This is a genomic window from Halomarina litorea (assembly GCF_024227715.1).
GTDB classification, from domain to species: domain Archaea; phylum Halobacteriota; class Halobacteria; order Halobacteriales; family Haloarculaceae; genus Halomarina; species Halomarina litorea.
On sequence record NZ_CP100451.1, the window covers coordinates 1 to 53,964 of the forward strand.

General features: G+C 61.0%; 66 protein-coding genes and 3 pseudogenes (1 of these 69 only partly in view). 31 read left to right on the forward strand and 38 right to left on the reverse strand.

The window, feature by feature from the left end:
• Positions 1-310 precede the first annotated feature (310 nt).
• Together NKG96_RS19480 and NKG96_RS19485 are read left to right on the forward strand one after the other, a co-directional pair.
• Complete coding sequence (locus tag NKG96_RS19480; RefSeq protein ID WP_254538751.1) at positions 311-1,129, forward strand: ParA family protein; 819 nt, start codon at positions 311-313, stop codon at positions 1,127-1,129.
• A complete protein-coding gene (locus tag NKG96_RS19485; protein ID WP_254538752.1) occupies positions 1,126-1,527 on the forward strand; it encodes a DUF8160 family protein in 402 nt (133 codons plus the stop codon). Before NKG96_RS19480 ends, NKG96_RS19485 begins: the two co-directional genes overlap by 4 nt.
• Before the next feature lie 86 nt (positions 1,528-1,613).
• Here the strand turns inward: NKG96_RS19485 and NKG96_RS19490 are convergent, their stop codons facing one another.
• On the reverse strand, positions 1,614-2,855 hold the full coding sequence (locus tag NKG96_RS19490; protein WP_254538753.1) for a site-specific integrase: 1,242 nt from the start codon (positions 2,853-2,855) through the stop codon (positions 1,614-1,616).
• Between the two features lie 1,205 nt (positions 2,856-4,060).
• Positions 4,061-4,252: a hypothetical protein gene (locus NKG96_RS19495; protein WP_254538754.1), complete on the reverse strand. Its 192-nt coding sequence runs from the start codon at positions 4,250-4,252 to the stop codon at positions 4,061-4,063.
• Positions 4,253-4,405: 153 nt separating this feature from the next.
• Here NKG96_RS19495 and NKG96_RS19500 point away from each other — a divergent pair, with 153 nt between their 5' ends.
• Together NKG96_RS19500 and NKG96_RS19505 are read left to right on the forward strand one after the other, a co-directional pair.
• Positions 4,406-4,849: a hypothetical protein gene (locus NKG96_RS19500; RefSeq protein ID WP_254538755.1), complete on the forward strand. Its 444-nt coding sequence runs from the start codon at positions 4,406-4,408 to the stop codon at positions 4,847-4,849.
• 747 nt (positions 4,850-5,596) lie between these two features.
• A complete protein-coding gene (locus NKG96_RS19505) occupies positions 5,597-6,181 on the forward strand; it encodes a methyltransferase domain-containing protein (protein ID WP_254538756.1) in 585 nt (194 codons plus the stop codon).
• Between the two features lie 73 nt (positions 6,182-6,254).
• On the opposite strand, the gene NKG96_RS19510 is transcribed toward NKG96_RS19505, so the two are convergent.
• The 5 genes from NKG96_RS19510 to NKG96_RS19530 form a co-directional block, all read right to left on the reverse strand.
• The gene (locus NKG96_RS19510) at positions 6,255-7,193 is read right to left on the reverse strand and encodes a ZIP family metal transporter (RefSeq protein ID WP_254538757.1); all 939 of its coding nucleotides are present in this window, start codon (positions 7,191-7,193) and stop codon (positions 6,255-6,257) included.
• A 73-nt stretch (positions 7,194-7,266) separates the two neighbouring features.
• Entirely contained in the window at positions 7,267-8,268 is a 1,002-nt protein-coding gene (locus NKG96_RS19515) for a DUF7972 family membrane protein (RefSeq protein ID WP_254538758.1), read from the reverse strand.
• 262 nt (positions 8,269-8,530) lie between these two features.
• Complete coding sequence (locus tag NKG96_RS19520) at positions 8,531-9,268, reverse strand: DUF8832 domain-containing protein (RefSeq protein ID WP_254538759.1); 738 nt, start codon at positions 9,266-9,268, stop codon at positions 8,531-8,533.
• 152 nt (positions 9,269-9,420) lie between these two features.
• Positions 9,421-10,017, reverse strand: coding sequence for an Lrp/AsnC family transcriptional regulator (locus NKG96_RS19525; RefSeq protein ID WP_254538760.1), 597 nt, complete (start codon positions 10,015-10,017; stop codon positions 9,421-9,423).
• Between the two features lie 2 nt (positions 10,018-10,019).
• Positions 10,020-10,793, reverse strand: coding sequence for a DUF4396 domain-containing protein (locus tag NKG96_RS19530; protein ID WP_254538761.1), 774 nt, complete (start codon positions 10,791-10,793; stop codon positions 10,020-10,022).
• A 355-nt stretch (positions 10,794-11,148) separates the two neighbouring features.
• On the opposite strand from NKG96_RS19530, the gene NKG96_RS19535 reads away from it, so the two are divergent.
• Entirely contained in the window at positions 11,149-11,493 is a 345-nt protein-coding gene (locus NKG96_RS19535; protein ID WP_254538762.1) for a four-helix bundle copper-binding protein, read from the forward strand.
• Positions 11,494-11,547: 54 nt separating this feature from the next.
• Here NKG96_RS19535 and NKG96_RS19540 read toward each other — a convergent pair whose 3' ends face one another.
• The 3 genes from NKG96_RS19540 to NKG96_RS19550 all read right to left on the reverse strand — a co-directional run bounded on the left by NKG96_RS19540 (position 11,548) and on the right by NKG96_RS19550 (position 12,976).
• Complete coding sequence (locus NKG96_RS19540; protein ID WP_254538763.1) at positions 11,548-12,045, reverse strand: universal stress protein; 498 nt, start codon at positions 12,043-12,045, stop codon at positions 11,548-11,550.
• A 57-nt stretch (positions 12,046-12,102) separates the two neighbouring features.
• Positions 12,103-12,669 (reverse strand): DUF7475 family protein, encoded by a 567-nt coding sequence (locus tag NKG96_RS19545; protein WP_254538764.1) that lies wholly within the window; start codon positions 12,667-12,669, stop codon positions 12,103-12,105.
• Positions 12,670-12,739: 70 nt separating this feature from the next.
• Positions 12,740-12,976, reverse strand: coding sequence for an SDR family oxidoreductase (locus NKG96_RS19550; protein ID WP_254538765.1), 237 nt, complete (start codon positions 12,974-12,976; stop codon positions 12,740-12,742).
• Positions 12,977-13,915: 939 nt separating this feature from the next.
• On the opposite strand from NKG96_RS19550, the gene NKG96_RS19555 reads away from it, so the two are divergent.
• The 3 genes from NKG96_RS19555 (at position 13,916) to NKG96_RS19565 (ending at position 16,191) form a co-directional block, all read left to right on the forward strand.
• Positions 13,916-14,206: a hypothetical protein gene (locus NKG96_RS19555; protein ID WP_254538766.1), complete on the forward strand. Its 291-nt coding sequence runs from the start codon at positions 13,916-13,918 to the stop codon at positions 14,204-14,206.
• Positions 14,207-14,267: 61 nt separating this feature from the next.
• Positions 14,268-15,728: a multicopper oxidase family protein gene (locus NKG96_RS19560; RefSeq protein ID WP_254538834.1), complete on the forward strand. Its 1,461-nt coding sequence runs from the start codon at positions 14,268-14,270 to the stop codon at positions 15,726-15,728.
• Between the two features lie 106 nt (positions 15,729-15,834).
• The gene (locus NKG96_RS19565) at positions 15,835-16,191 is read left to right on the forward strand and encodes an SHOCT domain-containing protein (RefSeq protein ID WP_254538767.1); all 357 of its coding nucleotides are present in this window, start codon (positions 15,835-15,837) and stop codon (positions 16,189-16,191) included.
• Positions 16,192-16,268: 77 nt separating this feature from the next.
• Here NKG96_RS19565 and NKG96_RS19570 read toward each other — a convergent pair whose 3' ends face one another.
• The 7 genes and pseudogenes from NKG96_RS19570 to NKG96_RS19600 all read right to left on the reverse strand — a co-directional run bounded on the left by NKG96_RS19570 (position 16,269) and on the right by NKG96_RS19600 (position 21,134).
• Complete coding sequence (locus NKG96_RS19570; protein WP_254538768.1) at positions 16,269-16,628, reverse strand: SHOCT domain-containing protein; 360 nt, start codon at positions 16,626-16,628, stop codon at positions 16,269-16,271.
• Between the two features lie 3 nt (positions 16,629-16,631).
• A complete protein-coding gene (locus NKG96_RS19575; RefSeq protein ID WP_254538769.1) occupies positions 16,632-17,048 on the reverse strand; it encodes a DUF302 domain-containing protein in 417 nt (138 codons plus the stop codon).
• 91 nt (positions 17,049-17,139) lie between these two features.
• The gene (locus NKG96_RS19580; protein WP_254538770.1) at positions 17,140-17,490 is read right to left on the reverse strand and encodes an SHOCT domain-containing protein; all 351 of its coding nucleotides are present in this window, start codon (positions 17,488-17,490) and stop codon (positions 17,140-17,142) included.
• Between the two features lie 57 nt (positions 17,491-17,547).
• The gene (locus NKG96_RS19585; protein ID WP_254538771.1) at positions 17,548-17,844 is read right to left on the reverse strand and encodes a hypothetical protein; all 297 of its coding nucleotides are present in this window, start codon (positions 17,842-17,844) and stop codon (positions 17,548-17,550) included.
• A 179-nt stretch (positions 17,845-18,023) separates the two neighbouring features.
• Positions 18,024-18,617, reverse strand: a complete 594-nt coding sequence (locus NKG96_RS19590) for a helix-turn-helix transcriptional regulator (RefSeq protein ID WP_254538772.1) — start codon at positions 18,615-18,617, stop codon at positions 18,024-18,026.
• 138 nt (positions 18,618-18,755) lie between these two features.
• Positions 18,756-20,153, reverse strand: a pseudogene (locus tag NKG96_RS19595) (permease); the annotation flags it as partial.
• Between the two features lie 276 nt (positions 20,154-20,429).
• Positions 20,430-21,134 carry an SDR family oxidoreductase gene (locus NKG96_RS19600; protein ID WP_254538774.1) on the reverse strand — a complete coding sequence of 235 codons (705 nt, stop codon included), beginning with the start codon at positions 21,132-21,134 and terminating at the stop codon, positions 20,430-20,432.
• A 94-nt stretch (positions 21,135-21,228) separates the two neighbouring features.
• On the opposite strand from NKG96_RS19600, the gene NKG96_RS19605 reads away from it, so the two are divergent.
• From NKG96_RS19605 to NKG96_RS19620, 4 genes and pseudogenes are all read left to right on the forward strand, one after another.
• Positions 21,229-21,936 (forward strand): helix-turn-helix domain-containing protein, encoded by a 708-nt coding sequence (locus NKG96_RS19605; protein ID WP_254538775.1) that lies wholly within the window; start codon positions 21,229-21,231, stop codon positions 21,934-21,936.
• A gap of 350 nt (positions 21,937-22,286) precedes the next feature.
• Complete coding sequence (locus NKG96_RS19610) at positions 22,287-22,703, forward strand: hypothetical protein (protein ID WP_254538776.1); 417 nt, start codon at positions 22,287-22,289, stop codon at positions 22,701-22,703.
• Positions 22,704-22,839: 136 nt separating this feature from the next.
• A complete protein-coding gene (locus NKG96_RS19615; protein WP_254538777.1) occupies positions 22,840-23,139 on the forward strand; it encodes a hypothetical protein in 300 nt (99 codons plus the stop codon).
• Positions 23,140-23,357: 218 nt separating this feature from the next.
• A pseudogene (locus NKG96_RS19620) lies at positions 23,358-23,743 on the forward strand (universal stress protein).
• Between the two features lie 20 nt (positions 23,744-23,763).
• Here NKG96_RS19620 and NKG96_RS19625 read toward each other — a convergent pair.
• The 3 genes from NKG96_RS19625 to NKG96_RS19635 are packed head-to-tail and all read right to left on the reverse strand — an operon-like array spanning position 23,764 to position 24,684.
• Positions 23,764-24,039, reverse strand: coding sequence for a DUF7521 family protein (locus NKG96_RS19625; protein WP_254538778.1), 276 nt, complete (start codon positions 24,037-24,039; stop codon positions 23,764-23,766).
• Between the two features lie 4 nt (positions 24,040-24,043).
• Positions 24,044-24,331, reverse strand: coding sequence for a DUF7521 family protein (locus NKG96_RS19630; protein ID WP_254538779.1), 288 nt, complete (start codon positions 24,329-24,331; stop codon positions 24,044-24,046).
• A 2-nt stretch (positions 24,332-24,333) separates the two neighbouring features.
• Positions 24,334-24,684, reverse strand: coding sequence for an ArsR/SmtB family transcription factor (locus NKG96_RS19635; RefSeq protein ID WP_254538780.1), 351 nt, complete (start codon positions 24,682-24,684; stop codon positions 24,334-24,336).
• A gap of 116 nt (positions 24,685-24,800) precedes the next feature.
• On the opposite strand from NKG96_RS19635, the gene NKG96_RS19640 reads away from it, so the two are divergent.
• Entirely contained in the window at positions 24,801-25,448 is a 648-nt protein-coding gene (locus tag NKG96_RS19640) for a cupredoxin domain-containing protein (RefSeq protein ID WP_254538781.1), read from the forward strand.
• A 48-nt stretch (positions 25,449-25,496) separates the two neighbouring features.
• Here the strand turns inward: NKG96_RS19640 and NKG96_RS19645 are convergent, their stop codons facing one another.
• Positions 25,497-26,039: a hypothetical protein gene (locus tag NKG96_RS19645; RefSeq protein WP_254538782.1), complete on the reverse strand. Its 543-nt coding sequence runs from the start codon at positions 26,037-26,039 to the stop codon at positions 25,497-25,499.
• 191 nt (positions 26,040-26,230) lie between these two features.
• Here NKG96_RS19645 and NKG96_RS19650 point away from each other — a divergent pair, with 191 nt between their 5' ends.
• Together NKG96_RS19650 and acnA are read left to right on the forward strand one after the other, a co-directional pair.
• Positions 26,231-26,911: a S16 family serine protease gene (locus NKG96_RS19650; protein WP_254538783.1), complete on the forward strand. Its 681-nt coding sequence runs from the start codon at positions 26,231-26,233 to the stop codon at positions 26,909-26,911.
• A gap of 102 nt (positions 26,912-27,013) precedes the next feature.
• Positions 27,014-29,794: an aconitate hydratase AcnA gene (gene acnA, locus NKG96_RS19655; protein WP_254538784.1), complete on the forward strand. Its 2,781-nt coding sequence runs from the start codon at positions 27,014-27,016 to the stop codon at positions 29,792-29,794.
• 73 nt (positions 29,795-29,867) lie between these two features.
• Here the strand turns inward: acnA and NKG96_RS19660 are convergent.
• From NKG96_RS19660 to NKG96_RS19675, 4 genes and pseudogenes are all read right to left on the reverse strand, one after another.
• A pseudogene (locus NKG96_RS19660) lies at positions 29,868-30,336 on the reverse strand (hypothetical protein).
• The gene (locus tag NKG96_RS19665; protein WP_254538785.1) at positions 30,329-30,613 is read right to left on the reverse strand and encodes an AbrB/MazE/SpoVT family DNA-binding domain-containing protein; all 285 of its coding nucleotides are present in this window, start codon (positions 30,611-30,613) and stop codon (positions 30,329-30,331) included. Before NKG96_RS19665 ends, NKG96_RS19660 begins: the two are co-directional and overlap by 8 nt.
• A gap of 106 nt (positions 30,614-30,719) precedes the next feature.
• Entirely contained in the window at positions 30,720-31,589 is an 870-nt protein-coding gene (locus NKG96_RS19670) for a class I SAM-dependent methyltransferase (RefSeq protein ID WP_254538786.1), read from the reverse strand.
• A 6-nt stretch (positions 31,590-31,595) separates the two neighbouring features.
• The gene (locus NKG96_RS19675) at positions 31,596-31,979 is read right to left on the reverse strand and encodes a hypothetical protein (protein ID WP_368409338.1); all 384 of its coding nucleotides are present in this window, start codon (positions 31,977-31,979) and stop codon (positions 31,596-31,598) included.
• 365 nt (positions 31,980-32,344) lie between these two features.
• Here NKG96_RS19675 and NKG96_RS19680 point away from each other — a divergent pair, with 365 nt between their 5' ends.
• From NKG96_RS19680 to NKG96_RS19690, 3 genes are all read left to right on the forward strand, one after another.
• A complete protein-coding gene (locus tag NKG96_RS19680; protein WP_254538787.1) occupies positions 32,345-32,644 on the forward strand; it encodes a hypothetical protein in 300 nt (99 codons plus the stop codon).
• Positions 32,641-32,940, forward strand: a complete 300-nt coding sequence (locus NKG96_RS19685) for a hypothetical protein (protein WP_254538788.1) — start codon at positions 32,641-32,643, stop codon at positions 32,938-32,940. Before NKG96_RS19680 ends, NKG96_RS19685 begins: the two co-directional genes overlap by 4 nt.
• 171 nt (positions 32,941-33,111) lie before the next feature.
• A complete protein-coding gene (locus NKG96_RS19690; protein WP_254538789.1) occupies positions 33,112-33,636 on the forward strand; it encodes a metal-dependent hydrolase in 525 nt (174 codons plus the stop codon).
• A 69-nt stretch (positions 33,637-33,705) separates the two neighbouring features.
• On the opposite strand, the gene NKG96_RS19695 is transcribed toward NKG96_RS19690, so the two are convergent.
• From NKG96_RS19695 to NKG96_RS19720, 7 genes are all read right to left on the reverse strand, one after another.
• A complete protein-coding gene (locus tag NKG96_RS19695; RefSeq protein WP_254538790.1) occupies positions 33,706-34,014 on the reverse strand; it encodes a cupredoxin domain-containing protein in 309 nt (102 codons plus the stop codon).
• A 208-nt stretch (positions 34,015-34,222) separates the two neighbouring features.
• Positions 34,223-34,942 (reverse strand): DUF1405 domain-containing protein, encoded by a 720-nt coding sequence (locus tag NKG96_RS19700; RefSeq protein ID WP_254538791.1) that lies wholly within the window; start codon positions 34,940-34,942, stop codon positions 34,223-34,225.
• Between the two features lie 13 nt (positions 34,943-34,955).
• Complete coding sequence (locus NKG96_RS19705; protein ID WP_254538792.1) at positions 34,956-35,411, reverse strand: hypothetical protein; 456 nt, start codon at positions 35,409-35,411, stop codon at positions 34,956-34,958.
• A 1-nt stretch (position 35,412) separates the two neighbouring features.
• Complete coding sequence (locus NKG96_RS19710) at positions 35,413-36,459, reverse strand: DUF63 family protein (RefSeq protein WP_254538793.1); 1,047 nt, start codon at positions 36,457-36,459, stop codon at positions 35,413-35,415.
• Complete coding sequence (locus NKG96_RS21230; protein ID WP_438267450.1) at positions 36,408-36,632, reverse strand: DUF7123 family protein; 225 nt, start codon at positions 36,630-36,632, stop codon at positions 36,408-36,410. The genes NKG96_RS19710 and NKG96_RS21230 overlap by 52 nt, the downstream gene beginning before the upstream one ends.
• 18 nt (positions 36,633-36,650) lie before the next feature.
• Positions 36,651-39,275, reverse strand: a complete 2,625-nt coding sequence (locus NKG96_RS19715) for a heavy metal translocating P-type ATPase (protein ID WP_254538794.1) — start codon at positions 39,273-39,275, stop codon at positions 36,651-36,653.
• A 105-nt stretch (positions 39,276-39,380) separates the two neighbouring features.
• Positions 39,381-39,980: an AsnC family transcriptional regulator gene (locus tag NKG96_RS19720; protein WP_254538795.1), complete on the reverse strand. Its 600-nt coding sequence runs from the start codon at positions 39,978-39,980 to the stop codon at positions 39,381-39,383.
• A gap of 131 nt (positions 39,981-40,111) precedes the next feature.
• Here NKG96_RS19720 and NKG96_RS19725 point away from each other — a divergent pair, with 131 nt between their 5' ends.
• A complete protein-coding gene (locus NKG96_RS19725; RefSeq protein ID WP_254538796.1) occupies positions 40,112-40,309 on the forward strand; it encodes a heavy-metal-associated domain-containing protein in 198 nt (65 codons plus the stop codon).
• A 264-nt stretch (positions 40,310-40,573) separates the two neighbouring features.
• Here the strand turns inward: NKG96_RS19725 and NKG96_RS19730 are convergent, their stop codons facing one another.
• Complete coding sequence (locus NKG96_RS19730) at positions 40,574-40,762, reverse strand: hypothetical protein (protein WP_254538797.1); 189 nt, start codon at positions 40,760-40,762, stop codon at positions 40,574-40,576.
• Between the two features lie 24 nt (positions 40,763-40,786).
• Between NKG96_RS19730 and NKG96_RS19735 the strand changes: the two genes are divergently transcribed.
• Positions 40,787-42,736, forward strand: coding sequence for a copper-translocating P-type ATPase (locus NKG96_RS19735; protein WP_254538798.1), 1,950 nt, complete (start codon positions 40,787-40,789; stop codon positions 42,734-42,736).
• Positions 42,733-42,993, forward strand: a complete 261-nt coding sequence (locus NKG96_RS19740; protein WP_254538799.1) for a saccharopine dehydrogenase NADP-binding domain-containing protein — start codon at positions 42,733-42,735, stop codon at positions 42,991-42,993. The genes NKG96_RS19735 and NKG96_RS19740 overlap by 4 nt, the downstream gene beginning before the upstream one ends.
• A 137-nt stretch (positions 42,994-43,130) precedes the next feature.
• Here the strand turns inward: NKG96_RS19740 and NKG96_RS19745 are convergent, their stop codons facing one another.
• The 5 genes from NKG96_RS19745 to NKG96_RS19765 form a co-directional block, all read right to left on the reverse strand.
• Positions 43,131-43,403 carry a DUF7967 family protein gene (locus tag NKG96_RS19745; RefSeq protein WP_254538800.1) on the reverse strand — a complete coding sequence of 91 codons (273 nt, stop codon included), beginning with the start codon at positions 43,401-43,403 and terminating at the stop codon, positions 43,131-43,133.
• A 269-nt stretch (positions 43,404-43,672) separates the two neighbouring features.
• Entirely contained in the window at positions 43,673-44,446 is a 774-nt protein-coding gene (locus NKG96_RS19750; RefSeq protein WP_438267451.1) for a DUF2270 domain-containing protein, read from the reverse strand.
• Between the two features lie 166 nt (positions 44,447-44,612).
• Entirely contained in the window at positions 44,613-44,999 is a 387-nt protein-coding gene (locus tag NKG96_RS19755; protein ID WP_254538801.1) for a DUF302 domain-containing protein, read from the reverse strand.
• A gap of 49 nt (positions 45,000-45,048) precedes the next feature.
• A complete protein-coding gene (locus tag NKG96_RS19760; RefSeq protein ID WP_254538802.1) occupies positions 45,049-45,657 on the reverse strand; it encodes a DsrE/DsrF/DrsH-like family protein in 609 nt (202 codons plus the stop codon).
• Positions 45,658-45,659: 2 nt separating this feature from the next.
• A complete protein-coding gene (locus NKG96_RS19765) occupies positions 45,660-45,905 on the reverse strand; it encodes a sulfurtransferase TusA family protein (RefSeq protein WP_254538803.1) in 246 nt (81 codons plus the stop codon).
• Positions 45,906-46,135: 230 nt separating this feature from the next.
• On the opposite strand from NKG96_RS19765, the gene NKG96_RS19770 reads away from it, so the two are divergent.
• The 10 genes from NKG96_RS19770 to NKG96_RS19815 form a co-directional block, all read left to right on the forward strand.
• Positions 46,136-47,326 (forward strand): MBL fold metallo-hydrolase, encoded by a 1,191-nt coding sequence (locus NKG96_RS19770; RefSeq protein WP_254538804.1) that lies wholly within the window; start codon positions 46,136-46,138, stop codon positions 47,324-47,326.
• A gap of 20 nt (positions 47,327-47,346) precedes the next feature.
• Positions 47,347-47,844, forward strand: coding sequence for a YeeE/YedE family protein (locus tag NKG96_RS19775; RefSeq protein ID WP_254538805.1), 498 nt, complete (start codon positions 47,347-47,349; stop codon positions 47,842-47,844).
• Complete coding sequence (locus NKG96_RS19780; protein ID WP_254538806.1) at positions 47,841-48,320, forward strand: YeeE/YedE family protein; 480 nt, start codon at positions 47,841-47,843, stop codon at positions 48,318-48,320. The genes NKG96_RS19775 and NKG96_RS19780 overlap by 4 nt, the downstream gene beginning before the upstream one ends.
• A 93-nt stretch (positions 48,321-48,413) precedes the next feature.
• Positions 48,414-48,563 (forward strand): DUF7512 family protein, encoded by a 150-nt coding sequence (locus tag NKG96_RS19785; RefSeq protein WP_254538807.1) that lies wholly within the window; start codon positions 48,414-48,416, stop codon positions 48,561-48,563.
• Between the two features lie 17 nt (positions 48,564-48,580).
• Positions 48,581-49,567, forward strand: a complete 987-nt coding sequence (locus NKG96_RS19790; RefSeq protein WP_254538836.1) for a sulfite exporter TauE/SafE family protein — start codon at positions 48,581-48,583, stop codon at positions 49,565-49,567.
• 270 nt (positions 49,568-49,837) lie between these two features.
• Entirely contained in the window at positions 49,838-50,959 is a 1,122-nt protein-coding gene (locus tag NKG96_RS19795; protein ID WP_254538808.1) for an MBL fold metallo-hydrolase, read from the forward strand.
• Positions 50,960-51,001: 42 nt separating this feature from the next.
• A complete protein-coding gene (locus tag NKG96_RS19800) occupies positions 51,002-52,279 on the forward strand; it encodes an MFS transporter (protein ID WP_254538809.1) in 1,278 nt (425 codons plus the stop codon).
• A 371-nt stretch (positions 52,280-52,650) separates the two neighbouring features.
• Positions 52,651-53,049: a helix-turn-helix domain-containing protein gene (locus NKG96_RS19805; protein WP_254538810.1), complete on the forward strand. Its 399-nt coding sequence runs from the start codon at positions 52,651-52,653 to the stop codon at positions 53,047-53,049.
• Positions 53,050-53,499: 450 nt separating this feature from the next.
• Positions 53,500-53,823, forward strand: coding sequence for a DUF7471 family protein (locus tag NKG96_RS19810; protein WP_254538811.1), 324 nt, complete (start codon positions 53,500-53,502; stop codon positions 53,821-53,823).
• 95 nt (positions 53,824-53,918) lie between these two features.
• On the forward strand, positions 53,919-53,964 hold the beginning of the coding sequence (locus tag NKG96_RS19815; protein WP_254538837.1) for a DUF7405 family protein. 1,229 nt of this gene lie beyond the right edge of the window; 46 of the gene's 1,275 nt are visible here — the first part of the coding sequence; its start codon is at positions 53,919-53,921; its stop codon lies off the right edge, out of view.

Here is a 53,964-nt window from a genome sequence, read left to right on the forward strand (position 1 = left end):
TAGTGTCCTATACTCTTGAAACGAAGGTAACGAGCGAAACGAACAAAACGAGCGTGATTGGTGTAATGAACGCATTCACAGAAACGAACCGGTTGACAGAACGGTCTCTAAACGCGTTCATTGAACTAAATGGAAGAAACGAACATAACGAGTTCATCGACAAAAACGAGCGTGCTGGATTCAACGAACGAAACGAACAGTTGGTTTTAACATCCCTGTAATCCTCTCACTGAGTGAAACACTCTCACTGAACGCACCGAACAAAACGAACAAAACGAACGTAACGAATCCAACGACCACAACGAAAGAAATGACCGACACCAACACCGCACGAATCACCGTGGCGAATCAAAAGGGGGGCGCGGGGAAGACAACCGATGTCATCCATACTGGCGGCGCACTTGCCGCGCGAGGACACGACGTACTTCTCGTCGATATCGACTACCACGGTGGGCTCACATGCTCGCTTGGTTACAGTGACCTGTACTACGATACGGACCGGACCACGCTCTTCGACGTGCTCGACTTCGATCAGATGGAGTCGGTGAACGACATCACCGTCGAGCACGAAGAATTCGATATTCTCCCCGCCAGCGAGAAGCTCGCGAACAATAAGAACATCCAGACGCTGCTCGAAGCGCCCAAGAGCCGAGAGCGTCTGGGAATGACTCTCGACAAGCTCGAGATGGACTACGACTACATTGTCGTCGACACTCCACCGTCGCTCAATGTTCTCACCGACAACGCCCTCGTCGCGACGGGGAACGTTATCATTCCAGTCCTCCCTGAGAAGCTCAACGCCAATAGTCTCCGAATTTTCGCGAAACAGCTCCAATCCCTCGAACCTGCCTACGGGGACGTCAACCGCCTGGCTATCGTGTGCAATCGGGTCGAGCAGAACGCCGAACACCGGAACACGATCAAGCAAATCGAATCTGCCTACTCGCTGCCTCTCTTCGAGATCCCGAAGCGGACGGATCTCTCGCAATCGATCGGTGAAGGCGTATCGATCTTCGGCTTCAGCAAGGAGAACAAGCGTGTCGAAGACGCCCGCTCGCTGTTCAACGACATCGCCGACCTGCTTGACGAGACCTTTGAGAAAACCCCGCCAACGGAGGTTGAAGCATGAGCGACGATTGGGGAAGCGCCTCAGGTATCGAAGGCAACTACGATGACGACGAGGAAACGGAGGAAACGAACGAGACGAGCGAGGTGACCGAGACGACTGAAACCAGTTCCTCGACTGGAACGCAGGAAATGACTTCACCGAACGAAACGAAGGAAACGAACAAAACGAATATCAAGGAGGAGTGGAACGGCCGGACGATCTACATCCCGGACAGCATCCTCGACGACTTGGAGGATACGTACCTCGAATCCCAGCTGAAACTCCGGAAATCGGGCCGTGACGAATTCAAGAAGAACCGGCATTTCTACCCGCTCCTCGTGCAGTTCGGCCTCGAAGCGCTCTCAGACGCCGACGTCGACGACATCCAGGCTCGGCTCTCCGACATCGGCGACGAATAACCCCCGATATACAGTCGAATCAGCCCCTTCTGGCTTCCGCGCTGACCGCGCTGGTGCCCGTCATCCGGTAGGGAAGCGATAGGGCATCACGAATCGAAGAGCCCGACCAGGTCATCACGCATTTCATCCCGGCGATGGCGACGTCGCTCGGGCTTCGAGAGGTAGTTATCGAGGACGACCTCGGCTGATTTCGAGCCCTGTTCTTCTGCGATACCCTCGAATCGCTCAGCCACTCGTTTGACCGCTGCCCCGTACGCAGTGTACCAGTATCGACGTCCCATCTTCGGCGTCGGCGCCGTCCCGTCGACGGCAACCCCAGCTTCCTCAGCGAGGTCGCGGAAGTGCCGCCGGGCGGTTTCCGTCGATATATGACCGGATTTCGACGAGGATGACGGCAGAAGGTAGCCATTCCAGTCGTCATCGAACTCGTCGTGGAGATCGTCGATCCGTGACTCGAGTTCTTCGACGCCAACCAGTAACGCGACTGTCCCCGGCCCGTTCTTGCGCTCATCCTCCTCGAAGCCGATGTACGGGTCTGGACCCTCGGGGTCGTCCTCGTCAGGAGTGAGCGTGAGCTGGCGTGAATGGAGCGCACAGACTTCGATCGGCCGCAGTCCCCATCCACAGACACCAACGACAAGAAGGCGGTCAGCCGACGTCTCGGCCGTCCGGTAGAGAGCCTGGATCTGGTCGGCGTCGAGGGCGGGATTGTCCCAGTCGGGTGCCGAATCCCACCCGAATCTGCGTTCGAGCCGCGTCGTCGGGTCGTAGTCGGCTTTCCCGAAGTCGACACGGTGCTGGTAGAACTGCCGAACCTCCTGAACGTACTTGCGACGCGACGCGTGCGTGTTCAGCGTCTCGTCGAGCCGTCGGAGGACGTCGAAGGTGTCCGCGACACGGGCCTTCTCCTCGGAACTCCCCCGTTCAGACCGGAGTGGTGAGAGCAGGTCGTCGGTGTCGTTCACCTGCTGGTAGGTCTCGACGTAGCGGCGAAGGACCGAACGTCGGGTCGCGACCGTCGATTCAGCGCGTCCCTGCCGGTCCCGGAGCTCACGCAGGTAGGACTCGAGCGCCTGACGGGTCTCCTGATCGTCGACGAACGCGAACGGGCTGTCGTCGTCTTCCTCGTTGTTTGGCGGAACCCCGATCTCGGCGTAGAAGTCTCCGGGTGAGAGGTCGAAGTTCCGGGAGAGATGCGCGATGAAGCCTCGATAGTGGTCACTCAACCACGCGTACGTCGGCGTCTCGTGGTCGGGGTCGAGCCCGTCAGCCCGCATCTCCTGGGCGATTTCCTCCTGGTAGAAGGCCTCGCAGTCCTCGATATCCATCGTGCTGTAACGTGGTGGGTCGGTGGTAGTTTCTGTGGACATGGATGATGACGGTCGTGACGGGGTGCCGAGTGGAGCGCTGTTGAGTTCGGGCTTCCAATTTTGATGACGAAATCGCGCTACGGAAGGCGACCTGCTGTGTGTGCCCCCGATTCTAAGACCTGGATTTTCGGTGGGTAGAGCGATAACCCAAGTTCACTTAGGTGTTGTGGTGTGGCGTTTTCTAATCCAGAAAACCACAGCAACACCACCAACCCAGATTTGATGTCTAATTGGGATAAATCGTATATGGCTATACAATCTTCTCTGCCGGGCCTTCCTGCGCGTTTGGATTTCTACTCACCGTACGCTCGGCGGACTGTACCGCTCGTCAACCGGTCAGCGGTCAATGGACAACCGCCACCGTTCTGACAAACTGAGTCGCTACTCAGCGGCGCCCCTCGAGGTATTGTTCCCCGGGTGTTCGTCGGTCATCAGTTTTCTTAGTCGGAGAGCGTCTAACAGCCGAGAGTGAATTATTCATTCTGTTTCGTGGGCATTCCCGAGTCATAATGGATGCGTTGAATCCGGAACTCGCCGTTTTCGACTGTGACTTCCAACGCTTCATTGCTCCCAGTCACTCGGTTCCAGCCCGACACCGTCGTTGACGCCGTCTCAGTGCCACTGGAACGATTGAGAGTGACTGTGACTCGGTACTCGGTATCTGCAGAGAGGTCAAACAGAAGCTCGCGATGGCTCGAAGAGGCAGCAGTACAGGAAATGACGTCGGTGAGGGTACTTTCAGAGACCTCTCTGATAGATATTGTTACTGGATGGGAGTCTAACCCGACATTACGGATGAAGAGATGCCACGGTAACTCACCCGCGCCGTCTGCTTCGCTTTGATACACGTAATCGTCACATGACTGTGTTACTGTGCCGGTACTGTTCGTGGATGGATTTGGTTCACTATCCGGACTCGCCACCATCGAGTCGACACAGCCAGTCATACTTACGCCAACAGCAACCCCAAGCCAGTCAAGAACTGTCCGGCGATACATACGAATTGGTCGTGCGACGACACTAATACACTCCCGATGGTTCAATCGCTGATTTTATCGAACTACTGAATCGTCCCCAGTGATACACACGCGGCACGCGTCAAACGATAGACGTAGAGCGTGGGTCTATCGCTCCGACGAGATTGCTTCCCTGCTCCGTTTTTGTCAGGCGACGTCTACGTCTGTAGCTCCCCGGCGATAGACAACCCAGTACGCGACGGAGAACGCGAGAACGAATCCGATAATCGTCACGGGCAGCGTCGAGTAGGGGTCAGGAGGGAGGAAGAGGCCTGGAATACCAGCGACAAGCGCGAATACCACCGTCGCCACCAGGAAGAACTTCAGCCAGCGTTTCATGAAATCGGTGTTTATCGCGAGGTGACATAAATCTCCATGCGTGACGGTCGTTACACACGGCACGGTCGAACGATAGACAGAGAGCGTGCGTCTATCAACGCATCCACTTACGGTCGCGGAACGTACTTGTCAGGACAGATATTATCAACAACAATGAATCTCCGTCGGTGGGGGTCGATCGCACTGGTTATGCTTGAAGTTTCACTTGTTGGCGTCGGGGGTGCTGCTGCAGTCGGTATCGGCCCGTTCGCGCCCACCGAGTGCCCAGCGTACGTCCTCTCCATCTTCGATTACTCATCGTGGACGCCTGAGTCGCCCGTTGTTCCGTACGAGACGCTCACTGAGTACCAGCAAGATCGATTCCGCGTAAGCGTTGAGGTGGACGGTGCCTCCGTTCCACTCAATGAAACGCAGTGGGCGAACGGCGCTGACGCTCCTCAGTATATCAACTACCGAAACTCGACGTACCATGCGACCTACTACGGAACCGAGTGTAACGTCTTTCAGGAGATCTATCGAATGGGTGGGCCAGCACTCATGCTGGTCGGGGTGGCGCTCGTCATGGGTGGTTCCCGGCTCAAGCGACCATCCTCGTAGCTGTTTGACCCAGAGCGTGGGTCTACCATCGATTTGGAGTACGCGAACATTCTTGCGGAAAAATTTATACTATCGTGTGGGTGAGTCACCACATGGTCTCGCCTTTGGTCCTCCACCCCGCTCGAATTTTTGGTGCTGTACTGGTCGTTGTTGGCCTCTTCGTTGCAGGATACGGTCTTTATCAAGATACGACCGCACCAGCCTGTTCTGGTCCGATCGAGTCACCAGAGGACGGACAAATGAGTGCTGGTGGCTGTCAAGAACCGGGCTTGTCGAAGCTATTCGGTGGTGCCAGTCTTGCAGTCCTCGGTGCACTCCTCGTAGGAGTTGCGACGTTCGCTCCGTAATGTGAAATGCTTCTCTTGATTTACTGATCTTCCTCCTGACCGGCATCGCCACGATCGTTGGTTCTGAGACGAACGTAGCCACTGAGCCGTAACATATCCTCACCGACGACAACCCGTAGGACGCCGTGGAGTCCTCGACTCGCGAAGTACGCTACGAGAGGACGCCAAAGAACCCAATCTGGGCTGTCGGTGGGTTGGACCCCATCGGCATGCTCATCTTACCGGCGCTCTGACCAGTCTTTGTGTCGTCCTCGACAACTCCCATCGTCAGCATACGACTAATCAGCACGGTCGGTCTCACGTGACACGCTCCTTTCGAGAGTGGGCGTTCGCCCGCCGGAGTGCCGCCCACAGTCGGCGCGTATACGACTGGTGGGGAAGGCACGACCTCGCCTACACCGTGTTCGTCAACGCGTTCCTGTTCGGGCGCGAGGCGCCGTTTCGAAACCGGACAGTGGCGGCTCTCGCTCTCGAATCGGGCGATCGGGTGGTCGATATCGGCTGTGGTATGGGCCAGAACTTCGAGTATCTGGCTGACGCGGTCGGACCAACTGGAACGGTCGTCGGCGTCGATACCAGCCGCGAGATGGTTCGCCGTTCGCTTGAACGTGGCGGGACGCTCGACACCTCCGTTTCGGTCCTGCGAGCGGACGCGACCCGACTGCCAATCGAGGACGGGCAGTTCGACGCCGTTTGTGCCACTCTCTCGTTGAGCGCGATAGCCGATGCGGTTGACGTGGTGCGAGACGTCTATCGCGTTCTCCGGCCGGGTGGGCGGCTCGTAGTTCTCGATACTAGGTCGTTCCGAACCGCACCCGGGCGGTGGCTGAACCCGTTCATCGAAGGTGTCTCGGCGGCCATCACTAACTGGTACCCTGACGCGGACATCGCCGACGCTATCGAGCAGACGTTCGACGATATCGCCGTTCGAACCTACCACGGAGGAACTGTCTACATCGCGGTCGGTCGGAAATCCGGTCCCTGAGGACCTGGCACTCGTCGACGTCGCCGGTAGACGACCAACCGTTTGTAGTGGCCAAGAGCGGACGCAGGTCTCCTTACGCGAGTACGACATCGAGTGTGAGCATCAGTGCGGCCCCGAACACGAGGCCGAGCGTCGCGATTCGTTCATGGCCCCGGGTGTGCGTCTCGGGGATGATCTCAGCGGCGATGACGTACAGCATTCCACCAGCAGCGAACCCCATCGCGTACGGTAAGAGGGGCGCGGCCACAGTCACTGCCCAAGCCCCTAATAGGGCAAGCGGAATCTCGACGACTCCCGCACGGATGCCGGCGACTGCAGCGTACCATGACCGGTCGAACCCAGCATTGATGGCCGCGACGGACACCGCAAGCCCCTCAGGGATGTTCTGGATGCCAATTGCGAGCATGAGCGCGATACCGTTCCCGATGTTCCCACTCCCGAACCCGACGCCGACTGCAAGCCCTTCGGGCATATTGTGGAGCGTGATGGCGACGGTGAACAGGAGGACCGAAAGGACGCGGGCGTTTCCCGAATCGGAGTCCGTCGCAACGGGTCCGATCATCTCGGCGTGCCCGCCTGCGTGACTGTGTGTCGAATCACCCTCTCCCCCATCCGAGCGCGCTTCGGTCCGTGTGACGAGTCGATCACTGATAATCGGGCCAACGTAGTGGACCCACCGCTCGCCCCGGTCGAGGACGGCGACCCCGAACCCGAACCCGATGAGAACCGGCACGATTCCTGCCAGTGCGAATCCGCCAAGGGTGATGGCGCGGTAGCCGGACTCCGAGGCGAACTCGATACCGGGAAGGAGAAGGCTCGTGAAACTCGCCGACAGCATGACCCCAGCGGCGAACCCGAGTGCGGCATCGAGCCATCGCTCGGTCGGGTTTCGCCACACCAGTACGACCGACGCCCCGAGCAGATTCAGAAACGCGATGACGACACCACCGGCTAGGCCCTGCATGACCGGGTTCGTCCCAACGAGGTCGACGAACAATTCCTCGATACTCATCTATCAGGGTCCTCGTCCATCGAACACTCCATCTCTATCGAGTTCACGCGCCACTGTTATAATCGACACGAGTTCAGAATTCGAACTCTTCGTCCGATGCGGCGAAGGGAGCGACCGACGCGTTCCGCTGTGCGACCCACGCTAATCGGGGTACGTACGCTCCCAGGACTAACAGCGGTGCGACAGCAGCGGCAATGGTAATCGGAAGCGCGTACGCCATGACGATTGGCGGAATGGTCCCCGTCGCTACTGCGTGGTAGCCAAGCAACGCTCCGACGAGGACCAACTGCCCCGGAATGCCGACGTAGAGGATGATCCGCGAGAGGAACGCGAGTTCCTTCTGGATGTACACCGTCCGGAAATACTTCCGGGCGACGTCGATGTATATCATGACGTCACGGAGTCGCCCGAGGTGGTCCCGTATCGTCTTGTCGAGGGACTCATCTGCCGCACTCGAGAGGCGGTCGATCTCGTAGAGTTGGCCTGCGTGGTTGGTCCTCAGGGTCGCCGTGATGACCGCGTAGATACCGTTCTCGGAGGAGTCGAGGGCGCTGTTGACGTCGTCGGCGTCGGCTCGAACCGACTCGACGAGTGCATCGAGCCGCGACTGTAACTCCGGGGGATGTTCCCCGTCCGCTTCGTCGGCGAGATCCGCCGCGAGGTCATCGAGACTGTGGTGTAGTACCTGCAGGAATCGCCTCGGTGTCACCGGAGGAGCCGCTTCGACGACATCGTCGACGGACTCGCGATACGACAGTGCCTCCTGCAGACGCTGATGGAGTTCTCCCGGTGCACCGAGTTCGCGTGAGAGGACGAGCTGATTGATCGAGATAACGACGGTGATGAGTGTGAGGTTCCCGCCGAGGAACCCGCTCAGCAGGAACGACATCGGGCTCGTCGACGCGCCAGTCAGGATTCCTGCCCAGACGAGCACCGCTACTGTCCCGGCGATACACAGGAACGCACCGCCGAGGAGCCGCACTCGACTCGCTTCGAGCAGTAGCCACCGACTGATCGTATCGTCGGGCGTCTCTTTCGCGTATGTCCCCATGTCGATCGACGCCCTATCGCTCATTCGGAGTTGTTGTCGAAGCGAGTATGCTCAAAGGTTGGCCCCGTTTTGGGCTCGGATAGCATCTGTTCCAGTAGTACTGATCGCTCATACGGGTGGCTACTCGATACACACTCATTGCATCTCCGGCTTGGTGTCGTACTTGCCGTCCGTCTCCCCTCGCGCCAATGAGATCTCGCGAGGTATGCGACCGTCCTGACCATCTATCGGATTCGGTTGTTCTCTTCGACGGTTCAATCGTCCATCGACGGGTGGACTCGGCTCGTCATCCCTCGACTTGGATATCGAAAGCAGCAGTGACGAGCTCACCGTCCGGCTTCGCCTGCAGGAAGAGACGGTAGTGGCCGGGCGTCGGGAACTGCGCATCGAACGCAACCGTCCCGTCTTCCGGGTTCGTTTCGACCGGGTGGACATGGAGGTACGCGAGGTCCCCGTCACGGAGAGTGACGAGATGTCCGAGTGCGCCCAAGTACGGATGGAGCGACGCCGATGTCCCGTCTTCCCGTCGGACTACGAACGAGAGCTGACTCGCCTCACCCACCGAAATCAGTCCAGACTGCAATTCGATGTCGTAATCGGCAGCCGTCGCACGCCGCATTGCTTTCTGGTCAGTGTTCGGTTCGAACGTCCCCGATACGAGGAGGTCGATACCGAGCGTCGTGGGCCGGTCGTCAACGACGACGTCGACGAACGCCCGGTAGACGCCGCCGGCAGGAAGAGAGAACTCGGCGACACGCCACGTCCCATCAGCCTCTAAGGTCGGGTGCAGGTGCTGGAACGCCGTCAGGTCACGACGGACCACGATGAGATGGCTCCGCTCGCCGTGTGACTCCTCGAACTCCGTGATAGGGCGGCCGTCGCCACCGAGAATATGGAATGTCCACTCGACGGGGACGCCGGATTCGAAGATGGTGTTGTCGGGGACCAGTCGGAGACCGTCGGCGGCCAGCGAGAATCCACCGGCAAGATGGTGCCCACTCGTGGCTTCCATCTCGTTCGTCATGTCGTGGTGAACATCGGTCCCGTGCGATCGGGGGTGAGTAGTACGCATGTGAATAGGGAGGGTGTCTGAGGATATCTTCATAGCGCCGCTCCACGGCGTACTCGATATTCAGCCGCCCTGGGAGATTGGATTTTGAATCCCTCGATCGTAGTCTATTCGGCGTCGGCGAGTCGCTCGTACTGCTCGGTGATGTCGGCGGCGCACGTCGAGCAACAGACGACGTGTCGGTTCCCGCTCTCGACCTCGACGTCGACGCCGTCCTCGGTGATGGTGTTGCCACAGACCGTACAGACGAGTCCGAACCCGCCGGTCACGCCGAGGTGCGGGTCCCACCGCGTCCCGACGAGCGGTTCGACCGACCAGTCGGCGTCCGGGTACGCTTCAGAGAGGTCGCCGAGCAGCCCGTCGAGGGTCGACGTGTCGACCGTCGCCTTCGCGACGACCGTCCCGCCGACGCCACGAAGCACGTGTTCGACCGCCTCGTCGTCGGCCAACGCGTCGGCGAGCGGCTCGGCGGCGCTCGGCTGCACGCGAGCGACGACGAGCGACTGCTCGCCCGTCGTCAGCATCGATCGGTCGATATCGAGCGTGAACCGCCTGATGACGCCGAGTTCCCGGAGTCGGTCGACCCGGTTCGACACCGTCGGTGCGGACCGACCGATCTCGTCGGCGATCTCCCGGAACGACCGGCGGGCGTCCTCCAGGAGGAGGTCGAGGATCTGCCGGTCGAGGTCGTCGAACTCGACCATGGTCAGTCCGCGGCGGCTGCGCCCTCACGCATCTCCGAGGGGTCGCTCATGCCCTCCTTGACGCCGAACTCGACGAGCAGGACGTTGACCGGCCAGGCGACGAGGAAGCCGATCGACAGCGAGAACGCGAGCGCCGACCAGAACAGGAGGTCACCCATGTGCGCCTCGGCGGCCAGCAGGAGGTCGGTGCCGATGGCAAAGATTTCCATGATGGTAATCGAGGGCGTCTCACTCAGGAGGGCGTCCCACGTCGCCTCTTTGAAGCCCACCCCGTCCTGCATGAGCGGGCCGATGGTGAGCGCGTACCCGAAGAGGTACGCGAACCCGAAGGTGACGGCCGCGACCCAGCCGACGGTGAGTGCGAGGATCCCCTGTGCGAGGGTGATGCCGACGACTTCACCCGCGCCACACCCCGAGTAGCAGTGGCTCGTCGAGCGGAAGCCCCGTCTCCACAGCGAGTCATTGGGAATCTGCGTCCGTCCGGAGTACCAGTACACCCCGAGTCCGAACGGTCCAGAGTAGGCGACCACGAGCGTCCAGACGGCCTTCATCATCGAGGGCAGCGGCTGGTTGTTCGACCGGAGGTCCCACCACAGCATCCCGAGACAGGCGAGGACGAGGACCGCCCATGCCCCGACGACGACGGGGTTCGACAGAATCGGGACGAGTACCTCGCGGGCCGGTTCGAACGCCCGCTCGATCTGTTTGGCGATTCCCGCGAGCCCGCCGGTCGATTGGAGCACGGCGGGTCCGACGACGCTAGTGCTTGTGGACATCGTCTACTACACGGTTCACGCGGCTCGTTTAATGCGCTTGTCCCTCAGCATCCAAAGCTGTGTACCGTATAGACGGGTTCTCTCTCCGCGTGAGTGTACTCTAGTGATGATGCTCCGCTCACGCCACCCTTCGAAACGGTGCTCGGGCCGCGGGCCGAGATTTCGATTCACCGACTGAACCCACACCGAAATCGAACTTCGTAAACTACGCCGCACTGACACACGGCGGTCGACCGGCCGTCTTCGGCACTCTCCGGGGTGCTCCGTGAATAGCTCATCAAGGTTGTGCTCGCACAGCGGCCTTGCTTCGTTAGCGAAAACCCGCTTGAATCAGGGGGCCCTCTCTCTATACGCGATGACGCTCCAAGAACTCGACCACCTGAGCGAGGAACAGCGCGACTGTATCGACAACTGTACCGAGGCCGTCCAGGCCTGCGAGTGGTGTGCCGACGAGTGTGCCGGCGAGGGCGAAGGCATGGCCGAATGCATCCGACTGTGCCGTGACGTCGCGGACATCGCGTCGCTGCATGCGCGGCTCATGGCGCGTGACTCCAACTACAGCACGCAGCTCGCTGAGGCCTGTGCCGGCGCCTGCGAGGAGTGCGCCGAGGAGTGCGAACGGCACGAGGCCGACCACTGCCAGACGTGCGCGGAGGTCCTCCGCGAGTGCGCGGAGTCCTGTCGCAGCATGATGAGCTAAGTCGGTTCACGATACCGAGCGACGAGGCGGCCGGACACTCTCGGTCGGAATTTTTCACGAGAGAAGCGACCCAGCGACCGGGTCCCCGGCTGTGACTACGGGTACTGGGGCAGTTCTAGCGACCCGAGTCGAGACACTCCCCGACAGCAACCGGTGAAGGCGTGATCGCTCCGGGCCCCTCATCACGATCATGTCGATGTTCTCCTCGATAGCGTAGTCGACGATTACATCCGCGGGAAACCCGACTCGGAGTGCTTCGACGGTCCGACCCGACGACGTCTCTAGCCGGTGGGTAACCCGACGAATGATCCGCTTGCCGGTTTGTCTGACCGGCTGTGGGACATCGTCTATTCGCGCGTCCCCAACGCCCGGCGGGAGGGTGTTCCGGCTTACGACGTGCAGGACATGGATTGTCGCGTCGAACTCCGCCGCGAGTGCGCCGACATGGCGCATCGCGTTCCGAAATCGGTCCCCGACCGCGTCTCCCGATGTGGAATCAGTTGTGTCCCTGCTATCACAGCCGACCGTTGGGAGAAGAAGCCGGTCGTACATCCGTACCGCATTCGTTCGGCTGGACTGACAAAATTGTGTCGACAATTCCTCGCTGAACTACTGAGGGGCGTTCGGTCCACCGCTCGGCGTCGATCGGTACTCCCGAACGTAGAGGTAGCCGAGCAGTCCGATGATTGCGACCTGGACGACCTTGTCGGCGAGCCCATAGCTGTCGAGGTGGGGCATTCCCGCTTGGAACCACAGAACGAGCTGGGCAAGCGTGTAGACGATGCCAATGGGGTAGAGGTAGCGCTGGGCGAACCCGACGGCGAACAGCCCGACACCGCCGAGGAATCCGAGTCCCGCGAGCAACATGATGGTCTCGCCGTGTGCGACGTAGATGTAGAGGTGGACGATTCCCGTGATCAATAGGAGGACGATCGTCAGCAGGTGTACGGGGTCTTTCGTTCGTTCGCTTGTGTTCCGCCCGCTGAACCAGTACGCCGGTCCAACTGGGAACGCAGCGAGTAACAATACGCCCGCAGCAGTCACGAGCCAGCTTCCTCCTCCGTGACCGTGACTCGACGCCTGTTCGCCACTCTGTATCGGAACGCTGCCCGCGGTACCAGCCACGAGTAGCCCGACGGCGAGTACGGCCGTCGCTGCGAAGAGTTTCCGTCTCATGAGAGGGCCTTATCCCCATGCTGGCATGAACGATTCGGTCCGAACACGAGGACGGTCATCGTGTGATTTCTCACGGTATCTCTTCCCCCTTTGTTCCGCTCTTCCGCTTCTCGAGGATTGCGAACACACCGAGGACGATGGCGACGAATGCACGAGCGAGTTCACCACGATGAGTCGTTGCCCACAATTGCGGGCTGTGGTCGCGCGCCCGGTCGTCGAATCGGACGCGTGCGCCGTGGTCGACGTCGTCGTCGTCCGGTTTGCGGAGGTTGTCCGGCCGGTCAGGGTTCTCTTTTGTATCGGTCATCTGACCGCTCCACGCGTTGCGGGCGAGCAACCGGTCGAGATGTCGAGGGATGACTCGGTTACCGACGATGGCCTTGACCGTCGGAAGACCGACCCGACCGCTCGTGGCCTTTCGGAATGCGAGAGCGCCGGGAGGTGATGGCGACTCTCATGTGGTGGGTCGATGCTACGAGCGACGCGTTCAAACGGACTTTCGCTAACGAACGATAGTGCGACTCGAGTATCCCTCGCGGTTCCGTCGCTCCTCGACCGCAGGCCGCCACGAATGCCTGTGACCTCGGACACGCTTGAACGAACGGCCCGGTTCGGGCACGGTCGTAGCGGGTCCGCCCCGGGGGAGCCGTTCGGGCCGTCGTCAGCGGCAGTCGGCACCGACTTACCGAACGCCGGTCGACAGCCCGACAGAACTACACCTGGTCGACTCTCTCCTCGGCCTAATCAAAGAAACCAAACCACGGTCTGTCCCGATAGGGAGTCGTCGCACCGCTGGAGTGCGAAACCCGGACCACATCACCGTCACGTGGCGGCTCAGCCGGTGGACTGGCGAATGTTCCTTGGATACGAACGCTCCGAACTCTCCCCTTCGTTTAAGTAGATCGGGGTTACGTCTCGAACGAGCTCGGAAGAGGCTTGAGACGGCTGGATATGCCCTACCTAGCAGTTCGGTCTCAGTCTTTGCCCGCAGCGGATTTGTATTCCGAGAGTTTGCGACCGTTCGGTTGCGAATATCGAACCTGCTATGACACCACTATACCTGTAATAGAAAGCGATACCATATTGAAACAGTTGTCTACGTAAGCAGAGGAAGTCTTGGCTGTTGTGCTCACTCCTCTTACTACTAGATGCTGGCTGGCATCGCCACGACAAGCTTTGATTCATGGGCTGTCGCGGACTATAATCCATATTCCTCTATCGAGAGAGGCCAAATGGCATACCAGTAATGCTTAGTAGTCGCAATACTATCCATAGGACGGAAGCCGATGTCCGAAACGACGGTACTGATGAGGACGCCTCGCCCGGCGAGCTTGTCGGCGCACCACTCTCGGAGGTCCGTGATACCCTCGACCTCGTCGGCCTCGATGAGGGGGCGTTCGTCGAACGGATGGTCGGCGACCTCCCGGAGAAGCCCGTCAACTACGAAGCGATCATCGACGTCAACGGAGGGAAAGAGTCGGCCGAGGATACTGACGCGACGGAACTCGACCCCGGAGCCAACAACAGTGCCGCCTGAGCGAGAGTGCCAACCCCCCGTTACTGACGACAGACTACCTGAGAAATCCCTGAACAGTATCGTGACCCCACCCAGACCTCCCAACAGACCCACGCGTAGAACAGTCCTCCGATCGCTCAGTGCCGGTACGCTCGCCGCACTCGCCGGTTGTGGAGCCAACGCACCATCTGAAGCCGACTCGGAAAGTGGTAGTGAGCCGCCGAGCGCGACGACTGGAGCCTCCACAGCGGACCTCCGTCCCGACGAAACAGTCGAATTACCCGCGAATACCGGCACGAACACCGTCGCCGGGGATACGTCGTGGGATACGTGGCGCTACGACGGACAGATCCCGGGTCCGGAGCTCAGGGTTCGGGAAGGCGACGTGTTCCGGGCTCGAGTCTCGAACCAGCTCCCCGAGTCGACGACGATTCACTGGCACGGTGTCCCAGTTCGGAACGCGATGGACGGGGTCCCGGAGGTGACCCAGCAACCGATCAGTACCGGGGAGACGTTCGAATACTCGTTCCGGGCCGAACCCGCGGGGACATACTTCTATCACAGCCACGTCGGGTTGCAACTCGACCGGGGCCTCGCCGGACCGCTTATCATCGAAGAAGCCGACCCGCACGTCGAGTACGACCGCGATATCACACTCGTACTGGACGACTTCCTCCCGGGACCGCCGCAGATGCCCGATGCGTCGGGGGGCGGTGGATCGGGAGGAATGGGTAGCGGGTCAGGAGGAATGGGTGGTGGGATGATGGGGGACACCCGCCCACCGTACGAAGGGCTGCTCATCAATGGGCGCCTCCCATCGGACCCTCCGTCGTTCTCCGTCGAGGACGGCGAGCGAATCAGGATGCGCTTCATCAATGCCTCCAGCGCGACGACGTTCCACGTCGCGCTCGCAGGCCACGAGATGCAGGTTTCACACGCGGATGGCCGACCGGTCGAACCAGTCGGCGTCGATTCGTTCGTCTTCGGTGCCGGCGAGCGATACGACGCTATCGTGGAAGCGAACTCCCCTGGCGCGTGGGAGGTCCGGGCGGCGGCGCTCGACGGGGACGAACCGCCAGCGAAGGCTGTCCTTCGATACGGGAACAGCGACGACGCCCCGACACCTGTCGAATCGACCGGCCAGCAGCTCCGGTATTCGGACCTCCGAGCGCTCTCGCCCGTCGACGGTATCGACAGTGGTCCCGACCGGACGTTCGATCTAACGCTGTCGGCCGGTGGCGGTCGGTCCTACCGGTGGACTATCGACGGGCAGACCTACCCCGACGCCGACCCGCTTCGCATCTCGGCGGGTGATCACGTCCGCGTTCGGATGACGAACCACAGCCCCGTCGTCCACCCCATGCACCTCCACGGACACTTCTTCCAGGTCGGCGATGCGGTCAAGGACACGGTGCTCGTTCCGGGTCACATGGGCGAGGTCACCTTCGACTTCATCGCCGACAACCCGGGTCAGTGGCTGTTCCACTGTCACAACCTCTATCACCTCCATGCAGGGATGGCTCGCGCCTTCGTGTACGAGTGACGACGAAGACAGACTGATACAGCCTCCTGTTCGGTTCCCGAAGGTTGAGAATCGCTCCGCAGCTATATTCCCCTCCACCCCCTCCTCTAGCGTAGGTGACGACCAAATGACTTCGACGAAGCAGATATTCGGTTGGATTGCCGGCGGACTCGTCGTCCTGACCCTACTCATGTTCGGGTTCGCCATGGCTGCCGGCAACCAGGTGGCCGGGGATTGGTGGATGCCCCACATGTGGGGAGGGTGGGGTGGCATGGGTGGCTGGGGTATCGGCATGATGCTCGTCGGAACCCTCTGGATGGTGCTGCTCGTCGCATTGCCCGCCATCCTCGTCTACGGGCTGGTCGCCGACCGAGACGCTACCCAATCCGACCCGGCGATGGATACCCTCCGCGAGCAATACGCCCGTGGCGACATCGACGAGGAGGAATACGAGTCTCGTCGTCGCCGTCTCTCCGGACAGTAGCTTCCGGGGTCGACCTCACTACGATCGTGTCGGACGGCCAGCGATGGGTGCTAACTATCATCTGTCCCTCTCGCAGACTACTGCGACTCCTCCCGGCGGAAGTTCGTACGCCGTTCCTCGAACTCCTCCTCGGTGAGATCACCACGGGCGTACGCCATGCGCAATTCTTCCATCGCGGGATTCCGCGACGACTGTGATTCCGTCACGCGACGGAAGATGAGATATCCTCCACTGAGCAGGACGAGTAGGAAGACCAGTGGGACGAGCATCCCGACGAGTGGCCACCAGCCGCTGGTCGTCCCGTATCCGCCCATCATACCCCCGTAACCCATCATCCCGCCGAGTCCCATCCCCATCGTGAGCAAGGGGAGGACAATGATCGCTCCGAGGATGAGGAGGACGATGGTCGTGGTGTCGAGTTGGTTCGATGATGACATGGCTCAGGCCTCCGTAGATGAGTCGAGTTCGTCCGCGACACTGGCGAGGACGCGTTCGAACCGGTCATGGACCTCGTTCGCGATCGAGTCGAGCGCCTCGTTGTCGGCGATGCCGACGAGCTGTTGGGGATCGACTGCACTCACCATGACCTCGCCGTCGTCGGTTTCGTAGACGATGACGTTACACGGGAGGAGTGCGCCGAGTTCGATCTCCTCGTTCAGCCCCTCGTGTGCGAGCGCCGGATTGCACGCACCGAGAATGCGGTATCGCCGAAACTCTTCCCCGATCTTATCTTCGAGCGTCGCCTGAACGTCGATGTCACAGAGGACGCCGAACTCTTCGTCTTTGAGCGCGCCGATGGTCGTCTCGACCACTTGGTCGAAGTCACCGGACACGGCCTTTTGTATTGTGTACTTCATGCGATATACTTCTCTATTGGTGGAGTTAACTGTGGAGTTCCGACGCGGTCGGTGGATGGAGGCATCCGTGCTGGAACCGACACCAGATGGATCATCCGGCACGTTCCAGCTGTTCGCGCCGTCGTTCGAATTCGTCGTCAGAGAGTTCTCCATGCGCGTAGCGCTCTCGGAGGACCGACAGCGGGCGTTCCTCGGTTCCGTCTCCGCCACGCCTCGCGAGCGCGAAGACGAGGTAGATCGGGGCCGCGACGAGCAGCCCCATCCAGAGGAGACCCCAGGGGCCCATCGCGCCGCCGAAGAGCCCCCAGTCGCCGCCCGTCATCCCGCCGCCGTAGCCTCCGCCCATCGCGGTGGCCGTGCCGGTCGTCGCGACCAGCAGCGGGATGGCGAGCAACGTGAGTCGACGAGCAGTGCGTCCGATGTGAGTGGTGAGTTGCGTCATTGTCGTGTATTGGTTAGTCGCGTTGTTCTGTCGAAGCGATCCAAACGGTCAGGACCGTCAGCAGTGGCCCTGCCCGTACATTCCACCGTCGTAGTCGCCGTCAGCCATGTCTTGGGCCATCTCGTCGACGGTCCCACCCATGTGCGCCTCCATCCACTCGACGGCACCCGAACCCATGTGCTCGGTCATGTGCGCCTCCATCCAGGCGGCCCAGTCGTCTGCGGTCCCGTCATACGGGGGCGCATCGTCTGCAGTCGTTTCGTTGCCGTGTGCGCTGACCACGGGGGCGGCGAACGCGAGTCCGATGATCGCGAGCGCCACGAGCAGCCAGCGGCCGAGTTCGAAGGTGATCATTGTCTTTCTCCTCGGTTGGTCGTAGGACCGCTCGGGAGTTATCACGATGGGTGTGAATTCGCGCAGGAGAACGTCCGAGAACGTGTATAGAGCGTTCTAATCGTTTTTCAGGGAGAGAACCGTTCGTCCGTGCCGAATTCGTCGGTGCTCGGCTACCTCCTCGGACGCTGTACCGGTGATCAATGCTCCTGGTTTTGATGCAGATCGTCGCTCGGGTAGATCCGATACGTCCGTCCTTGTCGCTCGCGATACAGCAACCCACGCTTTTCCAGGGCACTGACCGTCTGGCTCACCTTGCTCTTCGAGAAGTCCGAGCGATCCCGCAGTTCGATCTGCGTGATGCCGGGTGAGGAGAGCACCGGCTCGAGGATGCGGCGTTCGTCTTCCGGTAGGAGGTCTAACACGCGAGTCTGTGGCTGGGACTCCGGATTGACAGCTCCGTTCGGCTGCACTGCCCCCTCTGGTGATTCGGCGCTCTCGCGAGCGGTCGAACTCGCCAGCTCGTCCTGTGAGCGGTCGGGTGCATCTATGCCGGTGAGTTCGTCCCGAACCACGAGATACCCCCCACTGATGACAGCCGAGACGAGGAGGGTTCCGAGGACGTACCAGAGCGGATTCGTTCCGTGAACCGCCCCCATCGACATTCCCATCATCGATCCCATCTCCTCGAATGCTTGCTGTTGCTGGTACGCATCCCAGCTGAGCGCACCGCCGATGATGAGAACGGCAGCGACGAGGAAACCGACCACCGTATCGGCTCGCCGTCGATTCATCCCTCCCACCTTGATCTAGCGTGATACTCGTTCATGCCCGAGAGTTGGTGAGACTTCGCTGTACCAGTTGTGATTGACCGAGGCTAGTCTCGGGGCTGCTTGATTTCGGAACGATGTATCGAGACATGACGGTCTGTGGTGTTCATGACTCTGGGACGTCCCCGTTCCAGAGGTCTGTGGGTGTTGCTGTGCGAATTCGGATGGGTGCTTCTCGAACGATCGCTTGCATCGCTTCGAGCAGAAGTAGTACGTCTCGTCGTCGTGGGTGAGACTCGGCCCGCTATCGTCGGTCCGCATCCCACAGACGGGGTCGCGGTATTGGCCGGGAGCACCCAATCCTCGACGATAGACGTAAAGGAGGAACCCGGAGAGCGCGAACGCGATGATGTTGAGATAGAACGTGTAGTTGAGTTCGAAGTACGTCTGTTCGGACGCGGTCTGCCCGCCGGCAAGATTCGGAACGATGCCGAGGACGTTGAACAGTTCCTCCATGAGAAAGCCCGTGAAGGCCATCGTCACGAAGAACACACCGAGAATGTACAGCATCACCTTCCAGCCGTAGTACTTCCGATAGACGTTCAGGACGGGAATCGTGATGAGGTCGGCGTAGACGAACGCGATGACGCCCGCGAAGCTGATACCACCACCCCACAGCGCGACGGCGAACGGGACGTTCCCCATGCTCCCGACGAAGCTGAGCACGGCGATTGCGACACCCATGATCGCGTTCTCGGCGCTGACGAGCAGCCCGTCACCCTGCAGGAAGAGCGAGTTCCACACCCACTGTGGCACGAACACGATGACGAACCCCGAAATCAGAAAGCCGGCGATGATGTCCTTCCAGATCATCGACCACTCCTTGCGGTACTGATTCCCGACCTTGTACCACCCACCCCACGAGAGGAGTTCGTCGCGCCATCCGCCGCTACTGGCGGCCTCCTGCTCGTAGGTCTCCATACAACCCTTCGAGCAGAACTTCAGCGTCTCGCCCCCATCGGTCGTAAGCGAGTACTCGTTTTTCCCTTCCATCCCGCAGGTCGGATCCTCGGTGATTCCCCCCTCGTCGTCTCGCTGGTTCAGTTCCTGGCGAACTTGATCGAAGAGATTCTCGGGGAGCGTCAGATGGACGAGAAGCGCCATCACCGCGATGAGGATGACGCCACCGAGGAGCTCCGCGACGAGGAACTCCCACCCGAGGAGAATCAGAATCATCAGCCCGAGTTCGACGATGAGGTTCGTCGAGGCGAACATGAACGCGAGGAAGTTCACCGTGTGCGCGCCTTTCTTGAATAGCCCCTTCCCGATAGCGACGGCACCGAAGCTACAGCCACTACTCGCCGCGCCGAACACTGTTGCCTTCGTGAGACCACTCAGGTCCCCTTCTCCGAGAACGTTGGCCATCCGTTCCTTCGAGACGTAGACCTGCACGAGGCTCGTGATGACGAGCCCCATGATAATCGCCCACGCGGCTGTCCAGAGAAACCCGATACCGATCCGCAGCGATTCGAGTACCCCCTCGACGAGCGCGGCCTGCATATGTACACCATCGCAGGCATCATCTTTGTCGATTGTTCTTACAAATCAAAAACAGGGGCATCACTTACTCATAGAATCTAAATCGTGAGCTGGCTTCGTCTGGGTTCGCCGCATCGCACGGGGCCAAACGACTGCGAGGGGAGCGTATGCAGTCACTGTTTGAGTGGCTCTGTTGAAATACTCAGAATTTGATACGTACGACGTACAACATACAGAGGGTGTATGTAGCGAAGAAGACACCGGCGATAGATGGGGCAGAAGCAGGTCCCTACGTGATTAGACGGACTCGGTGAGGCCGCCATCAACGCGGATGTTCTGGCCGGTAATATAACTTGACTCAGGAGAGACCAGATACGCGACTGCGTCCGCTATCTCGTCCGTTCGTGCTGGTCGGCCCATCGGGATTCGCGCTCGCGTCTCCTCGTCTATCTCGTAACTGTCGACGAATCCCGGCTGGACGGTGTTCATTCGAATCCCACTGGCGGCGTACTGGTCGGCATAGAGCTTGGTGAAGCTCCCGAGTCCAGCCCGCAGCACCGACGAAACGGGGAACGTCACGGAGGGCTCGAACGCCGAGAACGTAGAGATGTTCACAAACGCCCCGCCACCCTGCTCCTCCATGATGGGCGTGATGAGTCGCGCCATCCGAACCGTATTGAGCAGTACGAGATCGAGCCCCTCGTGCCACTCTTCGTCCGAGATATCGAGCAGGTCGCCGGACGCCGGGTGGCCCGTGTTGTTCACCACTGCGTCGATACGCCCGTAGCGTTCCTGTGTCGTCTCGACGAGCGCCGCCAAGTCGTCGTAATTCGTCACTGACCCCTCGAATCCGGTCCCGCCGAGTTCTTCTGCGACCTCGACGGCGCTCCCTGACCGTGACAACAGTACCGGAGTGTAGCCATCCTCACTCAGTTTCCGTGCGCATGCCTCGCCGATTCCACTTCCAGCAGCAGTCACCACAGCGACCTTTTGTTCGTCCATACTCTGTGTATCCACGCTGATGGGATGGGCACGTAACCTGCTATAGCAGGTGCCAACCCGTCTTGCTTTTCATTGGTGACTGCTAGACACGACTATGAGTGCGACCGAGTCTGCAGAAACACTACGACTCACCTTAGATGTCCGGCATCCTGGGTGTTGGGTGCTGGACGTGACGACACAGGTTGACGTCGGTTTCTTGGGATACGCAATTTACACTCGTGAGAGTGGCAGAGCAAGCACGCACTACACCGTCTATGGTGACGAACAGGACACTATAGAGGAGGGTCTGTCGTTGGTTCGAAACCATCCAGCGGTGTACTCAGTTTCGGAGATGGCCCACGGGTACCGACACGGTCGCTCCCCAACACCTGGCAATGTAACCCGTGACTTGTTAGTCGAGCATGATGGAAAGACACAGATCAGCGACGCGTTCACATCTCGTGGGTTCGTCTATGGTGCCCCAGTTGATGCCTTCGGAAAGACCGAGCACTGGACGGTCCTCTCGAATGCCACTCGTGAGACGATTCAATCACTGCTCAATGAAATTCGAGACGAACGAGACGCAGAGATTGTCGTGGAGTCGATTACCAGTGCCAGCCGTACGGAGGGCTCGAATTCACTCCCCCTCGATGGACTCTCGCATCGGCAGCGGGAAATCTTTCAGCTGGCACGGAAACGAGGGTACTACCAGCACCCAAAGGCCGTCACAGCGGGAGAGCTGGCTACAGAGTTGAGTATTACAACTTCTACGTTCCACGAACATCTGCACAAAGCAGAAGCGAAAGTACTCGACTTGTCGTAGGGTCTGACCAGATGAACTTGAGTTTACTCAGATCGCTCTTTTCCGGTTCAGGCTCTTGACCGACTCGCGCGTTGTATGCAGCACGGCTCCGAGAACATATCACTGATTGAGGGTTTCAACAGAGCCGCTTGAGTCTAAATGCTGTCTGAAACCGCTCCCACGAACTCCCGGTTACTCAGAGAGAGAGCGTGCATACGGGAATACATATCCATCAGATTGAGCAGACCAGCAAATCGTGAATGGTGACTATACTCATTGGTCGGTTTCGATTCGAATATTTCTCGCCCTGATATCCACCCCTTAATAAGCACAATTGTAATAAATTGTGAATGAATCATTCTAGCTGCACTATGGCAACGACAGAAACCCTCGAAACGGAAATCTGGGGCCGTCCCGTCACGTTCGACTACTCCGAGCACTGGGTCGGATACTCACTGTTCCTCCTTCGGATCGTGATGGGGTGGACGCTCTTCCAGGGCGGCGTCACGAAGCTCGTCACGTATCTGGACGCCAACCCGGAGAACAACTGGACTGCCGCTGGCTTCCTGATGAACGCCGTCCCGGAAGGTAATCCGCTGATGGGATTCTGGGGGAGTATGGCTGGGAACCCACTCATCGACCAGCTGAATATGTGGGGGCTCACGTTGACCGGACTCGCACTTATTCTGGGTGCGTTCGGTGCTGGGCGGATTCTCGGGCTGGATGCCTATCTCGAAGATCTCGAGGTCGTGCAGTCCAATCCGTGGCTCCGGTACTTGCTCGGGTGATTCGAAAGGAAGCCTCGAAAACGTCCTCCTGTACCGTTTTCGTATGTCGACGAAACGTCGGTGAACCCTCTGCCAGGGGGCTTGCTTTCGAATCGTAACGACAATCGCATTGAATCATGCCGACGTATCACTAGATATGAGCACGACTACCAGCAACACCGCAAACCGTACTGACCGGGCTGAGGATGCAGTCCGAGAACTGAACGCGATTGCACTCGGGGCATCCGGAGCGATCGTCGCAGCAGTCGTGATGCTACTGCTCGGTGTCTTCGGTGCTGTCGGAGTGTACGAGGGTGCGGTAGCGATGATGGAACAGTGGCACCTGTTCTTCGAGCCGACCGTCGTCGGGACGGTGGCGGGCATGATCGAGGCAGCTGTCATTAGCTTCGTTCTTGTGTACGCCTTCGCGTGGTTGTACAACGCGCTCGCACGGTGAGCGAAGAAAGAATGAGAGCGTGGAGAGACCACCATGTACGTCACCGACAAAGCCGAAATCGTCATCGACGCATCGCCCGAGGAAATCTGGGAGTACGTAACCGAATCGGTCCACTGGACGGCGTCGAACTCCGAGGAGCACTACGGACTCGAATACGATACCCCTGACAACCGCCCACGTGAGGGGGCAAATTCCATCAGGCGGAAGAGGTCGCTGGGATGTACGCCAACCTTGACGGCCGATTCCAGTATCTTGATCTGGCTCGGACGTACGATGCGACACTTCATGCCCTCTACGTTGTCGATAGAAGTGCCTACGCGTCTCGTCGGGGAGGACGTGGGCACGAACTGCAGCAAGTTTTGGAGCAAAACAGGGAGACTGTCGTAGAAGACGTCCAATCGCAGGCGGCTACCGATGGTGTTTCAGTCGCTGCTGAAATCACTCACGGCGTTCCCCATCTGGTGATATCAGAGTACTGCGACCAGCAGGACATTGATCTCGTTATATGGGGACACACGGTCGGTCCGGTATTTCACGATGGCTCGTTGGGAGCGTAACCAAACGAGTTCTACGGAGCTCAGATGTGCCAGCTCTGATCATTTGAGGGGTGTAGACACTCCAGCGCTACCGGCGAAGAGAGATTAGAAGAATCAGGAATCCGAGAGCGATTGCCACTGATTCGACGATATGGACGACAGCGAGATTGAGGCCCCCGAATTCGAACAGCACTCCTTCGATGAACACGCCGAGAGTGATGATTCCGAATCCGATTGCAGCATTACGCATATAGTACGTCCCAGTTCGTCGGTAGGCCTCGAAACTGTCGTACGTGATCAGAATACCGAGTGCGAGGACGACCAAGCGGACGACCAAGAGAACTACTGTTGTCGTATCTACCATTCACTTAATCCTCCAGTTTCCTCGAGTCGCGTCCGAACAGAGCGTACAGAATCGTGAGCATACCGATCGCGACGATTGCCGTTGCCACCGTTCCTGCATTGTGGAACGTCAGACCAACCACGTCGAACAAGATCCCTTCGATGATCGCGCCGAAGCTGATGATGGCGAAGCCGACCGCGAGGTATAACATCGATTGGCTGTTGGCACGTCGATATCCTCGGTAGGCCTGGTATGCGATCACGAACCCGAGAGCCATCGTGACGAGCTTTGCGATAACGAGACCGATGTGCATGGTTATTCTCTCCTCATTGTGTCCCACAGACGAGCGAGTCTGTCGGGGGCGTCTTCCCGAAGTTCGATGCGGACGTCGAACCCAGTCTCGAGGAGCCGGACGTCGATGCGGTCAAGTTGGGCCTCGTATTCGCTGTAGTGGTGGCCATTCGGATCGATATGCGTTCGCTCGATGAGCAGGTCGTACTCTAGTAACGTGTTGACCCGTCTGGAAACTGTCGAGACTGACATCTCGCACACTTCGCTGAGTTCCTTGGCAGACATCTGTTTTCGGCGAGTCGCCTCGAGGATTGCGCGTGCATAGTCGTCGTCAAGGATTTCGAGGATCCCCGAGATGTTCCGCTCCTCACTCACAGTCCGTGTTGTTGTGAACGAGTATATAAAGAAACGCCGATTTGCTGACCCAGCAAACCTACTTCCCGGACTATATCCCCCGAGTGTGTGGGTTTACGTGTAAGGTGACCGATGCCATGACCGACTCACTCACGCGCCGACAAATGCTTCAGATGACTGGCGGTGCGGCAGTCGTTGGGCTTGCTGGGTGTACTGGAACGCAGAACAACGACGGCGGAGCGGCAAACGAATCGCTGACCGAGAGTGGCCATGACGACAACGGCACGGAGTCCGGTAACAGCGACGATGGGGAGGGTCACGACGAGGCAGTTGGTGCGCCGTCCGACACGGCCGAAGTGAACATGATTGCCAAGGATGGAGACAATCACTTTGAGCCACACGTCGTGCGGGTGAACGTCGGTGGGACCGTGACTTGGACCAACGAGAGCGGAAGCCACTCGACGACGGCGTACCATCCCGACAACGACCAGCCTCTGCTCGTCCCGGACGGCGCAGCGGCCTGGGACAGCGGTATTCTTTCGGAGGGTGGCGCGACGTTCGAGCACACGTTCGAGACTGAGGGCGTCTACCACTACTACTGCACGCCCCATGAGACCCTCGGGATGCTCGGCACCATCATCGTTGGAGAGCCGAATCCCGACGAACAGACTGCATTGGAGGAGCCGCCAGCAGACAAACCCAAGCGCGTTCGCGAGAAGCTCACCGAACTGAATGGAATGGCTCGGACAGCCCTTAGCGACGATCACGAAGAGGACAGCTCGTAAAACTACACTGTTGCCACATCGTTTTTGAACGATTTTTCGCTTCGACTCTTACTTTACGAGTAGATTGTATCCGACGTGGACTACCGCGAGACCGAAATACCCGAAAATAAGCGCCGCCAGAGTTCGTCGAGAAAGCGACGAAAAGCCCATATCGCCGGTATCGTGAATCTGCTCACCGAGCGCGTACGCGAACCGCCCGGCGAGTAGTGCGAACGGCAGGTGAACAAACACCAGCGGTAACACCAGCAGGTCGAGCTGGGCTGTCGCCTCCGAGCGCGACAGATATTCGAGCTTGAGCAGCAGTTCGAGGAATGCAACGGTTAGGCCAGACACGACGGTCGCAAGTAGTCCTTCGGTTTTCGAGAGGAGCTGGCCTCGCCAGTAGCTCCAGGTATAAAAGACGAGTATCAGCGGGATGAATCGGGCGAACGCCTCCTCGACGACCCCGACCAGGAGTGTCCAAGTGGCGACGGTCGTCACTCCGAGCAAGACGAGCTCAAGCTGGTATGCGATCCACACACCGATACCGGTCACAACGCTGGTCACGCTCGCGAGTCCGACTAGCGACCGATACCCGAGCGTCATGAGCATCGACGAGATCTGTCTACCAGTCGGCGCGCGGCCGGGATAGGCGTACTCGTTCGAAGCGCATCCTGCAAAGAGTCTTTATTATCGCACCCCTGTTATGCAGTACCACGAAAGTCGAGCGTCGTCACCAACTGACTGTTATGCCATCCGATGAATCCGGCTCCGTTTGTCGACCGTCCGATACGGAACCCGACGTGATTGGTCGTATCGAAGAGACGCTTTTGTCACGGAGGGAGTTCCTCGCAGGACTCGGAATCGGGGGCATCGGCGGCGCTGGGGCGGTTCTCGGTCTCACTCAAGGAGGGGAGGGCTTTCAGTCGCTGGCGACGCTCGCTGGAGGAGCCACACTTCCCACCCCAACGCGCTACTATCTTCCAGCGGTCGACGGCTTCGATAACGGTCTCATCGTCCCGTTTGATGTGAAGTTCACTGAGGGGGTGGGTGAGCTGTTCGTGAACCTGAACGGGATTGAAGTCCGTCACGACCTCCAACTCGCGCTCCGAGAGGCGAGGGAGACCGCCACACGTCTCACTGGGGGTTCACTCGCCAATATGGCGACGCACGTCACGTTCGACTCCCCCTCATCTGGTGTGTTTGCACTACGCGGAAAGAGCTGGGAGGCCGGACTCACGGTTGCCTTCGTTGCCAGCCTCCGCCAGCGGGCACTCTCACAGGAGACGCTCATCACGGGAATCGTCAACGACGATGGCGCGTTGCTCCCCGTCGGCGGGATCGAGACGAAAGCCCGCGCGGCGCGAGCGATCGGGGCACGGGAGCTGATCGTCTCGGCGAGCAAACCGACGGACGTGGCTGTTCAAGGACTCCAAATCGTCGAAGCCCCCTCGATTTCAGAGGCACTCGACCGAATTCTGTGACCGAATCGTCCCGCGACCGACTGAGTCCAGTGCGTACGTTGCCCGGCTCTATCGATTGCATATGGGCTATGATTCAAGAACCCGGTCGGTGTAGCTCACGGTATGGCCGAGACAGATCCGTTCGACGCGATTCGCGAGTTCGAGTTCGACGGGACCGCCTACCGGATGGCGGACCTGACCGCCCTCGAAGAGGCGGGACTCTGCGAACTCGACCGCCTCCCCGTCAGCATCCGAGTCCTCCTCGAATCCGTGCTCCGGAACGTCGACGGCGACACGATCACTGCCGACGACGTCCGTAACGTCGCCTCCTGGTCATCCGACGTCCCCGACGTCGAGCTGCCCTTCACCCCCTCGCGTGTCGTCCTGCAGGACCTCACGGGCGTCCCGGCCGTCGTCGACTTGGCAGCCCTCCGGTCGGCCGTCAAGCGGGAGGGGAAGACCCCCGCCCTCGTCGAACCCGAAGTCCCCTGTGACCTCGTCATCGACCACAGCGTGCAGGTGGACTTCTTCGGGAGCGAGGACGCCTACGAGCGGAACGTCGAACTGGAGTACGAGCGCAACGGCGAGCGCTACCGGGCGCTCAAGTGGGCCCAGCAGGCCTTCGAGGACTTCCGCGTCGTCCCGCCCGGGACCGGTATCGTCCACCAGGTGAACCTCGAGTACCTCGGGCAGGTCGTCCACGCCCGCGAGCGCGGGGGCGAGCAGTGGCTCCTGCCGGACACCCTCGTCGGGACGGACAGCCACACACCGATGATCGGCGGTATCGGCGTGGTCGGCTGGGGCGTCGGCGGCATCGAAGCCGAGGCCGCCATGCTCGGACAGCCCATCACGATGAAACTCCCCGAGGTGGTCGGCGTCCATCTCACTGGTGAACTCCCCGAGGGGGCGACGGCGACGGACCTCGTCCTCCACGTCACCGAACGGCTTCGGGAGGTCGGCGTTGTCGACCGCTTCGTCGAGTTCTTCGGCCCCGGCGTCGCGAACCTCACTGTTCCCGACCGGGCGACCATCGCGAATATGGCACCCGAACAGGGCTCGACCATCTCGATGTTCGGCGTCGACGAGGCGACCCTCGACTACCTCGAACTCACAGGCCGCGACGAGGACCACATCGAACTCGTCCGAGAGTACCTCGACGCACAGGGGCTGTTCGGCGAACAGGACCCCGAGTACACCGATACGGTCGATATCGACCTCTCGACGATCACACCCAGCCTCGCTGGCCCGAAACGCCCGCAGGACCGCGTGCCGATGGGGGAGATGAAGACCCACTTCCGGAAGCTCGTCCACGGCGAGTTCGAGGACGACCTCCACGAGATCGACGAGGACGCGCTCACCCGATGGCTCGGAGAGAGCAGCGCTCCCGACACCGACCGGCCCGACACCGACCTGCCGGAGGCAGACATCGGTGACCTCGACAAACGAGTCGAGGTTGACGTGAACGGCGAGACGACCGAAATCGGTCACGGGAGCGTCGTGGTCAGCGCCATCACGAGCTGTACCAACACCTCAAACCCGTCGGTGATGCTCGCGGCGGGCTTGCTCGCCCGCAACGCCGTCGAGCGCGGTCTCGATGTCCCCGCGTACGTCAAAACGAGCCTCGCCCCCGGTAGTCGCGTCGTCACCGAGTACCTCGAAGCGTCGGGCCTCCTCCCGTACCTGGAGGACCTCGGCTACAACGTCGTCGGCTACGGCTGTACGACCTGTATCGGGAACGCCGGTCCACTTCCCGAACCCATCGAGCGCGCCATCGACGACCACGACCTCTGGACGACGAGCGTCCTCTCGGGCAACCGGAACTTCGAGGCGCGTATCCACCCGAAGGTCCGGGCGAACTACCTCGCCAGCCCGCCGCTGGTCGTCGCCTACGGGCTCGCCGGGCGGATGGACGTCGACCTCGAACACGACCCGCTGGGCACGGACGAGGACGGCGAACCGGTCTACCTAGCCGACCTCTGGCCCAGCGCCGACGAGATTCTCGCGGCCGTCCACGACAGCGTCGACGCCTCGATGTTCGAGGAGAAGTACGCCGAGGTGTTCGAGGGCGACGAGCGCTGGGAGGCCCTCGACGCCCCCACGGGGGACGTCTACGAGTGGGACGACGCCTCGACGTACATCCGCGAACCGCCGTTCTTCGAGGACTTCCCGCTCGACGAGCCGGGCGTCGCCGACGTCGAGGGCGCCCGGACGCTCCTGTTGCTCGGCGACACCGTCACGACCGACCATATCAGCCCCGCGGGGCCGTTCTCCCGCGACCTTCCCGCAGGTAAGTGGCTCGTCGACCACGGCGTCGAGCCCCACGAGTTCAACACGTACGGCGCTCGTCGGGGGAACCACGAGGTGATGATGCGAGGGACGTTCGCCAACGTCCGTATCGAGAACGAGATGCTCGACGGTGTCGAGGGCGGCTACACGGTTCACCACCCCACGGAGGAACAGACGACCGTCTTCGAGGCCAGTCGGCGCTACCGCGAGGACGATACGCCACTGGTCGTCTTCGCGGGCGAGGAACTCGGCACGGGGTCGAGTCGTGACTGGGCCGCGAAGGGGACCGACCTGCTCGGCGTCCGGGCGACCATCGCGGAGAGCTACGAACGCATCTTCCGGGACAACCTTGTGGGCATGGGAGTCCTCCCACTCCAGTTCGCGGAAGGCGACTCGTGGGAATCACTCGGCATCAACGGGTCCGAGCACGTCTCGGTTCGGGGGCTCGACGACGGACTGAGCGTGAACAACGACCTCACGGTCGTCGCCGAGCGAGCCGACGGTTCGACCGTCGAGTTCCCTGTCACCGCGCAGGTCGGGACACCGGCGGCCGTCCGCTACGTCCAGAACGGGGGCATCTTGCACCTCGTGCTCCGTCGTCTGCTCATCGAACAGTAGCCGTACAGAGTCGACCGGTGCTTGCCTTTCAGTATTGGTGATACAAATTTGGTACTCAACGTAGTTATCGGAATTAATCCCCAAGGAACCTATTCGGTTCCTCAAATTCTTCGGATGAAAGAATTGTTTCCGTATCGAACACATCAAATCGTTCAAAGTGGTTGTCAATCGTCAGGACAGTGTTCACTCCTTCGTCGACCGCGACCTGTGCATAATACCCGTCCCAGCTGTCAACATTTGTCTCACTCGCCAGAGAAAATCCATCCCGAACGATGTCTTCAGACATATTGTCGTGCCAGTGGATCCGTTTCGCGTCCATAAAATTCTGTAGAAGGCGGGACGCGTCCCTGTTTGAGCGCCCATAGTACGTCGTCAAGACAGTATGCGCTCCAAACAGCGCAGGATTACGGGACAACGGCGTCTATGTTACCAGTGATGGCATCTCGGACGTATGAGAGCGCAGCATCACGGACAAGGGCCTCTGTGTGTGCGAGTGCAATTACCCCGACGTTGAAGAGATACGGCCCGTCACCGTCACTCATTACTATTCCGTTCGGCTCCTCTTCGAATGGCGTCTCGGTGCTTCTGAGCAATTGGGTCGGCTCCCCCGTCAAGCGGCGTCGTCTCACCCCGTTCCGGAGACGTTTCCGCAACGAGTTGTTCCATGCGCTCGATAATCTGTTCGGGGTTGTCTTCGGGTTCAACGACTGCTTTCCCATCCTCTTCGTGGATCTCTACCTCAGTACCGGGAGTAATCCCGAGACGCTCTCGTACCTCCCGTGGGAGAACGATCCGCCCTTTTGAATCCACCTTCGCCATATTCCCACCTAGAGTGAGAACGATCATAACGTTTGCTCAGAACCCTACTCCCAGCCCCGACTCGAAGTAGAGCAGCGATATTACCAGCTATCACGAAGATAGCGACTCATCGCCGTGTTGCGGTGACGAGCAGATGTCTGAGGTGCGGGAGCGCACGATGGGCGTGTCGGATTTGTTCGCTCACTGCCTGTCGGTCCATTCCCCAGTGAGAGAGCAGCCGTTCAACGACCCCTTCGATATGCATCTCGAAGAACAGATACAGGCGCGTCCACTTCTGGAATCGACCAATACTGTTCGCAGTGATGTCCTGAACAGTATCAATGGTGACCCCGGCGTGTTCGAGGTCCGTCAGGTACTGTTCGACGGTCGAGAGCGGCGGCATGTCCCAGGCCTCTGCGAAATCCGTGACAGCATCTGCTTCAGCCGTTCCGACACTGTCACTCATGAGTAGGTCCGATATCGCGAGCACACCGCCCGATTTTAGCACACGCGCTAGTTCCTCGAATGCAGCGGGCTTGTCCGGGATGTAGACTAGCGAATCGACGGCGGTACAGACATCGACGGTATTCGTCGCAATTGGTAGTCCGGTCGCATCGCCCACGAGAAACTTCGCCCCGATTCCATGCGTCGTCGCGTTCGTGCGTGCAGTGGCGATATTGAACGGGACGAGGTCGACCCCAAGTGCGGGGACGTTCAGCTCCTCGGCGAGTTCGATCGTCGGCCCGCCCCGACCACAGCCAACATCCAAGAGCTGTGTCTCTTCGGTATCGACGAGCCGAGGTTTCAGCTCGGTTGCAATCTTTATTGCGAGACGCCGTTGGCTCGATCCGAGAACGTAAGGCAAATACCACGGCGAGTAGCCCATATTGAGGAACGACTCGGTGTCGAGCAGAAAATCGAATCCGCGCCAGATGTCGGCTCGCTCGCCACGGTACGAGAACTGGTCCGTAATCCGGTCGTGGAGTGAGTCCGACACCATCCGTTACTCCGAGTATTCCGAGAGCTTCGAAACCTCTGAATAGCAGTACGCCGATTCGCTGCCGTACTCTAGCTCGGTACACCCTCGCGGACGCTGGTAGTCGATGTCTTTGTGGCGACGGAGGTAGGTGACGTAGCCGTCGTCGACGCGGTCGAGGATATCGTGACAGACCCATCTCTCGCCGAACCAGTTCGCACCAAGGTTCCTGTAGGGGCAGAGGAATATCGTCCGTTCGACTGCGTCGACCCGTGGCGTCTCGACGATGCGAACCCCGACGAGCCGATACGCGAGTCGAAGCCGTCGGACGACGGCACGCGGTGTGGTCGCGCCGAGAAAGAGGACGTGAGCTGCGAGGTACCCGAACCCGTGGAGAAGTCGCCTGATCATCGGATTTCGTAGCTCCGGACGGGAAACCCATTGGGTAACTGTCGGGCCATCCCTCGTCGAACAGTCACGCGTCGCTCCTCACCGTGCTGCTTGCTCTCGGTACCCGACCCGATGAGCGTCACTGCGTCGACACCGACGGACACAGCGGGAGTGGCCGAGAACAGTACAGATTCCGACCGATTCATGATCTTGACACGGTGGTTATACGAGTCACACCTCTATTGCGATTACGGCTTCTTTTGCTTGCAATCTACGAGCTTCATGTTTCGATTACCGTGCTTTTTGGAACGTACCATTTGGAATCTATGATCATGGGCGTCTTGTGAGGGGCAACCGACTTGTCGATGGCCAAACTGCACGTACCTATGTTCGTCTCCCACGTCGAGTGGCTCACAACGGGACTCATCGTCCTGAGTTCGGTGTATTCAGTGTCGAAGATCCTCACAATTCGGCACCAGTATCAGGGAATATACGGCCAGTTTCTCGAGGGAATTCCACTCATGGGTGCTCTCTTCGGAATCGCTCATATTGGGTGGATCGTCTCTCTTCCACACGACGTTCTCAGTGTAACAGAGGCCGGCGCTGCGATTGGTGTCTTGGCGGTAGTGGCTGGATTGGGTTATATCCACCCACGGCTGAGTTATTCAGGCGGTGAATCGTCGTGAATCAGCTCCTCTCGACGGTCCTCTTGATAGGAGTATCGGGGACAATTGCCCTCCTGTGTTACGTGTTTCTGTATCGTGAGTATATCCTCGTAATCCAGCGTCCGTTCTTCTTCAGACTCGGACTCGGCGCATTCCTCGCTGCGATTCTCAGTGTGAGCTCCTTGGTGTTCGAGCAGGTTCCGCTACATCTCTCACATGCCGTGCTTGCAGTTGCTGTTGCCGCTGCCGTCCACGCCATTCAAGACGGCCTCTCCCCCGAGAACGAGGGCTGGTTTCATTCCTTGTTCCGACCGTGAGTCCACTGGGAGTGGCGAAACGCTCCGTTCGATCCGTTTTCTTGTCGTGACGGCCGTGCTTCTCGGCTGGAAGGGCTCTACTTCAACCGGGAGTCGATCCGGTCTGGAATCGACAGGGTACAATAGACCTGAACCGGGAACGTCAATACCCGTCGAGGGTCTCTATCGAGTGTGCTGTTTTGGGTTCACGCCGCGGTCGCGTATCTCAGCTATCGCACGGTCGTCCGTAGGGTCTGGGAAAAGCAACCTCACGGAGACGATATTATCGCACTCTGTGGAGGTGCATTACTCCCCGATCTCATCGATAAGCCGCTGACTCTCGTGATTTCTTCGCTCCCAAGTCGGTCGGTGGCACACTCGCTGTTCGTGACCGTTGTCCTCATCGCGGCTATGGGTACTCTCGCAAAACGGCGAGGAAAGCGAGAGTTCGGTGCAGTATTCGCACTCGGATATCTCTCCCATCTCGGTGCTGATCTCGTTGATTACGTATTCATCCCGGAAGAGACGATTTTGTTTCTGTTTTGGCCGGTCGTCACCGAGTACCACCATATCAGCACGATCGGTGACCTCCTCGCCTTGCTCTCGTCGACGCCATACGTTCTCGCTCAGACTGTCGTGACACTGGTCGCGAGTGCTCTGTGGATTCATGACGGAAAGCCGGGGTACTCGTTCTCGAAACGATCCCGAAGCCCCTGACTGTGGGTGGACCCTAGTCGTCGGTTCGAAATCGGTCTCGAATAGAATACGGAACGGACCCGACTGTACCTATTCAACGATAACTCGTCCGATCATTCCATTCTCCTCATGCGGAAGGCAGAAATACCGATACGTGCCTGCGACGTCGAACGTGTAACTGTAGGTGTCGCCGCCTTCGAGGAAGCCCCGCGCCGACGTGCTCTGGCGGACGGCCTGTTCGGACTCGTACCCACCACTGGCGAAATACGACGCGTCGGCCGGGATCGCGTTCTCGTATGCTGGTGCCGTGTGTGGCGCCCCACCGTCGTTGGTCCACGTGACCTGCCGACCAGCATCGATGGTGATGTCTGCCGGGTCAAAGCGAAGCTCGCCAGTCATCGTCACCCTCGGTCCCGACGGGTTACTGCCCCCGAGACAGCCAGCGACTGTCGTCGTTCCGACGACTAGTGTCCCGCCAGCCCGTCGAAGCAGTGTTCGTCGCGAGTACGTATCTACTGGCATCTCTAGCTCCCTCCGCCCTGCGTGTTCGTGTCATCCGCGATGCACGGGGTACGACGTCTGTTCCGAAACTGCTGTCGGACATTTGTCATGGTTCGATCCCTCCGGTCGACCGAGGTCTCTGTGCGATTGATTCGGGAGCGGCTCCCTCAAGCTTCTTCACGCGGGTTGCTAGAGCGAGGAACGTCGCCGCGAGCGTCAGGGTTACTGCGGCGGCGGCCGCGAGGTCGTGCGCCCCCAACGAGTGATCGAGAGCGCCGTTGACGAGTTCGGCTCGCAGGAACGTATGGTTGTACTCGCCGACAAGCGGTGTGAAGTAGTCCACGAGGTCGTTGAATCCGTACCAGACGGTGGCGACGGCGACCGCACCGACCGAGAACTCGGCGTAGCGATAGATCAGGAACGACTGCAGACTCATCGCGAGATGGCTCACGATGAGGAACCAGTAGAGCCAGGGTTCGATGCCGCCGGGACCGTTGAGCACGAACTGGACGAACGGTGTCCAGAGGCCGAGCTTGATGTTGCCGAAGAACGCGAGCATATGCAGCCACTCGACGTCGTAGCCGAGTTTCCAGGCGGCGAGACTCAGCGCCACGAACAGCGTCGCAATGGGACTATCGGGGACGAACGGCCACATCACTAGCGGGGTTTGAGCAAGCTGGGAACGGTAGTACCAGAACCCGAACGCGGTTCCCGCGAGATTGATCGAGACGATGAGCCACGCGTATCGGAGCGCCAGATCTTCGAGCCGCCGTGGAAGTGGGGCGAGGTACATCGGGAGGTCGACCCGCGAGCCAGTATCCGTCATTCGTTCGATGACGTCACATCTCCGATCCAGCGTCGACGCGATTCGTCATGATGATGCCGCTGATCAGCATTAGTACTGCGAGTGCGACCATTCCGAGGTCCCAGCCCATTCCGGCAGTCATCGGAGAGCCCATACTACCCATTCCGCCGTCCATGCTCGATCCCATGCCGCTTCCCATCCCCCAGTTCGCGCTTCCAGTAACGCCGACGAGCACCTGGTTGAGTAGCATTACCAGCGAGTAGCCGATCATCAGCGGACCGCTCGCATTCCCGAGTCGGACCGCGGAGGGCGTCAGCAAGACCACGCCGTGCACTACGACCACCACGCCGAGGAGGGCCATGAGGAGCCCGCTGTTCGACCCCATCATCCCGCTGCCACCGGTTGCTGACACCAGCGAGTACAGGCCCGAGACCACGGCGATCGCTGCTCCGTACTGCCGCATCGTCGTACTATCGGTGTTCGTGTTCATGTTAGACTCCGAGCATCATCCTGAGTGATCCTCTGACTCCCATCGGCAGTCCAATCGCGCCGATGAAAAACGCCATGAGCCACCACCACGTGTGGTTCATCTCTTCTCTCGCCTCCGCGAGATACCACACGATACCCCCGGTCACGAGGAGTTTGAGGACGAACGTCGAGCCGGCGAAGCCAGTTGCCTGGTACACGAGGTTCGTCAGAACCAACTTCGGGGAGTAGCCGAGGAACGCGACGCCGACGAGACTTTGCGCCCCGTCCCACAACTGACCGAAGATCGCGAGTAGGAGTAATGGATGACGGAGGTGAGGTGTATCGACGAATCCGGCACCCCAGTAGTACACGCCCGTCACTCCAAGGGCGATCCCGGTCGTTACGACCGGAACCCACAGTCGCAGCGACACCGCCATCGTCGCACCGTACAAGAACGCCCACCCGACAGCCCCGATGGCCCACACTGCCCCGACCGCACCGATTGCCTGTGGAATCGTGACGAGTCCCCGATCGCGAGCCAGCGCCCCAGCACCGAGTGCCAGGACGGTGACCGCGGTGACGACGAAATAGATCGACGGCGTGATGAACAGCACATCGTACTCCCCGAGCAGGCCGATATCTTCGAGGGCACGCATCGCGCCGCCGGCGACGATAATCGGGGCGAACCCGTAGGCAAGTCGTGCGTCGAACGTGACGTCGAGGGCGTCCAGATACGCCCGTAGCCCAGGGAGGCTGTACAGGACCGCCGCGAGGTACGTCACCGTATTCACCGCGTTGTACCCACGTACGGCCCGAATCCCCTCGTGGGTCACTGGCTGGCTGGCGGCGTCGGCGACAACCGGTCCCCAGAGGTACTGCCAGACGAATCGGTCATAGACCAGCGTCGGGAACACGAGGAGTGCGACGCCGATGAGGAGTACTGGGCCGAGCAGATACAGCAGCCACCACTCGCGCGATCCAGTGTCGGGCAGTGTCCCCCAGGCGTGTCGAGCAGTGCTCACGCCGTGCTCACCTCGAGGCGCCACGTCGTACTCTTCGAACGTCCCCACTTCTCGAGGGAGATATCGGCGAGGTCGTCCTGAAGCTGACTGAGATACTGCGCGACAGCTTTCGGTGATGCGTCCAACTCGTTGGCAATCTCACGAGCACGGAGGTACGTCGGCTCGGAGCTGGCCGTCTTAACGAGATACGCGTGCACCGTTTGGCGGGAAATATTGGACATCGGTTGAGCGAGTGACGTTCAGCGGAACCAGCCCAGCAGTTTGTAGTCGTGGTCGGGGGTATACCGCCGGAACAGCAGGCTGTTCGACAGTACCGACACGCTGGAGAACGCCATCGCGCCAGCAGCGAGCACCGGTTGGAGTAATCCGAGCGAGGCCAGCGGAATCATCGCCGTGTTGTACCCCAGCGCCCACACGAGGTTCTGTTTGATTTTCGCGAGCGTCGCGTCCGAGATGCGGATGGCCTTCACGACGTCGAGCGGGTCGTCGCGCATCAGCGTCACGTCCGCCGCCTCGATGGCGACGTCCGTCCCCGAGCCGATGGCCGTCCCGACGTACGCGACGGCAAGGGCGGGCGCATCGTTGACGCCGTCGCCCACCATCATCGCCTTGCGCCCTTCGTCCTGAATGCTCTCGACGGCGTCGGACTTGTCTTCGGGGAGAACCTCCGCACGGACGTTCTCGGGGTCGATGCCGACCTGCTCGGCGACCGAGCGGGCGGTCCGTTCGTTGTCGCCGGTGATCATCATCACGTCGACGCCGCGTTCCTGCAGTTGGCTCACGGCGTCTTTCGCACTCTCTTTGACTGTGTCGGCGTCAGCGACCACGCCGACGAGTTCGCCCTCGTCCGTGCCGGCAGGCACGCGGGCGACGAGCATCGCCGTCTTCCCCTCGTTCTCTAGGCGCTCCATCGTCTCTTGGGCGGGTGACGGGTCGATCCCGTTGTCCCGGAGCAGCTTCCGGTTGCCCACCAGCACCTCGCTGTCACCGACGGTCGCTTTGATGCCGTGACCGGGGACGTTCTCGAAGTCGTCCGGGTCGGTTACATCGATCCCGCGCTCTCTGGCTCCGTCGACGATAGCGCGGGCGAGGGGGTGTTCGCTCCCGCTCTCGGCGGTGGCTGCCAGCCGCAGCACGTCGTCCTCGCTGAGGCGCTCCTGTGCAGTTAGCTGGCCCCCATCTGCGGCAGGGTTCCCACCGTCCGCGACCGGTTGGCCGTCTCCGTTGAAGACGACCACGTCGGTGAGTTCCATCTCTCCTTTCGTGAGCGTGCCCGTCTTGTCGAAGACCACCGTGTCGACGTCCTTCGCCCGTTCGAGGATGTCGCCGCCCTTGAACAGGACGCCGTTCTGTGCGCCGATGGTTGTCCCGACCATCGTCGCCGCCGGCGTTGCGAGTCCGAGCGCACAGGGACAGGCGATGAGCACCGACGACGCGAAGACGATGATAGAGAACTCGAAGACCGATACGCCGCCGGCAGCGACGGGGCCGCCAGCAACGAGGCTCCAAAGCGGAAGCGCGTCGATAACTCCGACGAGGAGTTCGGGGAACAGATACCAGACGACGCCCCAGAAAAGGGCGTTCACGATAACCACGGGCACGAAGTACGCCGAGATGCGGTCGGCGAGGTTCTGGATGTCGGGCTGGCGTGACTGGGCTTCCTTGACCGTCTGAACGATCTGCTGGAGCGCCGTGTCCTTGCCGACCTTCGTCGCCTCCACGACGAGCACGCCGTTCTCGTTGATGGTCGAGCCGACCACCTCGTCGCCCTCGCTCTTCTCGACAGGGACGGACTCGCCGGTGACCATCGACTCATCAACGGCTGACTGCCCGTCGACGACGACCCCGTCGGTCGGAATCTGCTCACCGGGGCGGACCTTCATTCGATCCCCGACCTCAACGTCCTCAAGCGGGATTTCCTCCTCGTTGCTGTTCTCGTCGACGACGGTGGCTGTCTCGGCCTCCATCTCGAGCAGCTTCCGGAGCGCCTCACCGGCCTGGCCCTTCGAGCGGGCTTCGAGGTAGTTCCCGAGCGTGATGAACACGAGGATGAGCGCCGCCGTATCGAAATACAGCCCCCCGGCGATTACCCCTGAGAGGACCGCCACGGAGTAGACGTACGCGGTGGTCGAACCCAGCGCGATCAGCACGTCCATGTTGGCGCGGCCGTTCTTCACGAGCGCCTTGTAGGAGTTCTTGTAGAACGGCCAGCCGAGTACCAGCTGGACGGGCGTCGCCAGCAGGAACTCGACCCAGCCGAACTCGATGCCAAGAATGGTCTCCGGAAGGACGCCACCGCCGAGCAGGAATTTTTCGACGAGGAAGAACAGCAGCGGGGCCGACAGCGCTGCACCGAACAGCGTCAGCCGCAACTGTCGCCTGATCTCTGCTTGCCGGGCCTCCTCTCGGGCGTCACCACCAGACCCGTCCTCAGTCTCCGCGTCCTCACGGACGGGCGAGTAGCCAGCGTCCTCGATGGCGTCGTAGAAGTCCGAGAGGCTCGCCTCGGCCGGGTTGTACGTGACCTGTGCCTCGTCGGTCGCGAAGTTCACGTCGGCGCTGACGACACCCGGCGTCCGTTCGAGCGCGTCCTGCACCGTCTCCGAGCAGTTCGCACACGACATGTCCGTGATACCGATGTTCACTGAATCTGTGACTGGCGAGTAGCCAGCGTCCTCGATAGCATCGAATATTTGGCCGAGTGAGACGTCGTCCGGGTCGTACTCGACACTCCCCTCGTCGGTCGCGAAGTTGATGTTCGCGTCCGAGACGCCATCTACGGATTCAACGGCGTCAGTGATGGTTTGCGAGCAGTTCGCGCAACTCATCCCCTGGATGTCGATTTGGCTTTTCCGCTGACTCATTACATGCTCATACGGCCTCCATATTCAATCGGTTTGCCCTTTCAGGTGTTCGGCGAATGTGGCTGTGGAATTTCGAATCCAAAGCAGTCTAGCAGGCCTTTCTAATCAATCAGCTCCCTGCTGAAGCTGCTCGTATTTCTCCTCGAACCGGGATTCACACGACGGACAACAGAACTGGTACAACTCCCCGTCGATGCGGGTGGCTGTCCCCTCGCTATCGACCGTATTCCCGCACTGGGCACAGGAGAGGGCGAACTCCGTCCCGCCCAGATCAGGCGACCAGTCAGCGCGTGCTAGGAGCGTCACTCCGAAATCTGCGATTGCTCCGTCGTCGAGCGTGTCGTCGAGCCAGCTCGCAACGTCGTTGTCTGGAACGCGCGCATAGACGACCAGATCGCCTTCAGCGGTGGTGAACACGTGCTCGACAGCCCCCTCATCGAGCAGGACATCTTTAAGTGGCCCGACTCCCGGACCGTCCGAGGCGACGTCCAGCGTCAGCAACACGGGAATGCCTTTCCGGAGTTGTGAGCGGTCGACATCGAGGGTGAACCGGCTGATGATTCCCATCTCCTGCAGTCTCGCCACCCGATCCGACACGGCCGGTGCCGAGAGGCCGACGACGTCCGCGATATCACTGTACGGTCGACGAGCGTTCGACAGCAGGAGCTGGAGGATTTCCAGATCGGTTTCGTCGAGGTCGCGCATAGTGGACCAACGACAACGAATGACTAAAGCATCTCGGTGCTACCTGCTTAGCTTCCAAACTTTGGATTGCTTGTGACTCGCTGTTTCGAAGGGAAAATCCGCATAAGAGTGGGAGGCGTACGTATCCATGTATGTCGACGACCATCACCGTCGAGGGAATGACTTGCGGCCACTGCGAACAGACAGTCGAAGAAGCGCTTCGAGAGGCGAGCGGCGTGACCGACGTAACTGTCGATCGAGAAGCCGAACAGGCGAGCATCGAGGGCGATGCTGACGCCACGGCACTCGTCCAAGCCGTCGAGGACGCTGGCTACACCGCCCACGCCTGAGAAACGCCGGAACGCACGCTGACGAACGCCCCGCCGTTCTCGTTCGATTCCGACCCTCTCGATGGCACCGCGCAGTGTCAGGGTCTGGACAATATAATGAGGGGCGGCACCAAAACCCACGCCATGAGCAACCATCCAGACCACGAGCATTCCGGAAACCTCTCCCCGGGGCCTCACCCACCGCATCAATCCGAAGGATCCGTCTACTGTTGTCGAATTTGCCAGTTAGAAGCAGATGCTGAAGTGCGAGCAACAGCTTACGCGTTATCCGAGCAGCAGTCCCACCCCACGGAGTACGAAGCGCATACTGCGGCGGATGAGGCCACCACGGAACCCGAACATCCCGAGCACGAGCACCGCCAAGCCGAAACCGAACACACTCATCACGGGGAAACTGAGCACGACCACGGTGCGCACGGTCACCAAGGGGATCACGAGGATCACGGCGCACATACGGACCACACGGGCCACGAAGGGATGTTCCGCCGGCGGTTCTGGGTGTCGCTCGTCCTCTCGGTGCCAGTCATCTTCTTCAGCGAGTTCATCCAGGACGTCTTCGGCTACTCCGCGCCTACGTTCCCAGGTAGTGTCTGGATCACGCCAGTCCTCTCGGTAATCATCTTCGCGTACGGTGGGATTCCATTCCTCTCGATGGCCCGGACGGAACTCGAGAACCGGGAGCCGGGGATGATGATGCTCATCTCGTTGGCCATCACCGTCGCGTTCGTCTACTCGATTGCGAGTTTGTTCCTCGAGGGGACGACGCCATTCTTCTGGGAACTCGTCACGCTGATCGACATCATGCTGCTAGGCCACTGGATGGAGATGCGGTCGGTCCGACAGGCTTCTGGAGCGCTCGACGAGCTGGCGAAGCTCATGCCCGACACCGCCGAGCGCGTCACCGAGAGCGGAGACACGGAGGAGGTACCCGTCTCTGAACTCGGCGAGGGCGACGTCGTTCTCGTTCGTCCGGGTGCAAGTGTACCTGCGGATGGGGAAGTCGTCGAGGGTGAGTCCTCGGTCGACGAATCGATGATTACTGGGGAATCCCGTCCTGTCGACAAGGAACCCGGGTCGGAAGTCGTCGCTGGTACGGTCAACCAGGACGGCAGCCTCCGCGTTCGCGTCACGAAGACCGGCGACGAGACGACGCTGGCGGGCATTATGCGACTGGTCGACGAGGCCCAGCAGTCCAAATCCCGTACGCAACTCCTGGCCGACCGGGCCGCTGGTTGGTTGTTCTACGTGGCACTCGGCGTCGCGGCGATTACGGCCATCGCGTGGGTCGTCGCGGTCGGGTTCAACATCGGCGTGCTCGAACGCGTCGTGACGGTCCTCGTCATCGCCTGTCCGCATGCCCTCGGCTTGGCCGTCCCGCTCGTAGTGGCGATCAACACCTCCACGGCTGCCCAGAACGGGATGCTCATCCGCGACCGCATCGCTATGGAGGAGGCCCGGAACCTCGATACGGTGATGTTCGACAAGACCGGAACACTCACGAAGGGCGAGCAGGGCGTCGTCGGTGTCGAGACGGCAGGCGATTGGGACGAGGAGCGGGCGTTCGAAGTCGCTGCGGGCGTCGAGGGTGATTCCGAGCACATGATTGCCCGCGCTATCCGGAACGCCGCCGAGGAGCGGGGCGTCCAGCGAGCGAGCGTCTCGAAGTTCGAGAACCTCCGTGGACTCGGCGTTCGGGCGACCGTCGATGGCGAGGTGGTTCACCTCGGCGGCCCCAACCTGATCGAGAAACTCGGTATCGACCGCCCCGACGACATCACCGCCTTCGCGGAGGAAGCCGGCTCGAACGCACAGACGGTCATCTACCTGATTCACGACGAATCCGAAGTCATGGCGGCGTTCGCGCTGGCGGACGTCATCCGCGAGGAGAGTCGGCAGGCCATTGAGGCACTGCACGAAATGGGAATCGAGGTGGCGATGCTTACGGGGGACTCCGAGGACGTCGCGAAGGCCGTCTCCGAAGAACTCGGCATCGACCAGTACTTCGCGGAGGTCCTGCCCGAGGAGAAAGACACCAAGGTCGAACAGCTCCAGTCGGAAGGGAAGCTGGTCGCCATGGTGGGCGACGGCGTCAACGACGCCCCCGCGCTCACCAGAGCCGACGTGGGCATCGCCATCGGCTCGGGAACCGACGTGGCCATCGAGTCGGGCGACATCATCCTCGTCGACAACAACCCACTAGATGTCGTCCGTCTCATCAAACTCTCGAAGGCGAGCTACCGGAAGATGCAGGAGAATCTCGTCTGGGCCAGCGGCTACAACGTGTTCGCGCTGCCTCTCGCTGCGGGAGTCCTCGCACCCATCGGGATTCTGCTGTCGCCGGCGATCGGCGCCGTGTTCATGTCGCTGTCGACGATCATCGTCGCGATCAACGCCCGCCGACTCCGGGGAGTCGACCTCTCGGCATGACGACGCTGATCGTCGGAGGCTACGGATCGGTCGGTCACACGATAGCAGAAGAACTGGCCACTGCGCCTGACGACCCGAGCGCAGTGATTATCGCTGGTCGCGACGCGATCAAAACGAACGCCGTCGCCAGCGAGTTCGGAGACCACGTCTCTGGCGTTGCGTTCGACTTCCAAGAGACGGGTTCGTACGCTCGTGTCCTCGAAGATCCGGACCAGATCGTGATGTGCGTGGATATGCTGACCACGAAGCGGGTGTAATACCGTCGCCTGGTATCGTCGCAGTAGACCTAATGATATCGATAATGGCTTGTTGAGACACCTTGGCGAACCTCTGGTCGTTGTCTTCGGCGTACTACAGCTCACTGAAGGGGATCAGCGCACGACGGGAGCGGGATTCAGATCGTATCATCAGGATCGTGTTCTTTTATCATGCGAGTGGCTTCGTTCTCATACCGTTCTTTCAACTCCGCCTCATCGACGGATTCGAGGTTGTCGGGAGAGACATCCTTTGCGGCAGTCACCGTATCGAGGTCGATCGCCTGGGCGGCGAGTTCCCGTCGGAAGAGTCGCTCACCATCAGCGGTCGCGTACTTGAGGATGACTAGATCACGGTTGTTGTACCCGCGCTCAACGAGCCACACGCGAACGGTGTCACTTTCGGAAGACACTGCCGAAGCGGATGGGGGACACGAGGATAGTCGTTGGGCTTACACTGACGGCAGGCGTCGAATCCGAACTCGATAGTCAAGAGCTGTGTTCAGAGCTCGACTTCTCCACTGTCTCAATCTACCTCCTCGACAGTGACTTAGCTTCCAGCGCGCTGCGTCGGGTTTCCCGGCGAGCCAGCGCGCCATTCCCTCGTCGTCATCGATGACCGCGACGGCATAGTCGATTCAACCCAGTCCTTTCCGATGCTATACACAGAACGGGTACTCCCCTACTCGATGTCGTCCCAGGCACCGACCTCGCTCCGTCGGAGCTCACCGGTTGCCTGCCAGACGCGGGGGCGGAACGTGATTCCGGCGAGCATCAGGTAGAACGCACCGACGAGTGCCGTGGTGACCGTCCCTGGTATCGCGCCCATCGCGGCACTCGCGGGCCAGGCTCCTTCGGTTCCCGAGGCAACGAAGATCCGGAATAGCCACGCCGCGAGCAGCACCGTCAACAGCGGGAGGTACACTCGGCGCAGTCGATGGGCGATGGCCTCCTCGTAGGAGACCTTCGCCCGAGGCTCGCGGTAGTCCCGGGAGAGCCGCGGACGCCAGTCGGGGTCCTCGATGCCCTGTGAGGGGTCGAGCGAGTACGCGAAGACGTTCCGCTGGAGTATCCGGACCCGAGAGCGCCACATGTCGTAGCCGCGGTACCGACGGGCTTCGATGACGAGGAACACCGTCACCATGACGACGCCGACGAGGATGATGTAATGTGGGCGGTCGCCCCCCGAGAACGCGTAGGTGAGGATGGCCGCGATGAGCGTCACCGCCCAGTTCGAGGTGCGGTCGAGGCGCTCGCGCCACAGCTTCATCCGGTGGATCTCCCCCCGGTAGAGGTGCGCCATTGCCGACCCGGGGGCGCTCGACTCCTCGAAGAACCCCCGACCCATCGTCCGGGCCTCCTCGCTCACCGCGTCGAACGACTCGTCGCAGTCGTAGCCGTCGCTCCCCGGGTCGGTTCGCGGCTCTCGCGTCGCGTTCTGTTCGGAATCGCTCATGTGATGGTTCGTGCTGTCAGCGGTCGGGGCGTCCAATCCGTAGGGGAGTCCCCTCGGCTCCCGGTCGGTCGCGAGTGGAACTGCCGGGGGCCCGTCGCCGAGCGTGTCCCGCCCGACGCCACCGGTCTAAGGAGGGAGCCGACGGGGCGGGCGTCGGACGAGGGACTCACAGCGACCCAAGAACGCGCTCGAACCGGTCGGACACGTCCTCGGCTATCGGATCGAGCTCCGGGTTGTCGGTGATCCCGACGAGCTGCCCGGCGTCGACCGCGCTCACGACGACCGTTCCGTCGTCCCGTTCGTAGACGATGACGTTGCACGGGAGGAGCGCGCCGAGTTCGACCTCAGATTCGAGTCCCTCGTAGGCCAGTTGCGGGTTGCACGCGCCGAGGATGCGGTACTGCCGGAACTCCTCGCCGAGTTTCTCGGCGAACGTCGCCCGGACGTCGATGTCACAGAGGACACCGAACCCTTCCTCCTCGAGTGCGCTGATCGTTCGATCGACGGCGTCGTCGAACGGCCTGTCGACTTCGGTCTGTGTCGTGTAGGTCATGATGTGCTGGTGGAGTGGGGTCGGTGTAGTTGTTGTCCTGTGGGAGGTCTCAGACGAGCAACTGGACGTCGGCATTGGCCATCCGCTGAAGCGCCGTGGCCGCACCGACACCGGTCGTGACGCCGTCGTAGAAGTCGTTCTCGTCGTAGTCCATCAGTTCGATAGTCATCTGACAGGCTTGGAGGTCGACGCCCTGTTCGAGCGACACGTCGATGAGTTCCTCGATGGTCGCGGTACCGTTGTCCGCGATCTTCCGGTTCATCATGCGCGTCGCCATCGAGTCCATCCCCGGAAGCGCCGCCAGCGCGTTCGGCATCGGCATGTTCGGGTTCCCGACCGCGGAGAGCTTGAGGTTCTTCGACTTCTCCTCGTGGAGGATATCGAGCCCCCAGAACGTATGGAAGACGGTGACGTCCCAGCCGAACGCCGCTGCTGTCGAGGCCAGGATGAGCGGCGGATACGCCATGTCGAGGCTCCCTTTCGTCGCGACGATGACCATCGACTTCCCGTCATCGCCTATCTCGGCTTTGAGGTCCGTCACCTGCTCGCGTAGCTCCTCGACCTCCGCGGCGAGTTCTGCCGCCGTCAGGTCCTCGGGAGCGTCGACAGGTTCGACAGCGCGCTCCGCTTCCGAACTGTCGGATGTCTCGGTACTCATGGTCACTCGGTCCTGCGCACGTAGTGTTTGAACACGTCGCCGTCCTCCTGCTGGTCGAGGAGTTCGACGCCGTCGGTCGTCTCAGCCCAGCCCGCAATGTCGCTCACGCTGCCGGAGTCGGTGGCGAGCACTTCCAGCACGTCGCCCTCGTTCAGACTGTCGATTGCCTGTTTCGTCTTCACGACCGGCATCGGGCACGATTCGCCTTTCACGTCGAGCGTCTCGGTGACTGTGTATTCCGTACTCATGTTGATATGCCCGTTCTGTATTGGGCTTGGAAGACAATACTGCCCCATCGCTAAAAAGTGTGTCGACTATTGGATAGAGCACCCACTACTATACCATGTATATCGATTCCATGTGCATCACAGAGGTCTTTTCGAGTAGTGAGGGCTCGTTCAAGCCGTATCAGAATTGCTCGGTTCTCACAAAATCATGGGAAACCTTATACACGACCGGCCAGTAGCAACGGGTACAGATGGACGACGAATCTCCCGAACCGGACGCGAACGTAGCATCGATTGACCCCGGGACGCTCAAGCGACGCATCGACGACGGTGCCCCCGTCCAGATACTGGACGTGCGCGCCGAAAGCGAGTTCGAAACGTGGCGCATCGACGGCGAGCGTGTCGACGTGGTCAACATCCCGTACTTCGAGCTACTCGACGGGGTCAGCGAGGAACAACTCGAGCGCATCCCCGACGGTGACCCAACGGTCGTTGTCTGTGCGAAGGGCGGCTCCAGCGAGTACGTCGCCGGTCACCTCCTTGACGCGGGATTCGACGCGGTCAACCTCGAACGCGGGATGAACGGCTGGGCACGGATCTACGAGTACCGCGAATTGGACGCCGACACGGACGCGACGGTCGCACAGTACCAGCGGCCCTCTAGTGGCTGCATGACGTACATGGTTGTCAGCGACGGCGAAGCCGCCGTCTTCGACCCCCTGCGGGCGTTCGTCGACGACTACGTACAGGACGCGCGGGCGATGGGTGCCGAGATCACGTACGCGGTCGACACGCACGTCCACGCCGACCACGTCAGCGGCGTCCGCGAACTCGCCGCCGAAACCGGCGCGCGGGTCGTCCTGCCCGAGCCGGCCGTCGAGCGCGGCGTCGAGTACGATGTCAAATACGAGACCGTCGAGGACGGCGATAGACTCACCGTCGGTGACGTCGGGGTCGACGTGCTCCACACCCCCGGACACACGTCGGGGATGACCTCCTACCTCGTCGACGACGCCGTCCTCCTGACCGGCGACGGCCTGTTCACCGAGAGCGTCGCCCGGCCGGACCTCGAAGGGGCGGACGACGAGGCGGCCCGAGCGGCTGCCGCCGAACTCCACGACACGCTGCAGTCGAAGGTCCTCCCGCTCGACGACGACGTACTCGTCGCGCCCGCCCACTTCAGCGACGCCGCGACCCCGCGGACGGACGGGACGTACGTCGCTCGATTGGGTAACCTGAAAGCGCGCATGGACGCACTGTCGATGGATCGTGAAGCGTTCGTCGAGTTCATCCTCTCGGACATGCCCCCCCGGCCGGCGAACTACGAGGAGATCATCGGGACGAACCTCGGCCGGCGGGCGACCGACGACGAGGAGGCGTTCGAACTCGAACTCGGGCCGAACAACTGCGCCGCCAGCAGCGACGCGATGACCAGCGACTGATGACGGGGGGTCTCGAACTGATGGACACGACGATACTTCCGCTACTCGCGCTCGGGGACCTGTTCCCGCGCGGGGTCACACAGTACGCCGTCGGCGGCGTCCTCATCGGCCTCGGCGTGGCGACGGTCTACCTCTCGACGGGGATCATCGCGGGCGCGAGCACGTTCCTCGAGTCGACGCTATCGTACGTCTCTGACGTCCCCCGGTTCAACCGGGCGAAGTACCTCGCCTCTCGCGACTGGCGAGTGGTGTTCACGCTGGGTATCGTCGGCGGGGCCGCCGTGTACGCCCTCGCTGTCGGCGAGTTCGGCTGGACGACGGACGTCCAGTGGTGGCGACTGCTCGGCGGCGGCGTCCTCGTCGGCGTCGGCACGCGCATCGGGAAAGGGTGTACCTCCGGCCACGGCGTCTGTGGCATCGGGTCGCTCTCGGAGACGTCGCTGGTGAACGTCGCGACGTTCATGGCCCTCGCCATCGGGACGGCGCAGCTCGTCGCCGCGCTGGGGGTGTCGCCATGAGCGCCGACACCGACGACGGGCGCGGGCCCGCCTTCATGCTCGCGGTCCTGCTCGGCGGTCTGGTGTTCGGGTTCGGCCTCGCACTCAGCGGGATGGCGAAACCCGAGATCGTCCTGGACTTCCTCCAGTTCGACGACCTCGGGCTGCTGTTCGTGATGGGTGGGGCCGCCGTCGTCTCCGGAGTGACGTTCTTCGGGGCGACCCGGTTCCTCGACCGGGCACCTCTCACCGGGCGTGCGTACACCCGCCGACTGAAGACCATGGATCGGAACGTCCCCATCGGCGGGGTCATCTTCGGCGTCGGCTGGGGGGTCTCGGGCATCTGTCCCGGGGCCGCCTACGCCAGCGTCGGTATCGGGAACCTCCCTATCCTCTGGGCGGTCCTCGGGATGTTCCTCGGTGCGTATGCGCAGGGGTACGTCCGTTCGTATCGCGCCGAGGACGCCGACTCCGCGGACACCGCTCCCACCGACTGATATCTATGGTCCCTCACAACCCGATATCCGGTGTTCGTCAGGAGTATTGTGTGATAATCGAACTACTAAACAAGACAACGGGGTACAATTGAAATGGTCGGAATCGAAGCCGTAAGCGGGTCAGCAGGTGCGATAGCGACCGTCGGGTTCGTCCTCGGGGAGGCGCTGGCGCTGTACGTCGGGTACGGCGCCCTCGCGAGTCTCGTCGGGTCACCCCTTCTCGACGCGGTCGGAGGTGACTGAGCGTGGAGCTCTTCGGAATGAGCCTGCTGCTGGTCGGGGGGTTCGTTGGGTTCGGCCTGCTCATCGGGATCCTGTTTGGGTTCTTCGGGATGGGCGGGTCGTTCCTCGTCACGCCGGCACTGCTGGTCATGGGGTATCCCTCGACGGTGGCGGTCGGGAGCGGCCTTGCGTTCGTCTTCGGGACGAGTGTCATCGGCGCGCTCCGCCACCGCGACCACGGCCAGGTCGACTACAAACTCGCGCTCATCATGACCGTCGCCATGACGATCGGCATCGAGAGCGGGAAGGGTGTCGTGGTCTCGCTCGATGCGACGGGGCAGGCCGACCTCATCATCAGCATCGCCTACGTCGCCCTGCTCACGATCGTCGGCCTGTTCACGCTGCGCGATGCACAGCGGACCGACACGGACACCGATGGGACAGAACGGTCTCTCGCAGACCGTGTCCAGTCATTGCACATTCCCCCGATGGTGACCTTGCGCGGTGGCGTCCGTGTCTCCGGGTCCATCGTCTTCGCGCTCGGCCTCGTCATCGGCATGCTGTCCGGTTTTCTCGGGGTCGGTGGCGGGTTCCTCCTGATGCCCGCGATGATGTACGGTCTCGGCGTGCCCGCTGGCATCGCCGTGGGCACGGACATCCTCCAGATCACCATCTCGGGGGCGTTCGGCGCGTTCCGATACGCCCAGTTGGGGGCCGTCGACCTCCCCGTCGTCGGTGCGTTGCTCGCCGGGAGTGCGCTCGGCGCCCGGGTCGGAGCGGGTGCGACGAAGCTCGTTGAGGAGGACGCCATCAAGGGGTACTTCGCAGCGATGTTACTCGCAGGGAGCGTCGCCGTCGCGGCGAAGGAACTCGGCAACGCCTACGGGATCGAGTTACTGAACACGGCGAGCATCGTACTCATCTTCGGTGCGGCGATCCTCGTCAGCGGAGCGGTCGTGCTCGCTGCGGTCTGTCGGCTCCGTGGCGACCGGACGGGGACGTGGTGTCGGCTCACCACTCCTTGACCGCTCGGCTGCTCGGTCACGCCGGTTCTACACCGTTTGGGACGAACCGTAGCGCCTCGATCCGTACGCTACGGCGATCGACCGGTTGTGCATCGGTGCCACATACGGGTCGTCGTGAGTACGCTCGCCATGCGACGCGAGTGAATATCGTTGACAGACGAATCGTTCAATGTGAACCTCATCGAGGCTCTGCTCCGCGAAGTGCTGCGAGTATGTCACTCTCCCGCAGCCAACGAGTTTAAGTGTCTGTCGAGCATGGTTGTGGATGTAATGAGCAATACTGGCTTCGCGGCGACCGAGGTCGCACAGCGGGTACAGGACGACGGGGCCGACCCCTTCATCCTCGACGTCCGTCGGGAGGAGGACTACGAGGAGTGGTCCATCCCCGGGAGTACGAACCTCCCTGTCTACGACGAACTGCTCGACCACGACTTCTCCACGCTGGAGGAGCACCTCGACGAGCTCCCCGAGGACGAGGAGATCGTCGTCGTCTGCGTCGCCGGCATCACGTCGGCCCGCGCGGCCGAGTTCCTGCGCGAACACGGCTACGACGCCGAATCCATCGACGACGGGATGAACGGCTGGGGACGTGTCCACCGCCAGTACGAGGTCGAGGGCGCCGAGGGCGTCGTTCAGGTCGTCCGACCGGGGACGGGCTGCGTTTCGTACCTCGTCCACGACGACGGCGAGGGCGTCGTCGTCGACCCCTCCCAGTACCTCGACCACTACCTGAACGCCGCCGAGGAGCGTGACGTCGAGATCGTCGGCGTCGCCGACACACACGCCCACGCCGACCACGTCTCGGGGGCGCGGCGCCTCGCGGGGGAGCTCGACGTGCCCTACTACCTCCACGGCGAGGACGTCGCCTCCCTCGACCGCGTGAATGAACTCGCCGACGGCGACACCATCACCGTCGGCGACCGTGAACTCGTCGTCCGTCACACTCCGGGTCACACGCCCGGCAGCGTCTCCTTCGAGTTCGGCGACGCGCTCCTCTCGGGAGACACGCTGTTCCTCCGGAGCGTCGGCCGGCCCGACCTCGAGGACAGCTCCGAGGACGCCGTCCGAACGGCCGCGAGCCGGCTGTTCGAGAGCCTCGAGGAGCTCACCGACCTCGACGACGGGACCGTCGTCCTCCCCGGTCACTTCAGCGACGAGGCGGTCCGCCCGCTCGCGACCGAACTCGGCGAGCTGAAAGCGGAGTCGACGAACGAACTGCTGAGCTACGTCGAGGAGGGCGACGAGGAGGCGTTCGTCGAGACCATCGTCGAGAGTCTCGCGGACGAACCCGCCAACTACAACGAGATAAAACAGATCAACTGGGGCAAGGAACAGCCCGGCGACGACGTCGAGGAACTCGAACTCGGCCCGAACAACTGCGCCGCCAACTGACGACCGAACCAGTCTGACCGAGATCATCTCTATCTCTACGTAATGTCGTACACACAGGGCATCCGACGGAACCGGTCGCAGTTCGCGCTCCAGTTGCTCACCGTGTTCGCGGTCGGGCTGACCATCGGCGCCGAACGGAACGTGGTCCCCGTGCTCGGACGCGACGTGCTGGGCGTCGAGTCGATGCTGGTCATCGGCTCGTTCGTCGTGAGCTTCGGCTTCGTCAAGGCCCTGCTCAATCTCTACGGCGGGAAGTGGTCGGAGTCCTACGGCCGCAAGCCCATCCTCGTCGCCGGGTGGCTGGTCGCGCTGCCAATCCCGGTGATCCTCGTTTACGCGCCGAACTGGTGGTGGATCACGATCGGGAACGTCCTCCTTGGGATTAACCAGGGGCTCGCGTGGAGCATGAGCGTCAACGCGAAGATCGACCTCGCCGGCAGCGACGTGCGTGGACTCGCAGTCGGCCTCGACGAAGCCTTCGGCTACGGTGGCGTCGCCGTCGGGACGTGGGTCACCGGCGCCATCGCCGCCCAGTACGGGCTCCGCCCCGAGCCGTTCTATTTCCTCGCGGGCGTCGTCGTGGTCGCGCTCCTCGTCTCGGTCCTCTTCGTCGAGGAGACACTCCCCTACGCACGGGCGGAAGCTGAGGATGCCGGGAGAGCCGAGACAGACGCTGACCTCCCATTCCGAGAAGTACTGAAACGGGCGACGTACGGCGACAGGACGCTTTTCGCGGCGGCACAGGCCGGGAGCGTCGAGAAGTTCGTCGACGCACTCGTCTGGATTGCCTACCCCCTCTACCTGACGGCATCGGGCCTGACCATCGCCGAGGTCGGCGTCGTCGTCGGCGTCTACGGTGGTGTCTGGGGGGTCCTGCAGCTCTACACGGGGAAACTCGCGGACGATATCGGTCGGCGGCCACCCGTGGTGGCCGGGATGTTCGTCGCCGGGGCTGGAGTACTCGCGACGGTACTGGTCTCCGGCTACTGGTCGTGGGTCCTCACCGCCGCCGTGACTGGCGTCGGGATGGCACTCCTCTACCCGAACCTGATCACAGTCGTCGGCGACGCCGCACATCCCTCGTGGCGGGCGACCGGCCTCGGCGTCTATCGGATGTGGCGTGACGCCGGCTACGGGTTCGGTGCGATCGTCATCGGCGTGACGGCGGACCTCGTCTCGACGGAGGCCGCGTTCTACGTCGTCGCCGTCGCGATGTTCGTCTCGGGGGGTATCGCGCTCGCGTGGATGCGGGAAACCCACCCGGACTACAGTACGGACGACCACGCTGGCGAGGTCTCCGCGGAACAAGTGAACAGTTGATCGAGGAGGTACTGGGAGGACCTGCCGTTTCACTTGGCGGGGAAGCGGAGGGGAAGCCGTTACTACTCCGACTGCAATGCCTCCTCAGAGTGAGTTGGTTTGCAGATGGACAGTCGACGTGTCTTGTGCGCTTGGCTCTCGATAGGGAGTGGTTCAAATAGACAGAATCACCGAACAACGTCCGCTCGTCGGTAGCGAGTCGTGGCTGTGTCGACGATAGCGTCGCGTCGCTCGATGCTCGTTCGTACCTGGACGGTTCTGGCGTTCAGTACTCGTTCGACGCATTCGAACGACGGCCCCGGCGTGGCACGAAATTGTACAACTTGCACACAAATCTTTTGCCTGTGCGACCGCTATTATCGCTAACACCAATGCCCGAGTCGATGGCCGCTCAATTGCGGCAAGATATGGAGTGTGAAGGGCTCCTTGAGTGCTTCCACGGTCTTAGACAACTAGACAGGGAGTGCTTTCAGGTCCTTGTGAACGCAGCAGAGCCACTTACGATCGACGAAGTCGCGGGTGTTGTGGGTCGCGAGCGCTCGACCGCCTACCGCTCTATCCAGCGGCTGCTTCAGGCTGGATTCATTCAGAAAGAGCAGATCAACTACGAGCAGGGTGGGTTCTACCATGTCTACTCCCCGACAGACTCCTCGAAAATCACGACCGATATGCAACGGATGCTCAACGACTGGTACGCGAAGATGGGACAACTCATCCAGGAGTTCGAGGCCAAGTACGAACAGGGAGAGGCGCCGCCTGCCGAAGGGTGATTGTGACTTCAATGGGCCATTGACTGGGAGTAACGTCAGCGACGCCCGGACGTCCGGCATGGCCGCCTTCTCGTCGCTCTCGTAACCGATCAACGAGGTCCGACCGAACTACGCCGTAAACTGATTCCACTGCTTAAAGTGGGCGTAGTGTGGGGATTTAGCATCGATTGGAGAGCACTCTGCCCGATAGTCGGTAAGACCCATCGAGATATCTGCTACGATACTCCAGCAGTATGTCCGTCGTTTCCGAGAGATCGCTTGCGGTCGTTGAGCAGCCGTATCGAGACACGAAGCGAGTCTCTGTCGGTGGCTGAAGGCTGTCTCACCAATCGATGTACCCTTCACTTCGATAATCCTACTAGAGGGACCTGATTAACACCTCTGCTGAGCCGCCGTGTTCGACGAACGGACTAGAATACCAATGACTACCGAAACAGTTATGATTCTTCTATGGCTGGTGGACACGGCTCAGGGCTCGCACTCACTCTCGTCTTCGCTGGCGGCGGAGCGCTCCTCCTCGTCAGTCTCGCTACCGGAGCGTTCATTCGGCGACGATCCCGACCGTACCTGTTCGTCATGCTTGCGCTCGGGATGCTTTTCGTTCGGACTATCGTCGGCACACTGGTGATCGCGGGGGTTGTCGCTTCGGACCCCCATCACTTCCTCGAACACGCCCTCGATCTGGCACTCGTCGGGTTGTTGCTCGCCGCTGTCGGTACTGCTCGCACAGCCGACTCGCCATCCATGGCCCCGATTTCCCCCGGCGACGAGTGACGACGAGCGCTTATACCGTCAGTTGTCTTTCACGTGGGGGCCGTTCCGACGATCCAACCAGAACACACTATCCCGGGGGTGCCATAGCGAGGCCGATGCCATCGAACACGTCGCGCGGTGTCTCCCGGCGCGCGTTCGTCA

Coding starts and splice junctions, on each gene's coding strand:
- NKG96_RS19480 (WP_254538751.1), top strand. CDS start 311: ATGACCGACACCAACACCGCACGAATCACCGTGGCGAATCAAAAGGGG.
- NKG96_RS19485 (WP_254538752.1), top strand. CDS start 1,126: ATGAGCGACGATTGGGGAAGCGCCTCAGGTATCGAAGGCAACTACGAT.
- NKG96_RS19490 (WP_254538753.1), bottom strand. CDS start 2,855: ATGGATATCGAGGACTGCGAGGCCTTCTACCAGGAGGAAATCGCCCAG.
- NKG96_RS19495 (WP_254538754.1), bottom strand. CDS start 4,252: ATGAAACGCTGGCTGAAGTTCTTCCTGGTGGCGACGGTGGTATTCGCG.
- NKG96_RS19500 (WP_254538755.1), top strand. CDS start 4,406: ATGAATCTCCGTCGGTGGGGGTCGATCGCACTGGTTATGCTTGAAGTT.
- NKG96_RS19510 (WP_254538757.1), bottom strand. CDS start 7,193: ATGAGTATCGAGGAATTGTTCGTCGACCTCGTTGGGACGAACCCGGTC.
- NKG96_RS19515 (WP_254538758.1), bottom strand. CDS start 8,268: ATGAGCGATAGGGCGTCGATCGACATGGGGACATACGCGAAAGAGACG.
- NKG96_RS19520 (WP_254538759.1), bottom strand. CDS start 9,268: ATGACGAACGAGATGGAAGCCACGAGTGGGCACCATCTTGCCGGTGGA.
- NKG96_RS19525 (WP_254538760.1), bottom strand. CDS start 10,017: ATGGTCGAGTTCGACGACCTCGACCGGCAGATCCTCGACCTCCTCCTG.
- NKG96_RS19530 (WP_254538761.1), bottom strand. CDS start 10,793: ATGTCCACAAGCACTAGCGTCGTCGGACCCGCCGTGCTCCAATCGACC.
- NKG96_RS19535 (WP_254538762.1), top strand. CDS start 11,149: ATGACGCTCCAAGAACTCGACCACCTGAGCGAGGAACAGCGCGACTGT.
- NKG96_RS19540 (WP_254538763.1), bottom strand. CDS start 12,045: ATGTACGACCGGCTTCTTCTCCCAACGGTCGGCTGTGATAGCAGGGAC.
- NKG96_RS19545 (WP_254538764.1), bottom strand. CDS start 12,669: ATGAGACGGAAACTCTTCGCAGCGACGGCCGTACTCGCCGTCGGGCTA.
- NKG96_RS19550 (WP_254538765.1), bottom strand. CDS start 12,976: ATGACCGATACAAAAGAGAACCCTGACCGGCCGGACAACCTCCGCAAA.
- NKG96_RS19555 (WP_254538766.1), top strand. CDS start 13,916: ATGCTTAGTAGTCGCAATACTATCCATAGGACGGAAGCCGATGTCCGA.
- NKG96_RS19565 (WP_254538767.1), top strand. CDS start 15,835: ATGACTTCGACGAAGCAGATATTCGGTTGGATTGCCGGCGGACTCGTC.
- NKG96_RS19570 (WP_254538768.1), bottom strand. CDS start 16,628: ATGTCATCATCGAACCAACTCGACACCACGACCATCGTCCTCCTCATC.
- NKG96_RS19575 (WP_254538769.1), bottom strand. CDS start 17,048: ATGAAGTACACAATACAAAAGGCCGTGTCCGGTGACTTCGACCAAGTG.
- NKG96_RS19580 (WP_254538770.1), bottom strand. CDS start 17,490: ATGACGCAACTCACCACTCACATCGGACGCACTGCTCGTCGACTCACG.
- NKG96_RS19585 (WP_254538771.1), bottom strand. CDS start 17,844: ATGATCACCTTCGAACTCGGCCGCTGGCTGCTCGTGGCGCTCGCGATC.
- NKG96_RS19590 (WP_254538772.1), bottom strand. CDS start 18,617: ATGAATCGACGGCGAGCCGATACGGTGGTCGGTTTCCTCGTCGCTGCC.
- NKG96_RS19600 (WP_254538774.1), bottom strand. CDS start 21,134: ATGGACGAACAAAAGGTCGCTGTGGTGACTGCTGCTGGAAGTGGAATC.
- NKG96_RS19605 (WP_254538775.1), top strand. CDS start 21,229: ATGAGTGCGACCGAGTCTGCAGAAACACTACGACTCACCTTAGATGTC.
- NKG96_RS19610 (WP_254538776.1), top strand. CDS start 22,287: ATGGCAACGACAGAAACCCTCGAAACGGAAATCTGGGGCCGTCCCGTC.
- NKG96_RS19615 (WP_254538777.1), top strand. CDS start 22,840: ATGAGCACGACTACCAGCAACACCGCAAACCGTACTGACCGGGCTGAG.
- NKG96_RS19625 (WP_254538778.1), bottom strand. CDS start 24,039: ATGGTAGATACGACAACAGTAGTTCTCTTGGTCGTCCGCTTGGTCGTC.
- NKG96_RS19630 (WP_254538779.1), bottom strand. CDS start 24,331: ATGCACATCGGTCTCGTTATCGCAAAGCTCGTCACGATGGCTCTCGGG.
- NKG96_RS19640 (WP_254538781.1), top strand. CDS start 24,801: ATGACCGACTCACTCACGCGCCGACAAATGCTTCAGATGACTGGCGGT.
- NKG96_RS19645 (WP_254538782.1), bottom strand. CDS start 26,039: ATGCTCATGACGCTCGGGTATCGGTCGCTAGTCGGACTCGCGAGCGTG.
- acnA (WP_254538784.1), top strand. CDS start 27,014: ATGGCCGAGACAGATCCGTTCGACGCGATTCGCGAGTTCGAGTTCGAC.
- NKG96_RS19665 (WP_254538785.1), bottom strand. CDS start 30,613: ATGGCGAAGGTGGATTCAAAAGGGCGGATCGTTCTCCCACGGGAGGTA.
- NKG96_RS19675 (WP_368409338.1), bottom strand. CDS start 31,979: ATGATCAGGCGACTTCTCCACGGGTTCGGGTACCTCGCAGCTCACGTC.
- NKG96_RS19680 (WP_254538787.1), top strand. CDS start 32,345: ATGTTCGTCTCCCACGTCGAGTGGCTCACAACGGGACTCATCGTCCTG.
- NKG96_RS19695 (WP_254538790.1), bottom strand. CDS start 34,014: ATGACTGGCGAGCTTCGCTTTGACCCGGCAGACATCACCATCGATGCT.
- NKG96_RS19700 (WP_254538791.1), bottom strand. CDS start 34,942: ATGACGGATACTGGCTCGCGGGTCGACCTCCCGATGTACCTCGCCCCA.
- NKG96_RS19705 (WP_254538792.1), bottom strand. CDS start 35,411: ATGAACACGAACACCGATAGTACGACGATGCGGCAGTACGGAGCAGCG.
- NKG96_RS21230 (WP_438267450.1), bottom strand. CDS start 36,632: ATGTCCAATATTTCCCGCCAAACGGTGCACGCGTATCTCGTTAAGACG.
- NKG96_RS19715 (WP_254538794.1), bottom strand. CDS start 39,275: ATGAGTCAGCGGAAAAGCCAAATCGACATCCAGGGGATGAGTTGCGCG.
- NKG96_RS19720 (WP_254538795.1), bottom strand. CDS start 39,980: ATGCGCGACCTCGACGAAACCGATCTGGAAATCCTCCAGCTCCTGCTG.
- NKG96_RS19725 (WP_254538796.1), top strand. CDS start 40,112: ATGTCGACGACCATCACCGTCGAGGGAATGACTTGCGGCCACTGCGAA.
- NKG96_RS19730 (WP_254538797.1), bottom strand. CDS start 40,762: ATGTGCGCCGTGATCCTCGTGATCCCCTTGGTGACCGTGCGCACCGTG.
- NKG96_RS19735 (WP_254538798.1), top strand. CDS start 40,787: ATGTTCCGCCGGCGGTTCTGGGTGTCGCTCGTCCTCTCGGTGCCAGTC.
- NKG96_RS19740 (WP_254538799.1), top strand. CDS start 42,733: ATGACGACGCTGATCGTCGGAGGCTACGGATCGGTCGGTCACACGATA.
- NKG96_RS19750 (WP_438267451.1), bottom strand. CDS start 44,446: ATGAGCGATTCCGAACAGAACGCGACGCGAGAGCCGCGAACCGACCCG.
- NKG96_RS19755 (WP_254538801.1), bottom strand. CDS start 44,999: ATGACCTACACGACACAGACCGAAGTCGACAGGCCGTTCGACGACGCC.
- NKG96_RS19760 (WP_254538802.1), bottom strand. CDS start 45,657: ATGAGTACCGAGACATCCGACAGTTCGGAAGCGGAGCGCGCTGTCGAA.
- NKG96_RS19765 (WP_254538803.1), bottom strand. CDS start 45,905: ATGAGTACGGAATACACAGTCACCGAGACGCTCGACGTGAAAGGCGAA.
- NKG96_RS19770 (WP_254538804.1), top strand. CDS start 46,136: ATGGACGACGAATCTCCCGAACCGGACGCGAACGTAGCATCGATTGAC.
- NKG96_RS19775 (WP_254538805.1), top strand. CDS start 47,347: ATGGACACGACGATACTTCCGCTACTCGCGCTCGGGGACCTGTTCCCG.
- NKG96_RS19780 (WP_254538806.1), top strand. CDS start 47,841: ATGAGCGCCGACACCGACGACGGGCGCGGGCCCGCCTTCATGCTCGCG.
- NKG96_RS19785 (WP_254538807.1), top strand. CDS start 48,414: ATGGTCGGAATCGAAGCCGTAAGCGGGTCAGCAGGTGCGATAGCGACC.
- NKG96_RS19790 (WP_254538836.1), top strand. CDS start 48,581: ATGAGCCTGCTGCTGGTCGGGGGGTTCGTTGGGTTCGGCCTGCTCATC.
- NKG96_RS19795 (WP_254538808.1), top strand. CDS start 49,838: ATGAGCAATACTGGCTTCGCGGCGACCGAGGTCGCACAGCGGGTACAG.
- NKG96_RS19800 (WP_254538809.1), top strand. CDS start 51,002: ATGTCGTACACACAGGGCATCCGACGGAACCGGTCGCAGTTCGCGCTC.
- NKG96_RS19805 (WP_254538810.1), top strand. CDS start 52,651: ATGCCCGAGTCGATGGCCGCTCAATTGCGGCAAGATATGGAGTGTGAA.
- NKG96_RS19810 (WP_254538811.1), top strand. CDS start 53,500: ATGGCTGGTGGACACGGCTCAGGGCTCGCACTCACTCTCGTCTTCGCT.